Source organism: Methylobacterium radiodurans (assembly GCF_003173735.1).
Taxonomy (GTDB): Bacteria; Pseudomonadota; Alphaproteobacteria; order Rhizobiales; family Beijerinckiaceae; genus Methylobacterium; species Methylobacterium radiodurans.
The window spans coordinates 2070001-2125956 of the sequence record NZ_CP029551.1 but is presented as its reverse complement, the minus strand read 5'-3'; the positions used below and the strand labels follow the sequence as shown (position 1 = coordinate 2125956).

General features: G+C 67.7%; 57 protein-coding genes and 1 tRNA gene (2 of these 58 cut by a window edge). 26 read left to right on the top strand and 32 right to left on the bottom strand.

What is annotated here, in order from left to right:
* The 7 genes from DK427_RS09705 to DK427_RS26250 all read right to left on the bottom strand — a co-directional run.
* A protein-coding gene (locus DK427_RS09705; RefSeq protein ID WP_109951084.1) for an OmpA family protein crosses the window boundary here: on the bottom strand, positions 1-230 show its 5' portion. Its footprint begins 568 nt before the window's first position; the window shows 230 of its 798 coding nt (coding positions 1-230); it begins with the start codon at positions 228-230; its stop codon lies beyond the left edge, outside the window.
* Positions 231-319: 89 nt separating this feature from the next.
* Entirely contained in the window at positions 320-1348 is a 1029-nt protein-coding gene (locus DK427_RS09700) for a trypsin-like serine peptidase (RefSeq protein WP_109951083.1), read from the bottom strand.
* Between the two features lie 72 nt (positions 1349-1420).
* Positions 1421-2608 (bottom strand): hypothetical protein, encoded by a 1188-nt coding sequence (locus DK427_RS09695; RefSeq protein ID WP_109951082.1) that lies wholly within the window; start codon positions 2606-2608, stop codon positions 1421-1423.
* A 12-nt stretch (positions 2609-2620) separates the two neighbouring features.
* The gene (locus DK427_RS09690) at positions 2621-2767 is read right to left on the bottom strand and encodes a hypothetical protein (protein ID WP_162559763.1); all 147 of its coding nucleotides are present in this window, start codon (positions 2765-2767) and stop codon (positions 2621-2623) included.
* The gene (locus tag DK427_RS09685) at positions 2764-3534 is read right to left on the bottom strand and encodes an SOS response-associated peptidase (RefSeq protein WP_109951080.1); all 771 of its coding nucleotides are present in this window, start codon (positions 3532-3534) and stop codon (positions 2764-2766) included. The genes DK427_RS09690 and DK427_RS09685 overlap by 4 nt, the downstream gene beginning before the upstream one ends.
* A gap of 31 nt (positions 3535-3565) precedes the next feature.
* Complete coding sequence (locus DK427_RS09680; protein ID WP_245930863.1) at positions 3566-4852, bottom strand: FAD-binding domain-containing protein; 1287 nt, start codon at positions 4850-4852, stop codon at positions 3566-3568.
* A 376-nt stretch (positions 4853-5228) separates the two neighbouring features.
* Complete coding sequence (locus tag DK427_RS26250; RefSeq protein WP_162559762.1) at positions 5229-5558, bottom strand: homeobox domain-containing protein; 330 nt, start codon at positions 5556-5558, stop codon at positions 5229-5231.
* 115 nt (positions 5559-5673) lie between these two features.
* On the opposite strand from DK427_RS26250, the gene DK427_RS09670 reads away from it, so the two are divergent.
* From DK427_RS09670 to DK427_RS09650, 5 genes are all read left to right on the top strand, one after another.
* On the top strand, positions 5674-7248 hold the full coding sequence (locus DK427_RS09670; RefSeq protein WP_281276984.1) for a recombinase family protein: 1575 nt from the start codon (positions 5674-5676) through the stop codon (positions 7246-7248).
* Entirely contained in the window at positions 7245-8123 is an 879-nt protein-coding gene (locus tag DK427_RS09665; RefSeq protein ID WP_109951077.1) for a plasmid partitioning protein RepB C-terminal domain-containing protein, read from the top strand. Before DK427_RS09670 ends, DK427_RS09665 begins: the two co-directional genes overlap by 4 nt.
* On the top strand, positions 8120-8998 hold the full coding sequence (locus DK427_RS09660; protein ID WP_245930862.1) for a plasmid partitioning protein RepB C-terminal domain-containing protein: 879 nt from the start codon (positions 8120-8122) through the stop codon (positions 8996-8998). Before DK427_RS09665 ends, DK427_RS09660 begins: the two co-directional genes overlap by 4 nt.
* Positions 8999-9559: 561 nt before the next feature.
* Positions 9560-10225, top strand: a complete 666-nt coding sequence (locus DK427_RS09655) for a hypothetical protein (RefSeq protein WP_245930861.1) — start codon at positions 9560-9562, stop codon at positions 10223-10225.
* Positions 10226-10229: 4 nt separating this feature from the next.
* Positions 10230-10574: a DUF3768 domain-containing protein gene (locus tag DK427_RS09650; RefSeq protein ID WP_109951075.1), complete on the top strand. Its 345-nt coding sequence runs from the start codon at positions 10230-10232 to the stop codon at positions 10572-10574.
* A 10-nt stretch (positions 10575-10584) separates the two neighbouring features.
* Here the strand turns inward: DK427_RS09650 and DK427_RS09645 are convergent, their stop codons facing one another.
* Positions 10585-10854: a helix-turn-helix domain-containing protein gene (locus DK427_RS09645; protein ID WP_425452578.1), complete on the bottom strand. Its 270-nt coding sequence runs from the start codon at positions 10852-10854 to the stop codon at positions 10585-10587.
* 149 nt (positions 10855-11003) lie between these two features.
* On the opposite strand from DK427_RS09645, the gene DK427_RS26245 reads away from it, so the two are divergent.
* Positions 11004-12275, top strand: coding sequence for a hypothetical protein (locus DK427_RS26245; RefSeq protein WP_162559761.1), 1272 nt, complete (start codon positions 11004-11006; stop codon positions 12273-12275).
* Between the two features lie 143 nt (positions 12276-12418).
* Positions 12419-13552: a hypothetical protein gene (locus DK427_RS09630; RefSeq protein ID WP_162559760.1), complete on the top strand. Its 1134-nt coding sequence runs from the start codon at positions 12419-12421 to the stop codon at positions 13550-13552.
* Between the two features lie 311 nt (positions 13553-13863).
* On the opposite strand, the gene DK427_RS09625 is transcribed toward DK427_RS09630, so the two are convergent.
* Together DK427_RS09625 and DK427_RS09620 are read right to left on the bottom strand one after the other, a co-directional pair.
* Positions 13864-15096 (bottom strand): hypothetical protein, encoded by a 1233-nt coding sequence (locus tag DK427_RS09625; protein WP_109951070.1) that lies wholly within the window; start codon positions 15094-15096, stop codon positions 13864-13866.
* A 174-nt stretch (positions 15097-15270) separates the two neighbouring features.
* Positions 15271-15822: a recombinase family protein gene (locus tag DK427_RS09620; RefSeq protein WP_109951069.1), complete on the bottom strand. Its 552-nt coding sequence runs from the start codon at positions 15820-15822 to the stop codon at positions 15271-15273.
* 88 nt (positions 15823-15910) lie between these two features.
* On the opposite strand from DK427_RS09620, the gene DK427_RS09615 reads away from it, so the two are divergent.
* The gene (locus DK427_RS09615) at positions 15911-17200 is read left to right on the top strand and encodes a hypothetical protein (protein ID WP_162559759.1); all 1290 of its coding nucleotides are present in this window, start codon (positions 15911-15913) and stop codon (positions 17198-17200) included.
* An 8-nt stretch (positions 17201-17208) separates the two neighbouring features.
* Here the strand turns inward: DK427_RS09615 and DK427_RS09610 are convergent, their stop codons facing one another.
* Positions 17209-18474, bottom strand: a complete 1266-nt coding sequence (locus tag DK427_RS09610) for an MBL fold metallo-hydrolase (protein WP_245930860.1) — start codon at positions 18472-18474, stop codon at positions 17209-17211.
* Positions 18475-18574: 100 nt separating this feature from the next.
* On the opposite strand from DK427_RS09610, the gene DK427_RS09605 reads away from it, so the two are divergent.
* Positions 18575-19282, top strand: a complete 708-nt coding sequence (locus DK427_RS09605; RefSeq protein WP_109951067.1) for a hypothetical protein — start codon at positions 18575-18577, stop codon at positions 19280-19282.
* A gap of 194 nt (positions 19283-19476) precedes the next feature.
* Here the strand turns inward: DK427_RS09605 and DK427_RS09600 are convergent, their stop codons facing one another.
* From DK427_RS09600 to DK427_RS09580, 6 genes are all read right to left on the bottom strand, one after another.
* Positions 19477-20622: a DNA adenine methylase gene (locus tag DK427_RS09600; RefSeq protein ID WP_109951066.1), complete on the bottom strand. Its 1146-nt coding sequence runs from the start codon at positions 20620-20622 to the stop codon at positions 19477-19479.
* Positions 20619-21935, bottom strand: a complete 1317-nt coding sequence (locus DK427_RS26240; protein ID WP_162559758.1) for a hypothetical protein — start codon at positions 21933-21935, stop codon at positions 20619-20621. The genes DK427_RS09600 and DK427_RS26240 overlap by 4 nt, the downstream gene beginning before the upstream one ends.
* Positions 21936-23447: a DGQHR domain-containing protein gene (locus DK427_RS09595; protein ID WP_109951065.1), complete on the bottom strand. Its 1512-nt coding sequence runs from the start codon at positions 23445-23447 to the stop codon at positions 21936-21938.
* A gap of 108 nt (positions 23448-23555) precedes the next feature.
* On the bottom strand, positions 23556-23834 hold the full coding sequence (locus DK427_RS27065; RefSeq protein ID WP_245930991.1) for an ImmA/IrrE family metallo-endopeptidase: 279 nt from the start codon (positions 23832-23834) through the stop codon (positions 23556-23558).
* Positions 23835-24268: 434 nt separating this feature from the next.
* A complete protein-coding gene (gene recD2, locus DK427_RS09585; RefSeq protein WP_109951064.1) occupies positions 24269-26473 on the bottom strand; it encodes an SF1B family DNA helicase RecD2 in 2205 nt (734 codons plus the stop codon).
* A 109-nt stretch (positions 26474-26582) separates the two neighbouring features.
* Entirely contained in the window at positions 26583-26969 is a 387-nt protein-coding gene (locus DK427_RS09580; protein ID WP_245930859.1) for a hypothetical protein, read from the bottom strand.
* A gap of 306 nt (positions 26970-27275) precedes the next feature.
* Between DK427_RS09580 and DK427_RS26235 the strand changes: the two genes are divergently transcribed.
* Positions 27276-27569, top strand: coding sequence for a hypothetical protein (locus DK427_RS26235; RefSeq protein ID WP_162559757.1), 294 nt, complete (start codon positions 27276-27278; stop codon positions 27567-27569).
* Between the two features lie 181 nt (positions 27570-27750).
* Here the strand turns inward: DK427_RS26235 and DK427_RS09575 are convergent, their stop codons facing one another.
* Both DK427_RS09575 and DK427_RS09570 read right to left on the bottom strand, forming a co-directional pair.
* The gene (locus tag DK427_RS09575) at positions 27751-29469 is read right to left on the bottom strand and encodes a DUF6538 domain-containing protein (RefSeq protein ID WP_109954082.1); all 1719 of its coding nucleotides are present in this window, start codon (positions 29467-29469) and stop codon (positions 27751-27753) included.
* An 86-nt stretch (positions 29470-29555) separates the two neighbouring features.
* Positions 29556-29640 (bottom strand) — tRNA-Leu (locus DK427_RS09570).
* Positions 29641-29858: 218 nt separating this feature from the next.
* Between DK427_RS09570 and DK427_RS09565 the strand changes: the two genes are divergently transcribed.
* Positions 29859-30812 (top strand): class I SAM-dependent methyltransferase, encoded by a 954-nt coding sequence (locus DK427_RS09565; protein WP_109951063.1) that lies wholly within the window; start codon positions 29859-29861, stop codon positions 30810-30812.
* Between the two features lie 10 nt (positions 30813-30822).
* Here DK427_RS09565 and DK427_RS09560 read toward each other — a convergent pair whose 3' ends face one another.
* Positions 30823-32073 carry a NupC/NupG family nucleoside CNT transporter gene (locus DK427_RS09560; RefSeq protein ID WP_109951062.1) on the bottom strand — a complete coding sequence of 417 codons (1251 nt, stop codon included), beginning with the start codon at positions 32071-32073 and terminating at the stop codon, positions 30823-30825.
* Between the two features lie 170 nt (positions 32074-32243).
* Here DK427_RS09560 and DK427_RS09555 point away from each other — a divergent pair, with 170 nt between their 5' ends.
* Entirely contained in the window at positions 32244-33122 is an 879-nt protein-coding gene (locus tag DK427_RS09555) for an alpha/beta hydrolase (protein ID WP_109951061.1), read from the top strand.
* A 112-nt stretch (positions 33123-33234) separates the two neighbouring features.
* Positions 33235-34407, top strand: coding sequence for a cystathionine beta-lyase (gene metC / locus DK427_RS09550; RefSeq protein ID WP_109951060.1), 1173 nt, complete (start codon positions 33235-33237; stop codon positions 34405-34407).
* A gap of 55 nt (positions 34408-34462) precedes the next feature.
* On the opposite strand, the gene DK427_RS09545 is transcribed toward metC, so the two are convergent.
* Genes DK427_RS09545 through DK427_RS09530 form a run of 4 tightly spaced genes read right to left on the bottom strand, consistent with a single transcriptional unit; the run spans position 34463 to position 37848 of the window.
* The gene (locus tag DK427_RS09545) at positions 34463-35068 is read right to left on the bottom strand and encodes a pyridoxamine 5'-phosphate oxidase family protein (protein ID WP_109951059.1); all 606 of its coding nucleotides are present in this window, start codon (positions 35066-35068) and stop codon (positions 34463-34465) included.
* Between the two features lie 16 nt (positions 35069-35084).
* The gene (locus DK427_RS09540) at positions 35085-35414 is read right to left on the bottom strand and encodes a lipid-A-disaccharide synthase N-terminal domain-containing protein (RefSeq protein WP_109951058.1); all 330 of its coding nucleotides are present in this window, start codon (positions 35412-35414) and stop codon (positions 35085-35087) included.
* On the bottom strand, positions 35408-36142 hold the full coding sequence (locus DK427_RS09535; RefSeq protein ID WP_109951057.1) for a glycosyltransferase family 2 protein: 735 nt from the start codon (positions 36140-36142) through the stop codon (positions 35408-35410). The genes DK427_RS09540 and DK427_RS09535 overlap by 7 nt, the downstream gene beginning before the upstream one ends.
* On the bottom strand, positions 36139-37848 hold the full coding sequence (locus tag DK427_RS09530; protein WP_109951056.1) for an ArnT family glycosyltransferase: 1710 nt from the start codon (positions 37846-37848) through the stop codon (positions 36139-36141). The genes DK427_RS09535 and DK427_RS09530 overlap by 4 nt, the downstream gene beginning before the upstream one ends.
* A gap of 579 nt (positions 37849-38427) precedes the next feature.
* Here DK427_RS09530 and DK427_RS09525 point away from each other — a divergent pair.
* Positions 38428-38679 (top strand): hypothetical protein, encoded by a 252-nt coding sequence (locus DK427_RS09525; RefSeq protein ID WP_109951055.1) that lies wholly within the window; start codon positions 38428-38430, stop codon positions 38677-38679.
* Between the two features lie 164 nt (positions 38680-38843).
* On the opposite strand, the gene DK427_RS09520 is transcribed toward DK427_RS09525, so the two are convergent.
* From DK427_RS09520 to DK427_RS09510, 3 genes are all read right to left on the bottom strand, one after another.
* On the bottom strand, positions 38844-41687 hold the full coding sequence (locus DK427_RS09520; protein ID WP_109954081.1) for a PAS domain-containing protein: 2844 nt from the start codon (positions 41685-41687) through the stop codon (positions 38844-38846).
* A 306-nt stretch (positions 41688-41993) separates the two neighbouring features.
* Complete coding sequence (locus DK427_RS09515) at positions 41994-42239, bottom strand: hypothetical protein (RefSeq protein ID WP_109951054.1); 246 nt, start codon at positions 42237-42239, stop codon at positions 41994-41996.
* 112 nt (positions 42240-42351) lie between these two features.
* The gene (locus DK427_RS09510) at positions 42352-42579 is read right to left on the bottom strand and encodes a hypothetical protein (protein WP_109951053.1); all 228 of its coding nucleotides are present in this window, start codon (positions 42577-42579) and stop codon (positions 42352-42354) included.
* A gap of 161 nt (positions 42580-42740) precedes the next feature.
* Here DK427_RS09510 and DK427_RS09505 point away from each other — a divergent pair, with 161 nt between their 5' ends.
* Complete coding sequence (locus DK427_RS09505) at positions 42741-43016, top strand: hypothetical protein (protein WP_109951052.1); 276 nt, start codon at positions 42741-42743, stop codon at positions 43014-43016.
* A 25-nt stretch (positions 43017-43041) separates the two neighbouring features.
* The gene (locus DK427_RS09500) at positions 43042-43284 is read left to right on the top strand and encodes a hypothetical protein (protein ID WP_109951051.1); all 243 of its coding nucleotides are present in this window, start codon (positions 43042-43044) and stop codon (positions 43282-43284) included.
* Positions 43285-43539: 255 nt separating this feature from the next.
* Here the strand turns inward: DK427_RS09500 and DK427_RS09495 are convergent, their stop codons facing one another.
* The 3 genes from DK427_RS09495 to DK427_RS09485 form a co-directional block, all read right to left on the bottom strand.
* Positions 43540-43809, bottom strand: coding sequence for a hypothetical protein (locus DK427_RS09495; RefSeq protein ID WP_109951050.1), 270 nt, complete (start codon positions 43807-43809; stop codon positions 43540-43542).
* A 246-nt stretch (positions 43810-44055) separates the two neighbouring features.
* Entirely contained in the window at positions 44056-45306 is a 1251-nt protein-coding gene (gene frc / locus DK427_RS09490; protein ID WP_109951049.1) for a formyl-CoA transferase, read from the bottom strand.
* A gap of 132 nt (positions 45307-45438) precedes the next feature.
* On the bottom strand, positions 45439-45867 hold the full coding sequence (locus tag DK427_RS09485; RefSeq protein WP_109951048.1) for a PAS domain-containing protein: 429 nt from the start codon (positions 45865-45867) through the stop codon (positions 45439-45441).
* A 412-nt stretch (positions 45868-46279) separates the two neighbouring features.
* Between DK427_RS09485 and DK427_RS09480 the strand changes: the two genes are divergently transcribed.
* The 3 genes from DK427_RS09480 to DK427_RS09470 all read left to right on the top strand — a co-directional run bounded on the left by DK427_RS09480 (position 46280) and on the right by DK427_RS09470 (position 47815).
* Entirely contained in the window at positions 46280-46753 is a 474-nt protein-coding gene (locus DK427_RS09480) for an OsmC family protein (protein WP_109951047.1), read from the top strand.
* A gap of 14 nt (positions 46754-46767) precedes the next feature.
* Positions 46768-47133 (top strand): YybH family protein, encoded by a 366-nt coding sequence (locus tag DK427_RS09475; protein ID WP_109951046.1) that lies wholly within the window; start codon positions 46768-46770, stop codon positions 47131-47133.
* Between the two features lie 208 nt (positions 47134-47341).
* Positions 47342-47815 carry a MarR family winged helix-turn-helix transcriptional regulator gene (locus DK427_RS09470; protein ID WP_109951045.1) on the top strand — a complete coding sequence of 158 codons (474 nt, stop codon included), beginning with the start codon at positions 47342-47344 and terminating at the stop codon, positions 47813-47815.
* A gap of 82 nt (positions 47816-47897) precedes the next feature.
* On the opposite strand, the gene DK427_RS09465 is transcribed toward DK427_RS09470, so the two are convergent.
* Together DK427_RS09465 and DK427_RS09460 are read right to left on the bottom strand one after the other, a co-directional pair.
* Positions 47898-49313, bottom strand: coding sequence for an FAD-linked oxidase C-terminal domain-containing protein (locus DK427_RS09465; protein WP_109951044.1), 1416 nt, complete (start codon positions 49311-49313; stop codon positions 47898-47900).
* A gap of 77 nt (positions 49314-49390) precedes the next feature.
* Positions 49391-50053, bottom strand: a complete 663-nt coding sequence (locus DK427_RS09460) for a GntR family transcriptional regulator (protein ID WP_109951043.1) — start codon at positions 50051-50053, stop codon at positions 49391-49393.
* Between the two features lie 133 nt (positions 50054-50186).
* Between DK427_RS09460 and mdcA the strand changes: the two genes are divergently transcribed.
* The 7 genes from mdcA to DK427_RS09425 form a co-directional block, all read left to right on the top strand.
* Positions 50187-51833: a malonate decarboxylase subunit alpha gene (gene mdcA / locus DK427_RS09455; protein WP_109951042.1), complete on the top strand. Its 1647-nt coding sequence runs from the start codon at positions 50187-50189 to the stop codon at positions 51831-51833.
* 7 nt (positions 51834-51840) lie between these two features.
* A complete protein-coding gene (mdcC, locus tag DK427_RS09450) occupies positions 51841-52149 on the top strand; it encodes a malonate decarboxylase acyl carrier protein (protein ID WP_109951041.1) in 309 nt (102 codons plus the stop codon).
* A gap of 2 nt (positions 52150-52151) precedes the next feature.
* Positions 52152-53081 carry a biotin-independent malonate decarboxylase subunit beta gene (locus DK427_RS09445; protein WP_109951040.1) on the top strand — a complete coding sequence of 310 codons (930 nt, stop codon included), beginning with the start codon at positions 52152-52154 and terminating at the stop codon, positions 53079-53081.
* Complete coding sequence (gene mdcE, locus DK427_RS09440; protein WP_109951039.1) at positions 53068-53784, top strand: biotin-independent malonate decarboxylase subunit gamma; 717 nt, start codon at positions 53068-53070, stop codon at positions 53782-53784. Before DK427_RS09445 ends, mdcE begins: the two co-directional genes overlap by 14 nt.
* Complete coding sequence (mdcG, locus tag DK427_RS09435; protein ID WP_109951038.1) at positions 53777-54427, top strand: malonate decarboxylase holo-[acyl-carrier-protein] synthase; 651 nt, start codon at positions 53777-53779, stop codon at positions 54425-54427. The genes mdcE and mdcG overlap by 8 nt, the downstream gene beginning before the upstream one ends.
* Positions 54428-54534: 107 nt before the next feature.
* On the top strand, positions 54535-55467 hold the full coding sequence (mdcB, locus tag DK427_RS09430) for a triphosphoribosyl-dephospho-CoA synthase MdcB (protein ID WP_109951037.1): 933 nt from the start codon (positions 54535-54537) through the stop codon (positions 55465-55467).
* Positions 55464-55956: the 5' portion of an acyltransferase domain-containing protein gene (locus DK427_RS09425; protein ID WP_109951036.1), read on the top strand. The gene runs 440 nt beyond the window's last position; the window shows 493 of its 933 coding nt (coding positions 1-493); it begins with the start codon at positions 55464-55466; the stop codon falls past the right edge of the window. Before mdcB ends, DK427_RS09425 begins: the two co-directional genes overlap by 4 nt.

The following is a 55956-nucleotide window of genomic DNA, read 5'->3' as shown; positions in this document are numbered from 1 at the left end:
GCGAAGGGGGCGAGGGAACGGATGATGGCGGTGGCCGAGGGGTTGGCGGCCCGCGCCTCAGCGGCCTCCGCAGCCGCGTCGCGCGGGGGTGACGAGGCTTCGGGCGAGGCTTCGGACGCCGCGTCCCGCGCGCCGGGCACCTCGGTCAGCGGTTCCGCCCAGGCCGACTGCGCCGCGATCAGGGCGGCGGCCAGGATCAGGGTCGGATGTGGCACGAAACCCATGGGCATGGCTTGGCTCCTCGTACCTGCGGGCCGCGTATCGGGCCCTCCTGATCCGTCCATGGACGCCGCAGACCGGTTTTCGCCGTCGGAATCCGTCACCGGCCGCGCAGGATCGCGTTCATCCCGTCGGTATCGAGGGGACCGCCCGCGGGCGTCTTGGTCACCGGCGTCTTGGTCACGGGCGTCTTGTCCGCGGCGGTGCCGTCGGCGGGCGGAGGGCTTCCGGGCGGGGGCGTGGCCGAGGCTTTGGCGGACGGCCGCGCCTGCGCGGCGACGGCCTCGGCGAGGACCCGGCTCCGCCCGAGGATCGCGGCGAGCCGGGTGGCGGCGTTGAAGCTCGTCGCATCCTTCGGATCGAGCCCGCCTTCCTTGTGGAGGGCGACCCCCGCATCCGCGTCGAACATCAGCGAGCCCGACGAGCCGCCGAGGGTGTCGCAGCGGTGGCGCAGGTCGGGCCCCTCGGCCTGGTCCTTGAGGGCGAAGCAACGGAAACGGCTCATCACCTTCGGCCGGCCCAGCGGGTGGTGGATGACGAGCATCGAGCGGCTGCCCGGCACGGCCTCGGCGGAGAGCCGCACCGACCCGTAGATCCCCGTCGGGTGGCCGGCGACGCGGGCGATGGCGTAGTCGAGGCGCGGGTCGAACTCGACGGGCCGCGGGTCGATCTCGAAGCGCCGGGCGCCTTTCCCGTCGAGCGTCAGGTAATCCATCAGGATCGAGGCCTTGAGCGGCCGGAGGTTGCCCGATTGCGGGAGGCAATGATGGTTCGTCAGCACGTAGTCGCCCGCGATCAGCTCGCCCGTGCAGGAGGCGCCGACCGTCTGGCCGCTCGACTCGTTCCGCAGCACGATGTCGACGCGGCCGATCGGGCGGGCCAGCGCCGCGAGGGCGCTGCTGGGGTCGAGCTCGGCGATGGGCTCGAAGGCGCCCTTGTTCTGGTCGACGTAGGACGCCGCATCGCCGGTCGTCTGGCGCAGGGGCAGCTGCGCCTTGCCGTAATCGGCGGGATCGAAGCCGACGCTCTGCGCGCGCGCGCCCGTCGCCGAGCCGGCCGCGGTGCAGGCTGTCAGCCCCGCGAGCGTGGCGAACGCCGCGCGGCGTCTCCGGTGGCGGGCCTCAATCATCCCTGTCCTCCCCTGATCGTCCCCGGTAGCGGCGCATGCACCCGCGCGACGACGCACTGTTGACGTGACGCCTCATGGACGCTCGAGGGCGTGGGTGATGCGGCGCGCAGCGCCCCCCTCCGAAACCGCCTGGACCGCGTAGACGAGGTTCCGGCGCGCGCCCTCGCGCAGGAAGTACGCTTGGGCGCCGTCGTCGAGCGCGCTCGGCGGCAGCGCCGCCGCGCGCAACTCGGTGCCGACCTCGATCCGACCGCCGGGCACGGCGGGGCGGAAGGCGAGGCCGCACAGCTCCGGCACCAGGCGGGTCGGGCGCAGCCGTCCCTCCGCCGCCTCGGGCACCGGCCGGCGCTCGGGCGGATCGGCTCCGAACGCGACCCGCCGGCAGGAGGAGCGGGCGGGTGCGACGAGTTCCTCCACGCGCAGGACGGGTGCGTGAGCGGCCGGCGCGGGCGCGGCAGAGACGGCGGGCGTGGAGGAGCCCGTCGGTGGTGCGGTCCCGCCCGGCTCGTCCGGGCGCTGGTCCGGGCCGGCCGCGACGGTCACCGGCGGCTCGGCGTCGGGCCGGCGCGCGTAGCCGACCCCGAGCGCGATGCCGGCGAGACCCAGCGCGAGGGCTCCGGCCGCGAGGACAGGGCCGCGTCGCCGCCCGGGCGCCGGGATCGCGGACCGTGCGTCGGCGGCCTCGCGCGTGTCGAGGGCTTCCAGCGCCGCCGCCACGGTCGTCGCCGGCAGGGGGCGAAGCATGCCCGGGGCGCCGAGAGCCTGCAGGATACGCAGAGCCTCCGCCCGCTCCGGCCCCTCGGGCAGCAGCACCGCGCGGACGGCCTGCGGCGCCGAGTCGAGCAGCGCGCGCGATCGCTCGATCTTGTCGAGAAGGGCGTAGTCGCCGGGCACCACCGCGAGATCGAGATCGACCGCGCCCGTCGCCCAGAGCACGAGGTCGGCCTCGCCAGGCTCGGCGACGAGGCGATGCCCCCGCGCCGAGAGGCCGTGCGCCAGGCAGACCGGCACCTCCCAGGAGCGGCCGGCATCGAAGGAGCCGGACAGCCGCAGCTCGTGCGCGACCATCGCCCCCGTGAGGGACGTGAGCGGTCCGCCGGGGGTGGCGAGCCGGGCGTAGTCGCCCGACCAGGGCAGGGGGCGGTAGTCACCCTGCGCGAAGGCGGCCGGGGCCGGCAGTCCGGGGCGGGCTTTGAGCGAGCGGATCACGAGCGGGCCACCCGTGGTCGGCACCACGATCAGGATCGCGGCCGGGCTCATGGGCTCAGGCGCTCACAGCAGGAAGACCGCGGCCGCCGGGTCGCGCAGGAGCTGCCCGAGCCTGTCGGCCTCCGGCACATCCGGGTCCAGGGCGATCACGATCGCGCCCTCGACCGGCGGCGGAAGCGCGAGCCGCACCGCGTCGTCGCCGAGGCTCACCTCCAGTGCCCGGACCGGTCGGTCGCCGCCGCGGATGACCAGGAGCGGCGGCGCGTCGTCGGCGGCGGGCACAACCTCGAGGACGAAGGGTCCGACCCGGCGCGCGGCGAGGTCGCCGTCCGAGGCGGCGACGGCCAGCGGCGCATGCGCCACGGCCTGCCCGGCGAGCAATGTGCGGTAGCGTCGTGCGACGTCGGCGCGCGCAGCCACACATCCCGCTCCTCGTCGGTGGTGAGGATCACCGGCATCGCCTTCGGGTGGACCGCGCCGACTTCGGCGTTCGGCTCGATGGTGAGGAAGGCATAGAGGTTGTCGGTAGTCTCGCCATCCTTGGCCTTGCGGACCGAGGTCCAGCCCTCGACCTTCAATCCGGCAAAGCAAGCCAGCGGCCGCTCCTCACCGAACGCGAACCAGACCGGCACCGCCTTGCCGCTCGCGTCCTTCGTGTTCTCCGAGAATGAGGCGAAGGGTACGAGGCAGCGGTGCTCCGGCTTGAGCCAGCGCCGCCAGTGAGGTGACTTCACGTTCCTTACGTTTGTCACCCCTGGATCGACCTTTCGGCCTTCCAGCGCGAATGCCGGCGACGGCAGGCCCCAGCGCATCATCGACAGGGTACGCTCGCCCTCGCGCAGATAAACGACCGGCGCGGCGGTGTTGGGAAAGATCGCCGGTAGCTCGGGCATGTTGCCCGTCGCGTCGCGCGTCGCCTGGAAAAACGCCCGCAGGGCATCAGGACCCTGCCGGCCGAGACTGTAGAGGTTGCACATTGAACCATCGTCGTCGGGACAGGAGGTGGCTTCAATCCCCCTGACGGCCGACCGTCCGCAGGATCTCTGGGATGGCTGACCGAAGTTTGAAGAAGCCGCGCGTGGCGTGCGGCCATGCAGCCTCGTCCCACGCCCGCCGCACCCGCAGGACGCCGGTCGGCAGGGCTTCGGCACTCGGCCCAACCGGAGCCCAGGCGCTGATCACAGGCAGGCTGTCAGACCAACCCGGCGATATCATCTCGGAGGGGCAGCCGAAGTGCGTGCTCGCCCGCGCCAGCGCATCCTCCATCGCGACGATGTCGGCCGCTCGTACCCGCTCATCTGCGCCCGGCACATGGGCAACGAGGCCGCCGACGCGGATCACCGTCGCGCGTTCCAGCGGTAGGCTCTCCGGGTGCAAGTCATCGAGGTGCAGGAGCAGCGCCACCTTGCCCGCTGGGGTCGGATCCGGCGATGGCAGCGGTTCGAGCCGGGCGACATCGTCCTCGGTCAGCGGTTTCGCTTGCTCGTCGAGGCCATCGGGATCGTAGCGACCATCCGTGTAGCGGCGGATGTTCTCGGCGCGCGCGAGATAGTGCTTACCGCGCGTGTGCAGCCCCGCCACCCAGCGCCAGGAGAGCGTGTTCGAGGCCGGGTCGCCGTCGAGGAGGTGGCGCAGGAAGAACGCCGCGCCGAGTTCCCACGGCAGGCGCAGGGTGAAGATCCAGATCGAGGCGAACCACATCCGGGTGTGGTTGTGCAGCCACCCAACCTCAACCAACTCGCGTGCCCAGTCGTCGAAGCCCTCGATTCCGGTCCGACCCTCGATGGCATTCTCGTAGGTGCGGCGCAGACCGGAGTTGGCCGCAAGCCGCGCCTCACCTTCGGCAACGAGGCGCAGGTAGTCCGTCCAGGTCGTCGGGTGGGTCTCGAGATAGCCCTTGAAGTACGTCCGCCAGAACACTTCCGACACGAACTTCTCGGCCGCCCCGCCGTGCGTCTCCCGGGCAGCAGTTACGACCTCCGCTTCGGTGATGAGCCGGCGGCGCAGGTAAGGCGATAGGGCCGTGGTCGAGGTCTCGGCATCCGATCCGGGATCGCCGTTACGCTCGGCGGCGTAGGTGCGCCCGAGCCGGGGCGTGACAGTGGCGAGGCGGGCGAGCCCGGCGGCGCGGGTCAGGGTGAAACTGCGATCCATGGTCGGGTGACCTAGCACGGATCGCCGATGCCGCCGCCGGCCGCGACGATGAGGCCGGTCGGGTGCGTTACGTCCGCGAAGGCAGGCCACCACCGCGACCGTGCTTGTCCGTGTCGAGTCGTACTCGGCAAGCACGGCCATACTGGTTCGGCCGCCGTGCCCCGACCGGGTGCTGATACCGCCAGGTCTAGGTCAATCGCACGTAGACCTCGTAGACACATGCGTGCTGACCGAAGCGGTGTCGTAGGCGGTCAAGGTCGTAGAGGCCGCGTCGGTGACAGAGGGCACACGCGAGGATGAGGCGGCGTCCACGCAGATCACAGAGCCGTTCCAACTAAAGACCGCCGCCGTCGAGGCGGCCGCGAACGTAGCTGTACGAGATCGGCCGGTCACGACGTAGCGAGCGCCGCTCAGCTTCAGCAAGATCCACGATAGCATCCTTGACGGCGCGCACGAGTGCAGTCCAGGCATTGCCGGTGCTCTTAGCCTAATGGGATCAAGCGGTTCTGTTAAGCGCTCAAAATCCCTCCTCGTTAGGATTGAGCAGGCCGTCTAAAGTGCTGACAGCTTCTGCAAGCCGTGCCTTTGCTTCAGTTACATTGATGATATCCAGTAGATCTTCACGTTCCGCGCAGCGAAGAACAAGCCGAAGTACTTGATCAGAGTGACGCATCAGCGTCACGAGGCACTCACCGCTAGGGCCATTGCGAGCCTGGAACCAATTCTTGACGGTGCGTTCGTTGCAACCGGTGAGTCGCGCGACTTCCTTGACCTTGTGGGGCCTGCTACCGAACTCTGCATCGAGCGCAGCGGCGACCTCTCGCGCGAAAACGGTGGCGTCGAGCATTGTGGACGCCAGCACCTCACTACTGGACCGAAAAGTTCGCGCCTTCATGGATCAGGACATCCCTTCGTTAGCGGGATATGGCTGAGCCACTTTATCACAGACGAGCTGCAATTTCGTGGCAACGACGAGGTGGTCTGAGGAAGATACCGACAGTGCGCCAACTGCCAGGGTACGGGCAGCGCGCTACGTCCGCATGTCTACCGACCACCAACGCTACTCAACCGAGAATCAGGCGGACGCAATCAGTGCATATGCGGCACAGAGAAGCTTCGACATCGTGCGCACTTATGCCGACGAGGGACGAAGCGGTCTCAACATCGCCGGCCGCGAATCCTTAAAGATGCTGCTTGACGATGTCCGCAACGGCCGCGCAGATTTCGACGCGATCCTCGTCTACGACATCAGCCGTTGGGGCCGGTTCCAAGATGCCGACGAGAGCGGGTATTACGAGTTTGTGTGCCGCGAGGCTGGTATCGCGGTCCACTACTGCGCGGAGCCATTCGAGAACGATGGTAGCCCCAGTTCGACGATCATGAAGAGTGTACGAAGGGTCATGGCAGGCGAATTTAGCCGTGATCTTTCGACCAAGGTGTTTGCCGGCCAGTGTCGCCTCGTGTCCCTGGGTTATCGTCAGGGCGGTCCAGCCGGCTACGGATTGCGGCGTCGCCTCATCGACGAGAAGGGTCACACGAAAGCAGAGCTTCGACCGGGGGAGCAGAAAAGTCTTCAGACCGATCGTGTGGTGCTTGTGCCCGGCCCCGAGGAAGAAGTGGAAATGGTACGACGGATCTACCACTTCTTCGTCGAAGAGCGGCGGTCGGAACGTGAGATTGCCGCGATGTTCAATGCGAAAGGCTGGAAAACAAATCTCGGTCGGCCGTGGACGCGAAGTGTCGTCCATCAAATTTTAAGTAACGAGAAGTATGTCGGCAATAATGTCTACAACCGAATTTCCTTCAAGCTGAAGAAGAAGCGGGTGGTGAACCCGCCCGACATGTGGATCAGGGCCGATGGAGCTTTCGAGGCGATCGTCAATCCGGCATCGTTTCACGCCGCCGCCTGCATCTTAGAGGAGCGCGCCCGGCGCTTCTCAGACAACGATATGCTGCGGATGCTGTCCGACCTGTTGGCTTCGCGTGGTCTTCTCTCGGGCCTCATTATCGACGAGATAGAGGAGATGCCATCAGCGGCCAGCTACCGCCATCGCTTCGGCAGCTTGCTCCGCGCTTATCAGCTCGTCGGCTACGCGCCCGATCGCGATTACCGCTTCATCGAGACGAACCGCCACCTCCGCTTGCTGCACCCCGAGATAGTCAGCGAGGTTACACGAGGCATTGAGGACACGGGTGGTGCCGTTGGGATTGATCCGACAACCGACTTGCTGACAGTGCATGGCGAATTGACGGTGTCGATCGTGGTTGTGCGCTGCCATTCAACTCGAGCCGGCACGCTTCGTTGGAAGCTCCGGCTGGATACTGGCCTGCGGCCGGACCTCACCATCGCCGTCAGGCTAGACGCTGACAACCAACGTCCACGCGACTTTTACATCCTGCCGTGGATCGACGTTGGATCCATGGAAACCCTGAGGATGGCCGAGCTGAACGGTCTCCGTCTCGATGCCTACCGGGTGGATGATCTCTCACCTCTCTATCACTTGCTGCGTCGCAGCCCAACGCCGAGGGCTGCATGACAGAAGCCTCAACCGACATCGTCTCAATCCCTATCGCTGCGATCGAGGTACTTAATCCTCGCTTCCGCAACCGGCGCATCTTCGAGGAGCTGGTGGCGAGCATCCGCGCGGTCGGTCTGAAGAAGCCCATCACCGTCACGCAGAAGACGAGTGGGGACGGTTACGAACTGGTCTGCGGACAAGGTCGCATGGAAGCGTTCGTCGCCCTGGGTCAGAAAGAAATACCGGCGGTCGTGATCGAGGCATCGCGCGAAGATTGTTACGTCATGAGTCTTATCGAAAATCTCGCACGCCAGAACCATTCACCGCTGGAACTGATCCGGGAAGTCGGTGCCATGCGCGAACGCGGCTACGATTCTGTGCAGATAGCCGCGAAGATTGGCTTTAGTCCCGAGTATGCATTTTCGATTTGCTTTCTCTTAGATCGTGGTGAAGAGCGCTTGCTAGACGCGGTAGAGCGAGGGGTCATTCCCCATACTATCGCGGTAGAAATCGCGCGTGCAAACGACGCTGGAGTGCAGCGAGCGTTAACCGAAGCCTATGAGAGCAAGGCTTTACCGGGCAAACAGGTACTAGCAATTAGACGAATCGTCGAGGAACGCAATAAAATTGGCAAGTCGGTGAAATCAATCGGCCACCCGCAGAAATCCACGAAGACCACGGCTGCTGCACTGGTGCGTAGCTATCGTCGTGAGATCGACCGACAGAAGCTTATCGTGAAGAAAGCCGAGTTGGCGCAGGGTCGGCTGATCTTTATCGTCAACGCGCTGCGCCGGCTTCTGGAAGAGGAGCACTTCGTTATTCTGCTTCGCGCGGAAGCCATTGGCACTCTACCACAGCCTCTCGCGGAGCGTATCGGCATCAAGGAGGCATGATGGCCGAACAAGTCCACATCGGATTCGAACGACGTGTAGTCATCATTCGGCTTACGGACATCTTGCCCCTCCGCCGGCTTGCGCCGAATGTCGCCCGCTCAAAGCGCTACGCGCGCATCGCGACATCAATCGCGGAAGTGGGGGTCATCGAGCCGCTTCCGATCTCGAAGGCGAATGCAGAAGGAAAGCACCTGCTGCTCGATGGCCATCTCCGCTACTATGTCTTGTGCGAGCGTGGAGAGGAAAGAGTGCGCTGCGTTATCGAGGAGGATGACGAGAGTTTTACCTATAACAAGCGGGTGAATCGACTTGCGACAGTCCAGGAGTACTACATGATTCAGCGGGCACTTGAACGTGGGGCCTCGGCAGAGAAAGTCGCCCGCGCGCTCGGGATGGACGTGAAGTCATTGACGAGACGGCGCACGATGCTTGACGGGATTTCGGCAGAGGTAATCGAGCTGTTAAAGGACCGAACCGTCAGCAAAGCGATATTTGACGCGCTTCGCAAGATGAAGCCGCTACGCCAGTACGAAGCCGCCGACCTCATGATCCAGGCCGGCAACCTAACCACTGGTTATGCTAAGGCCCTGCTCGCTGGCACCAAACAGGGAGATCTCGTTGCACCCGAGAAGCCTAAACGGCTGAACGGACTGTCACCGGAACAGATGGCGCGGATGGAGCGCGAGCTCGAGGTGGTGAGCCGCGACTTCAAGGCGGTGGAGCGGACATTCGGTGATGATGTGCTTCATCTGGTGCTCGCGTCGCGATACGTCAGCCGTCTGATAGCGAACGGCAACGTGGTCGCGTACCTTAGGAAACGACACGGGGACATGTTGGCTGAGCTTCAGACGATCGTAGCCGCTGCGTCGCTATAACAGTTACCGGCGGCAGAGCTTAAACAAATTTAAGCATTGTTTACGTAACGGCAGCGGGCGGAATCGGCCAAACGGTGGCGGATCCTTGTGCGTTCGAACGCATATGCCGAAATCATCGACTTTTGTTCGAATAAATTATGGCCAAGTATTCACTTTTGAGATCTGGCGAGCGCCACTCCAGCGACAGATGAAGGCGCATCGCATAACTTCAGCTTGCGGGCAGCGGATCAACTTCGGCATCCCACCTTCAGCGGGAGTTGCGCAGACTGTCACAGCGCAGCTTCCTGCCAGAAAATCCCCAGGACGCATACTCTTTGCACGACGCTGCGCGGCATCCACGCCAACTACCATGACCAGCGATCTATTAGCTGAGGTTGACATTAGGATTCAAATCCTGATACAAGGTTGCGTCGCTGGCGCTGCCACGACCGTCAGGATGCCGCTCATGCCGCCACTGCACCGACCCCAGCGAACAGCCCGATCAGCACGGCGGCGGCCGAGCGCATCCTCCCCCTCACAAGGCGGCCTCCGGGCCGCCTTCGTCGTTTCTGGAGCCCGCCGATGAACCTGAACGTCAACCCCGCCGTCGCGACGGCTGCACTCCCGCCTACGTTCGTGCCGTGCCCCGGCCCGCAGCCCGGCCTGATCCTGCTCGGGCGTGACGAGCGGGGCCGACCACACGCCAGCGCCTTCGGCCCCGAAGATGCCACCGCAGCCGAGCGGGCTGCCGCGTTGATGGGTTTCACCGCCCTGATCGTGGCCGAGGAGCATCAGGGGCTGGCCAGCAGCCTGCCGAAGGGGCGAATTTTCGACAGCGGGAAAGCCTTCGTGCCGTTCTGCTCGACGCAAACCTTTGCCCGGCTGCTCGAAGCTGCGGGGCTGCCCGACACACCCGTGCCCGTCAGGGTCGCGGCCAAGCCCGCTGCGGCCGGAGCCAGCGCTGTCGGTGGTCAAGGTCGTGGCGCGGGCGGATCGGGCGCGGGTGACCCGCCAGCGACGCGGGCGGGCACGAAGGCCCCGGCCGACCATTCGCAGATCTGCATCGGTAGCCGTGTGCTGGCCGAGGATGAGGCCGAGGGCGGGTACTACCCGGCCGAGGTCGTCGCAACGAAGGCCGACGACCACTTCCAGTTGGTATGGGCTGGCTACCCCGACCTACCGGAGTTCTCGCGCTCGCGCCGAGCACTGGCGCTGCTGTACCCCGAGGTGGCTGAGGCGGCGGAGTAGCGCCATGCCGGGCTGCGCCACCCCGACCGGTCCGACGCGCGTTCGCGCCCTCAACGATGCCCTACGCCGGAGCTTCATCGGCGGGCGGGTGATGCTGACAGTCGGGGTTGCGGCCTTGCCTGAGGTCACCCGTGCCGCCGTCCTCGCGGCAGTGCGGGCCTTCGATGCCTTCGACACCGACAACGATCCGCATGCCGAGCACGATTTCGGTGCGGTCACGGTCGGCGGCGTGCGGGTGTTCTGGAAGATCGACTGCTACGACCGGGCGCTGACCGCCGCCTCACGCGATCCGGCCAACCCCACCGTGACGACCCGCGTCCTCACCATCATGTTGACGGAGCAGTACTGAGGTGGTCGCCTCAGCCTTCCTCTGGGCGTGTCGCGGCGGTCTTTGGCTTCCGCCCCCGCCGCAGAGTCGCCGGCCGCTCACTTCCTGGCTTCGGAATGACGAAGAACGCCGAGATGTGGACCCCGAGAACCTCCGCCAGCGCTTCGAGCGTCTCGACAGTGGAGTTCTCACGGCCGCGCTCGATGCGACCGATATAGCTCGGTTCGCATTCGGCCAGCAGGCCGAGCGCTTCCTGCGAGAGGCTCTTCTCGACCCGCAGGCGACGCAGATTCCAGCCCACCAAGGCACGCGCTCGCATCGGAAGCGACAGCGCGCTGGTTGCTGGCCATCAATCCAGGCAATAAAAGTTCAGTTTATAGACGTGCTTCGGACACTGGCTCGGCTGTCCCCAAGCTGGTCCTCCATACCGTGAGAAGGAACCGTCGCCCCATGAGCCGCTACGTCCGCGCCTCGGTCCTCGTTGCCCTTCTGAGCAGCACGGCGGCACAGTCGGTCAGAGCGCACGAAGTGGCCCCCAACGGTAAGGGTATTCCTGCCCGCCACGAGGTATGTCCGCCGGTCCTGTTGGGAGAGCGGGCGGAACGCATTGCCGACCGCGTCGCGGGCAAACTTGAGCGGGAACGCGCCAACTGGAACTCGGCCACTGGGCTGACTTACGTCAGAAGCCAGCTCGCGACCGGGCTGCGTTCAGAGCCATTGTCGGGTGGTTCGGCGGTCAGCGCAGCCGACCTCAAAGATCTCTCACGGGGCGCGGTGGCTTTCTGCTTGCCTCGCCTCGGCGCGGTGATTGCGACGCTGGTCCAGGGCAGCGACACGGAACGGCTTGCGGTCGAGCAGCAGCAGCGTCGCGAGGAAGAAGAAGCGCAGCGGCAGGTCGATGCTGCGGCAGCGCACCGCCGCATCGAGACCGAGCGGCTGCGACAGATTGCGCTTATGAAGCAGCGCGAGGCAGAGTCCGAGCGCGACCGTGCCGAGGTCACGCGCGCGGAGCGCGAGACCGCCGCCAAGGCAAGCAATGTGGCAGCGAGAGCTGAGCGCGAACGCTTCGCCGAGGCTCAGCACCAGCGTGCTGCGGGATCGCAGGCCAAACGCGAACAGGTTGCAACCGGCGACCGCGCCGATGCGGGTGCGGCTCCGAGCGGCCCAGAGGATCCATACGAGGCGGTCCGACGGCGCAACCGGGAGGCCCGCGAAGCCGAGGCCCGGGAGCGGGCACGGCTCGACGCGCTCGGCTCCAGCGGAGCAGATGTCATGCGCCGCAGTCGGGAGATCCAAGCCGAGCAGCAACGAGCCTACGAGGCGGCTCAGGTCGAGGCGGCCAAGCCCGAGAACATCATGCTCACGGCCTATCGGCACTACCTCGTGGCCAAGCAGTGCTCTGAGAGCCGAACTGGGTACGCAGCCGTCTACCTGACGCCGCAGCAGATGGGGGAGGCCAAGGCACAGGTGAAGGGCATCGAAGCCGGGATCCTGAAGCGTGCGCCGAGCCTGAACACCGATGAGCGCTGGGCAGCAGCGAACCGCGCTGAAACGGCGGCCAATGCGGACATCAGCGAGTTGGGCTTCACCGGGCGCGGCGCAGTCAAGGAGCGGACCTACACCGAGCAGGGCCGCCAGTTCTGCTCGGCGGCAACCGGCTGGCTGAAGGGGGCCTACGGGCTGTTTTACCCCGACAGCCTGACCGTGAAAAAGGATTTCTGATGCGGGCCGCTCGGTTTACGCTCAGCACCGGTGGTGCGAGGGCCAAGCACGGCCTGCACGGGCTGCACAGGGTCTTAGCAGGCCCGGCCATCACGGTAATCTCCGTCACTATGCTCGCGGCTGGCGCGAGCGCGGCCGAGCCGATGACGATCCCGACCGCTGCCGCCGGGGTCGCCGCACCGCTCTGCACGGTCGGGCAACCCTGCACCTTCGCCGCGCCGGTTTTCGCCTGCGATTACGCCGGAGCCGAGAAGATCGCGCTGGCTGGGCCGGCGACGGGCAGCGAGATCGGCGCTGGCCTCGTGCGGGAGAAAAGCTGCCAGACGGTGACAGCCGGGCGGCCCCTAGCCACCGAGACGACGAATTCCGGGCTGATCGTCTACCTGACCGAGGTCGGCCAGCATCTCGGCTACATGCCGGTCGGGGTGTTCGCCCCCGCTGCGACTGTCGCCTCGCCCAAAGCAGATCGCGAGGTGCCACTCCGCGTCACCACGCGCCTCGCCGATTTCACTGTCAGCGCCGGTCGTGCCCCTTTCGCCCGTGCGGTGAGTCTGACGGGCCAGATGGCCGAGGCAGCGGTCGGCATATTTCGCGCCGGCCCGGCCGAGCGTCGCGACTTTTGCTCCAGCTATGCCGGCAGCGAGCCAGCCGCGCTACGAAGCTGTCTGAGCGATTTCCCCGACTACGAGGTGCAGGGGCGGGCCAATTGCACGACCCGGGTTGTGACGGTCCGCGACCGAACCTATCGCCTATTCGCGCGACCCACGACTTTCCCCTCCGACAGCCATCTGGATGCGTCGCGCCGCTGGATCTGGCGCAATGTCGCCAGCGACGAGTGGCTCGACGGTTCGGTGGTCTCGGGCGAGGACACGGTCGATTCCACTTTCGACGCGCTCTGCCCGGGGCGACGACCCGATGCCGAGCGCGGGCTCGTCTACCGCGATCCGCAGGCCACGTACCCGAGCGAACTCCGAGGCCGTTGGTTTGACAACCAGCGCGCCTGCGCTGATCCAGGGCGCATCGCGGAGGACTACGAGGACCACAGCGTCATGGTGATCTCCGAGCGTGAGCGCAGCGGCAATCGCCAGTTTGAGTTCCCGCAGCGGATCAACGCGGTGCGCCGGCTCGGGCCGCAGGCATGGCAGATTGCCGGCTCGCATCGGATCGATGTGCAGGACGTGCCGGAGATCTTCGGCACCGCGACCTACACACTGACCCGCGATGGTCTCTTGCTGGCTCAGGAGGGTGAGACCTCGAAGTGGGTCAAGTGCCGTTGAGGTTCTCAGCTTGGCGCAGCCCCTGAAGGCCGAGGCTCAGGTCTCGGACCGGTTTGTCGGGCTGTAACCGGCTGATCGCACCGCTGAGCATTCCATCCGGTGCACGCACGGCCACTTTGCGAGTTACCCCCGCTGGAATTACCGTCACGCTTAAGGCGGGGAGGAACCATTACCGTGCAGGCGGTCGGATCGGCCAATTTCGACTTTCTGCGCCAGCACGATGCAAACCTCGTGCGCCTCGGCGGTTTGCCCTCGTGGAAAATGCCGCTGGAAGGCTGCTCTGCGACGCGATTTCAGCCCTGCGCCGCAGTTCACGCGAGACGCTTGGCGCGAGGCCGCAGGACGTTGACGTACCCGTTGAGGACGGTCATCAGCCATGCTCGATTTTCGTCGTCGTTCATGAAGCTCGCGTGCGTTCGCCGAGTCGAGATCGAGCCCGCATCCGCGTCGCCCGGCGGCTCTACGCTGGTTCCCTCGGGCAGGATCGTGCCCCACCCGTCGATCTCCCCTTCAGCGCGCACTAGAAACTCTCGTCGCGCCTCCTGATGTCCAGCCAGGAACACACCGCATACGCGCGCATCGCGATAGGCCGTGATCCAAAGGTTCGGCCAAGGCAGCGAGGCGCGCACGTGATTGGGCCACCTTACCTCTGGACTCGGCTGCTCGGGGTCGTCGAATCGCATCTGAGCCACCGGTTGCCACCACCGCTCATACTCGGCCTTCAGCAACGCATTGCGGCCCGCCGCCCCGGTCTCGGGCACACCGACCGCCTCCTCTTGCCCGCCAGACGCCGGCATTGCCGCCGACGCGAACGACGGACGGTCCTCAATCCGATCCTCGCCGAGAGAGCCGCCGTCCCCACGCAAGAGTACGACCTGCCGCTCGATCAGGTGCGTGCGGGCGGTCACGCGCGGCTGGATCGCGAGCGCATCGCCTCCGAGCTCGTAAAGCGCCACCTCCACGAGCCCGAGCGAGAAGCCTGAGGCTGCGTTCCTGTTGACCAACTCGGCCAGCGCGCCAACGTCCTCGCGAATGCCGTCCCCTGCGATCAGCAGGAGAAAGCGACCCGACCGCATAGCGCGCACGACCGCATCGGCGAAGCGATGCTCTTCCAGCGACGGATTGTGGGCACGCGCGACCTCGAAGGGCAAGTTGCCCTTGCGGCCCGACGCCATCGAGACCTGCCGTTGCAGGTCGGCATAAGACCATCGGGTGATGGCGCGGGCGTAGTCGAGGATCTGGGCCACGACCTTACGGCGGGCCTCTGGGTTGCGCCACAGCTTGCACTCGACGAGCGTCAGGTAGCCGTGCGGGTTGATGAAGGCGATGTCGAGCGGCCCGGCTTCCGTTCGCATTTCCCGGCACAGTGGCAGTAGCGGGCCAAAGGCTGGGTCGATGTCAGCGACGGGCAAGGCATCGGGATGGGCGAACAGAGTGTTGCGCAGCCACGCTTCGTTGCGTCCGCGAGTGTCGCCGAGCGGTATGCGGGCGGCCCGCTGAACGGGCTGGTCGGGCCGTTCGAGGAGAAATACGTCACCGTGCATGGGAGCGGACCGACATTGATTAGAACACCACCCGGCATCCCCTATCCGGCCAAGCGCGTCCAGCTTCGACGGAACGGCGCGGCGGCTTCCCGTCTGGGCCGAGCGCGCCCGGTCGGCGGGGCGATGCTCTTGGCCGTATGGTGCACCTGATCAAGAAGAGACAGTCTGGGCCACTCAAGCAGAGGAATCCCGCAGCACCCGGTAGACCTGCATACGCGAACAGCCGACCGCTCGCGCGATGGCGGCCGGGCCTATGCCCTCGGCGTGCAGCGCATGGATGCGTTCGCGGTCGAACCGGCGCTTCCCGCCCTCGTAGATACCAGCGGCCTTCGCTCGCTCGATGCCCTCGCGCTGCCGCTCCTTGATAAATCGGCGTTCCATCTGGGCGACCATGCCGAGCACGGTCAGCATGATGTGACCCATCGGCCCCTGTGTTGAGACGTGCGGGTCGAGCACAGTGACGAAGGCCCCGCGCTGCTCGATCTCGTAAATGATGTTGAGCACGTCGCGGGTGTCGCGGCCAAGCCGGTCGAGCCGGGCAACGACGAGTTCGTCGCCGGCCCGGAGGAATGCGATGACCGTCGCCAGTTCGGGGCGGCCCTCCCGAGAACCGCCGGAGACCTTTTCCGAGCGAATGAGGGTGCAGCCCTCCGCTGTCAGCCGGGCGAGTTGCCCGTCGAGGTCCTGATCGAGGGTGCTGACGCGAGCATAACCGATGCGGGCCATAGGGTGTCACCTCAGGGTGTGATAGGCCCACCTCACGAACCACAGCCGTAATAGTCGCTGTCAACGCCCTTTCTTGTCGGACTCGCCCGTGAGCACCAGCCTGCGCCCGCCCCGCATCCTCGATGCTGCATTCGAAGGCGATCTCGTTGCAGGCCCGCTCGCTCCACTTCTCACCTTGGTCCAGCGGGATCGAGATCTCATCGCCGAGATCAGGACCGACATCCTCGATGTCTACTGCAAGGGTCAGCGCCTCGTCAGCGTGAAGCGGCTGCGGGACGGCTACCGCCTGCTGTCGCACGAGAAGTTCTGGGGCATACAGAGCCTCGACGTGCAGGTGGCCGAGCAGGTCGCTGCCTTCTGCGAGACCGAGGTCCCGCACATCAAACAGCGCATCGCCCTGCACGCGGCGCGCGGCAAGGAGATCGAGTTCGAGCAGCTTCTCGTGCGGGTGAACAACCGCGAGGGGCTGAACTCCGACTACATCGCCGTTGATCGGCAGGGCATCGCCGAGGAGGGCAAGGGCCGCACCGACGTGGTCGGCGTCTACTGGCCCGGCGACCGCCGCATCACGAACGACGCCCTGATGCCTGCGCTGATCGAGGTCAAGTTCGGGCTTGGCGGTGGCGTCGAGGGCGTGGCTGCCCAGTTGTCACGCTACTTCGAGGATCTGCGAGGCACCTTGCCGACTTTCGCCCACGAGCTTCAGGGTCAACTCCGGCAGAAGGCACGGCTCGGGCTTCTGAACGGTCTGAGCGATTTGGCCCAGGCCAAGATCCAGCGGCTTCCTGTCTCAGACCGTATCGAAGATGTGCGCGCCGTAGTGGCCCTCGTAGACTATAACCCGCGTGCCGGACGTCTCGACCTCGGTGCGCTTCGGGCGCTGCCCTTCGCCGACCAGATCGACCTATTCCACCTTGGCTTCGGCCTGTGGCGGGCCAACTCAGCCTTCCGTGCCGAACCCCAGGTCGCCGTCAAGGAAGGCTGGATCGACGCGGTTCAAGGCGGCCGGTTCGACGCGATCCCAAACCCCTTCCACTGGAACGACTCCATCGAGTTGATGGATCTGCTCGACGGCTACGAGGTCGCGCGCGAGATCGGCATCACGAAGCTCAGCGCCTTCGCCAACGCGAAGCTCTCGCACGCCGAAGCGACGGGCTGCTGGCCCGGAACAGCACTCGAACTGTGGCTGTGCCTCTTCTTCGAACATCGACGGGCGCGGCACTCGGGTGAGCCGGAGGAGTATGCCGAAGGCCCGCACCCGGTGCGCGACGCCCTCTGCCAAAGCCTGCGGGACGCTTTGCAGCGGCTCTCAGATCACGAGCGATCCGACCTCACTGGCTGGCTTGCCAAACATCGCGCAGGCGGGGCTGCGGATTAGCCCGGCCGTCAGACCGGCCACCATTCGCCATCGGCGCGCCGCGTGACGCTCGGACCGAAATGCTCCGTGAATCGGTCACCCGCGAAGGTGTGGACCGGCACGAGCGCGCGTGGCTGTACCGCCTCCACGAGCCGTTTGAGATCATCGATGCTGGCGTGGCCCGAGGTGTGGATCACCTCGAGGCCGACCCCGCGTGAGGCCAACTCGGCACGCAGCTTCGCACCTGACCCGGTCTCGTCTTTGAGGTAGCCCTCCCACTGCGACCAGATCACTCGCGTGGTCGGCCACACGTCGGAGCTGAGCGCATCCACGTCGCGCAGCATGGCGGGCCGAAACAGCATCACGGCGCGTGGCGCAAGCTCGCTCAGACCCTCCGGGTAGATGCGGTAGGGTTTGTACGGGGCGAGCAGGTCGAAGCGCTCACTTCGTGCGATCTGGCGACGCTGGTACTGGGGCACGTAGACCGCGAGGTTGGGCCAACCTGGTGCCGGGATGTTCGGATTGCCCGTCGCCCGGAGGACTTCGAGTGCGTAGAGGTCGAGCACCAGGGTTCGCCCGGTGCGCTTGGCGGCACGGTAGAGCGAGACGACGCGGTCGATGTTTTGAGCCGACGCACACACCCCGACGAAGCCTGGATCACGCAGGCGCTCGACGAAGCGCTCCTCGATCTCACCCTCGGTTGGAAAGCTCTGCCCCGGCATCAGGCGACCGAGGCTTGAGCCCTCCATCAGCATGGCATCGACGGCCGGGGGCGGCTCGCGCAGCAGGCGCTCGAACAGTGCGCCCTTCCGTCCATGTGCACGCAGGTCGCCGGAGTAGAACAACCGGCGTCCGCCCGCCTCGATCAAGAGCGCGTAGGCATCGTAGGCCGAGTGGTCCACGAGGTAGGGGGTGATACGGAATGGCCCGATGGTGATGGGCACCCGGTCAGCGAGCGTGGGGCCGTCGTCCAGCTCCCCGAACTGAGCCGGTATCGACCGGGGCACGAAGGGGGCTGCCGCGCGCAGGATGCGCCGGGTAGCGGCACCAGCAACGACCCGCACGGGTGATCCGGCATGGGGTATCAGCCCCCAGTGATCGGCGTGGCTGTGAGAGAGCACGATGGCATACAGGCTCTGGTCAGCCTTGTTCAGCCCAGGCACGGCGGGCAGCAGCGATGCCGGGTCGAGGGCGGGATCAGCATCCAGGGGGAGGCCGAGGTCGAGCAGGAGGCGCGCGCTCGCACATTCCAGTTCGACGCAGGTGCCACCGATCTCGCGCGTGCCCCGATGCACGCAAGCGCGAAGCCCCCCGGCCGCAGCGAGGGTGTTGATAGGTCCTGCGAGAGGCTCGGGGTAGCTTGTCACAGCCAAGCTTTAGCACGAGGCTGCGACCGTGGACCATGCCAACTCCGCGCCCGCCACCACCGACCCGGCGGGCTACGTCGAGCTCTTCGAGGGCGGCCGGGCAGTTCCTGAGGCAATCTCGGGCGTCTGCGGGCGGGTCGTGCGGGGCCGGGCTGATGCCGACTTCAGTATGCTGGCCTTCGCGAGCGGACGGCGGCTGGCCTGGGTGACCGGGCCGGATGGGCTGCGCGCCATGATCGGGCGAAGCGGGTCGGAGATTGTGCTCGGCATCGGAAAGGATCGCGCATGGCTACGGGAGAAGCTTGCCGAGGGTATGCGCTGGCGGCTGTTCGTGCTGCCGCAGGCCGAGTGCATCCGCGCAGATTGGGCGGGCATCTTCGTCATGATCGAGGCGACCTACCCCGAGGTTGCCCGAAAGCTCCTGCCGTGGCGCGAGGCCCTGCAAGATCCGGTGCTCACCCTGAGCATCCTTCCGTCGCTGGTCAGCAGCGCGGTGAAGGACAATGAGGATCACCCCGAGCACATGAGCGTTGCGCGCTATGAGACTTGCGCCGACACGGCCGAGAATGCCCGGCTCTTCCTCTGGCATACGCTGGGGCTCAACCAGCACTTCAAGGGTGATGGCTGGGCGACGGATCCGCTGACGGGCGAGCGGGTCGAGGAGTATCTGACCGCGAACGTGCCGCTGAGTGAGATCGTCGGACATCGTGTGATAGCGCTCGACGTGGAGCCGTGAAACGGCGGTCGAACCGCAGCGGGACCGCGCACCCTGGTGTAACGTCGAGCTTTAGGCTTCAAGCCGGGGGGCGTCACATGGCCGAACTCGAACCATAACGTGACGCAAGGCAGGCCATCCGCTGTGACGCTTCACCAGGGTATACCTTACTGTGGTGATACGAGACCCTAGATGCCTCAAATGTCTCTAGACCATCAGCGCCCTTTCGCTTGCAGCGCAAGGATCAGCTCACCTCCCACTTTCCGAGCCTGTCGGTTGGCCCTCGTCCCGCCTAAGGTGGAAAAGGATGTGCTAACAGAGCGTTTTTTAATGACGAAGTAAGCGTCTGCCGCTTCTTCGACATCCCTACCGCTCAAGCCATTCGAGGCCAATTCCTCTGGAAACGTTACAATAGCATTAGCGCCAACTGAGCTGAGAGACCTGAATAGGTCAACTATCGCGGTTCGTGACTTTGTTTTTAGACTATACGCCGATACAGGACGACCGCTTACTGGCGGGTAGCGACCACTTCCTTCAGGAACGAAATTCATACCAGACGATATCGTTTCCAATACATGATAGAAACGACTGTACTGTACGGCTGAGTACGGAGGATCGATGAAGACAAGGTCGCCATCTTGAAGTGTCCGGGCAACTTCGAGCGCATCTCCTTGAAAAGCTGCCCCCCTTTTTAGGGCTGATTTACGTCCGACTTCGATCAAATTGTACTTTAATACGCTCAGCAAATCTCTTTTCCAAGCCCTTCTCAGATACACGCCCGCAGTCTCATTGGCCTTGAGTGGTTGCGCTGTATGACCAGGAGATGCCGCCAAACGGCTAGCTGTACAAATAAGCGCAGCTAGTGCTAGAGCTCTGTCTTGAGTGCGATAAGGCAAAGCCTGACGCAGCGCGTCAAGCCACAAGCACTGCATAGGACTGAAATAGTATCCGCCATACGAGCGCATAATAGAATTGTTGCCCTCCCTGGCCGCAATGCCGCGAGCTCCCTCAGCTATGCAAGAAATATTCGCATCTTCGAGCAGAAGCATGTGGTTACCAAGAATGTCCTTGTAATGGGGACATGAAAGCACTTTATCTTCTGCTTTTTTTATCCACCTATCAAATGTCTTGGTAGATTGTATAGGGGAAGTTCTAGTAAGAACACCTGCGGCGAGGGACACCGCGTAGTGCTGCAAATCGCATGCAAGTACAGGCACCTGCCACCGCGACGAGACGTGCCAGGACACCGCGCCGGAGCCGGAAAATAAATCTACGAATCTCGTTGATTTTGAAATTTCTTCGCTGATTGTCTCGCCAAGCCCATTGAGCAACATGGCCTTCTTTGAGCCCATGTACTTCATGCGGACAAGCTCCAAACGCCGGCACGCTCGACTTCAGCAATTGTCGGAAGGCCGTTTTGAGTCTTCTTTATCCAATCGCTCATAGAATTTGGCGGCGGATTGATTGATTGCTCAAGATCAAGAAGTGCGATTTCTATATCAGCCCAAAGATCAATAGGATCTACTAACGGCCTACTTGGCGACCAAAAACCGCGCTCCTCGGCCCATTGATTGATCCAAGGACGCATTGCTCCGGCAGATATATTGATTCCAGCGTCTGCAAATGAGGTATGAGTAAAACCTGAGGCAGCTCGCACCAACAATATTGCGCGCGACAGCATCTCTATCGGCCCTGCCGGTGATGAGTTTGAAAGCGCGAGCCTCACAACTTGGGGATCCGGGTCTGCAACGGTGCCATCCAAGAAATCTCTGGCAACTAACGACATTAAGTTCTGCGGCAGCTGCGCATAACGTTGCCCTATTGGCCCAGCAGCGTAGTTGGTGTCTCCGGAAACTCTTCTGTGATGGTTCTGCAGCAACGCACGCAATAGATAGCGATCTAGAGCGTCATACGCAGATGCAGAAGTAGGTTCTAAAACCTTCCATGTTTCAGATACATATGTTACGACGTTATTCGTTGGCGGATTCACTGGATTGAGCGCATGCTGTGCGTAACTAGAGACATTTCTTTCTGAATGATCCGTCTTGCCACGCTGAAGGTCGAGACCCCAGCTTTGAATAATATCGGACGCTACGTTTTGAATTGAAATCCCTGGCCAAACAATCAAAAGCAGATCCCTGAGACTTACACCTCTGATTTTGATTGCATCAGCAAAGTATTGTGCCGTGACCACGCCGGTGCCCCACGCATTGAGGGCGTCCCATACCACCTCATGTGTACCTATCCCGCCGCGATTGCCGCCGCCCGGAACAGGGTCTAGCCGTTGTACAGCCCCGGTGGCGTCCACTACGAAATTGATACGATTAAATATTCCTACCCCAACGTTCGCGAGAATGCACATGCCTGCACGCAACTGCGCATAATAAGCGAGATGACGGCAGGCATGCCCATCGCCAGACAGCAATGAAGATACGGCCCGAGAGACATAGCTCCAAGCATCTATACAATGGTTTGGGGCGGATGCGGCCAGGACATCGATCACTTGCTGCGCGGGCAGCTGAGCAACTTGTGTCCATGTTTTCGGCAACTGTCCATTGGAGGCGCTATGGCCGGCCCCCAACCATTGGGTACGATTTTTTCCGGCGAAGGTTGCAAGCGCTGCCAGAAAGAACCGTCGATCTGCCTGATGCAATACAACCGTTGAAATTGGCATTTAAGCGGTCATCTCGAATAGCAGTGTGCTCGCAGTACGCCCCACGCTACCATTGGCCTCTGTTAGCTTGCGCAACAGGTCTTCGCGAAGTACCGCGTAGCCGCCACTGCCGCGATAGGCGCGCTTTTGTAGCAGGAGTTCTTCTCCACCCTCGTCGCTCCTGACGCCGGGACCATCAAAGGAACGCCAATCAAAATATGTGAGCTGATCCGCAAACTCCGCAATGAACTGCCTAAAGGGCTGCTTGTCCAATGATAGAAGTGCGCTGCTCACTTCCGAAGAGTAAAGCTCAATATCGTCGTTTGACCGGAGTATCCAACGATCAAGCTGCCAAACTTGAGCACTATGGTAGAATATGTCGTTTGCAGCAGCGTGAATGGCTCTCAATCCTTGATCTTGATTAAGCATAGATCGCTTATCTTCAAATGCCATCTCGGGTGTCTCAAATTTTCTGATCCAGTACAGATTCTTGTTGCGCTCAAGCGAAGCGCTAATATCAGACCAGAGACGTATAATAAACGCGGTTTGTTGTGATCGAGTCCAATCTAGAGGCTCAATCCCATCAGAAAGATTCGCCTGAAATAAACCCGCCCGTCCCTGTCCTCTACCTGTACTGAGAAACGTCTGGAGTAATGTTCTAACCCAAGCGGCTTGACTGACGCCGCTGCCGCCCCGCTCACCTAACATATTGATACGGTTACGCCAGGGACTAGATTCGTGAGCGTACATTTGCTCCGTCAATTCCTGAGCACGTGCTTCTCTATACACATTCAGCTCGCCGACGCGATCCAGCCAATCTTGCGTCCGTAAGAGCGGGTAGAGATCGAAAGCGTGACTCGGATTGATTCTTTTTGGCGATACGTTGATCGACCAAAATAGATAGGCTTGCCATGAGATATCGAGCCCATGGTACGCAACTACTGGTAACTCGAAGTCGTCCGGTAGTGGCTCTTCGCCTACTTCAGCATCGAAGGCCCACAATCTATGTTGCCCATCGATGACCTCAAATGGAGCCAACCCGCCTTCGCTGGTTTCCATTTTCGATGGTACAATGATTTCAAATCGTCCATCGCCTAAATCTTTTATGGCCGCGTGACAGCCTTCTGAGACTTTACGACCGTGTCGCTCATCGTCCGCCAACAAGATATTTATTACAATAGCCGTCGGCAGCCACCCTGGCTTCCGAAGTGAACTCGTCTCGTCCGTTCGCTGAGGTTCTTTGAGATCGCCGTAGGGATACCCGTACCGGACATAATTCTGAATGCGACCTGTCCGCGTCGTGTCGCGAACCCGCTGGATGCCCTCAGCGGCTGAGCCCTGTCTTTCACGCTTGTAGACATCGCTAAGTGCCCGCAGTTCTGCAGCCCTAAGCGAAAACATATAGATGTGCTCAGGAGGTTTCCTACGGAGAAACTCCTCACTGAAGTCATAGTCATTCCAGCGATCAAGCCACTGCTTGAATCGGAGGGCTGGGATCACCCGCTTTGCAGAGACGGCTTCTGAACTCGACATTCTGTCATCCTACCTCAGCGTAGGCAGATAGGGCATCAGGCCAACCTTGTGGATTTTTTTGAAAAAGAGCTGACAGCCCACAAATCGCAATCCTGTCACTTTTATGTATCATACTTGCATTCTCAGCCATGACAGTGGCTTGCGAGAAGCCGCCATGGCCCTGCGCAGTAGGTGCGGGGGCAGCAGCCCGGGGGCGGCGAGGCGGTTGGCCTCCACCTCTCTGCGTTGCCGCTGGTCGCCCGCCTTCGCTTTGAGACGGAGCAGGTCCACACTCTTGCACTGGAACCGGCCGGGCTGATCCGGCTCGTGGTGCGCCATCAGGAAGTGGTGGAGTTCGTGCGCGGTGGTAAAGCGGCGACGCGGCTCGGCCCCGCGCTTAGCGAGGATCGTGCCTTCGGACCGTTTCGCGTCGGTCAGGAGGCCGCTCTCGAAATCGTCGGAGCGAGTTCCTCAATCCTGCGGATGCCGAGCCCCGTGCACAGCTCCTGGATCGGCATAGGCACCGGAAGGTTTGGCTCTGCCTGTAGGATGCGTTTGACAAGCGCCTCCGGTGAGCCCGCGTCTGCGAGGTCCATCCTGCTGACCGGCATCTGCGCAGCGCCTTCCCATCCCTGAACCGATCCGTGCGGCCACCACCGGCCCGCGACGCCAAGACTGGACTGCGGGGAGTTTGTGCGGGCGGCAAGGCAACCGCGCCATCGCGAGCAAAGACCATGCTGACGTGGCCCGGCGGTCAGCATAATCCCGATGGTATCGGTGAGTCCCAGCGGCTGCGCTCGGCAAGCTGACCCAACCAGTAGGGCTCGGTCGAGCAGCCGAACTCACGTGCGTTGGACGTTGCGGCTGCTGAGCCACTCTTGCAGCTTTGTCCAGCGGGGCCTCATATTCCCGCCGCGCACCGCAATACTAACGGCCTTCTTCTGCCCGATCAGCACCACGAGGCGCTTGCCGCGCGTGACCGCCGTGTAGAGGAGGTTGCGGGCCAGCATGGTCCAATGCCCCGTGGTCAGCGGGATCACCACCGCCGGGTACTCTGAACCCTGCGACTTGTGGATGGTCGTGGCATAGGCTGGCACCAGCGTATCAAGTTCGCCGAACGGGTAGACGACCTCACGCCCCTCGAAGCTGACGATCACTGCGCCCTCGTCCTCGTCGATCCGCGCCACCGTGCCGAGGTCGCCGTTGAAGACCTCGCGGTCGTAGTCGTTCTGGCTCTCCATCACCCGGTCGCCCGGTGAGAAACGCCAGCCGAACCGCTCGATAGAGGTTGGCGGGTCCGGGTTCAGCACGGCCTGAAGCTCATGGTTGAGGTTCCTCGCGCCGAGGACGCCGCGCTGCATCGGGGTCAGCACCTGCACGTCGCGCACGGGGTCGAGCCCGAAGCGGGCCGGGATGCGCTTCGTCACCACCTCGATCAGCTTTGCGACGCCCGCCTCTGGCTCGTCGATCTCGATGAGGTGAAAATCGCTCTCGCCGCCGCGCGGTGCGGGCTCAGGCATCTTGCCCGCGTTAATGCGGTGAGCGTTGACGACGATGCGACTCTCTGCAGCCTGCCGGAATACCTCCGTCAGCCGCGCCACCGGCACGCGCCCCGAGCCGATGATGTCGGCCAGCACCTGACCGGGACCGACCGAAGGAAGCTGATCGACGTCGCCGACGAGAAGCAGGCCGGCGTGCCCCGGCACGGCTTTGGTCAGCGCGTTCATCAGCGGCACATCGACCATCGAGGTCTCGTCCACTACGAGCAGGTCGCAGGCGAGCGGGTTCTCCTCATTGCGCGAGAAGCCGCCGTGCTTCGGGTCGATCTCCAGCAGGCGGTGGATGGTCTTGGCCTCGAGACCCGTTTGCTCGCTCATGCGCTTGGCGGCACGTCCGGTCGGCGCGGCGAGCAGCACCCGCGTGCCCTTGGCGCACAGGATGCGCAGGATCGTGTCGAGGGTGCTGGTCTTGCCAACACCGGGACCGCCGGTGATCACCGCGAGCTTCGCGCCCACCACGAGCCGCACGGCCTCAGCTTGTGAGGGTGAAAGTGTCTTGCCAGTCTTGCCCTCGACCCAAGGCAGCGCTTTAGCGAGATCGATTTCGGGCCAAGGCGGCTCGCCCTTAATGCGGTGGAGCAGGCGCTCGGCGATGACGCGCTCGGCCGCGTGGAGGCCGGCCAGGAAGATGCAGGCTTTGTCGCCGATGATGTCCTGCACCACCTCGCCTGTGTCGAGCACGTCGAGCAACGCCGAGCGAATCAGCGGAGCCTCGACGCCGAGGAGCTCGGTCGCGAGCTTGACAAGTTCGGCGACCGGCAGGGCGCAGTGACCCTCATCGGTGGCCGTCTGGAGCGCGAACGAGATGCCGGCCCGCAGCCGCTGCGGCGCGTCTTTCGTCAGGCCGAGCTTCATCGCGATAGCGTCGGCCGTCTTGAAGCCGATCCCACGGATGTCGCGCGCCAGCCGGTAAGGATCCTCGGTCATGACGCTGATCGCCTCATGGCCGTAGGTCTTGAAGATGCGCACCGACCGCGCCGTGCCGACACCGTGCGCGTGCAGGAACAGCATGATCTCGCGCACCGCCTTCTGCTCAGCCCAGCCGGCGACGATTCGTGCGGCGCGTGTGGGACCGATGCCTGCGACCTCCTTCAGGCGGTCTGGTTCACCCTCGATGATCTCGAAGGTGGCCTCGCCGAACATCGCCACGATGCGCTTGGCCATGGCCGGACCGATGCCGCGCATGTAGCCGGAGGCGAGATACTTCTCGATGCCTTCGGCTCCGGTCGGCGGCGTGACCTTCAGCGTTTCGGCTTTGAACTGGAGTCCGTGCTGGCGGTCAGTGAACCACAGGCCGGTCGCAACCACCCACTCCCCTGCGCCAATGGCCGGAGCGTGCCCGATCACCGGTACGAGGTCGCGCTTGCCGCGCGCCTGCACCTTCAGGACGCAGAAGCCGTTGTCGGCGTTGTGGAAGGTCACCCGCTCGACGGTTCCGGCGAGTGTTTCCTTCGGCGCAGGGGCGTGGGTCGGCGGCCGAGCGTTCACGGGGGGCGAGACGTCTGCAACTCAGAGTCGCGGTCAGGCGACGGACGAACCTGCAATGTGGGGGCACCCGAACTGATTCGCTCGAAGCCCGGCGACCGCTCGTTCTCCGCTACGCGAGGATGTTCACAGCCCGCGCTGCGACCAGCGCCACGGTCAGCAGCGAGATCAGCGCCTCGGCCATCATCAGCAGCTTGGCCCGTGCCGTGAGGGGCAGCGTGTCGGTGGGCGAAAAGGCGGTTGCGTTGGTAAAGGCGAGGAACAGGTAGTCCACGAAGCCGGGCACGAAATGGGTCTGTGGCTCCTGCGGGTTGAGGGTCATCTGCGGGAACAGGAAGTCCGGCTCTCCCGCCTTCGGGTGCCCGCGTAAGGCCGCGCCGCCGCGATCCGTCGTCCAGAACCACAAGGCGAAGATGATGACGTTGGTGCCCCAGATGTTGAGGGCATCGAGCAGCAGGGTCGGCCTACTGCCGGCCGTGCCCTTCAGAAGCGCGTGCACGAGAGCTTCCTGAAGCGCCGTGTTGCCGACACCTGAACCTCCGATATCCCTGCGAGCTTCGCGCGGAGCATCAGCCGCATCGCGTCCTTCTGCGAAGGCGAAAGCGTCTTGCCGTTTTCCTCTCGACCCACGGCAGCGCCTTTGCGAGGTCGATCTCCGGCCTCATGGTAAGCCTGCCCAACTCCGCGTCGAGCACTATATTGAGGTGCGCCGTCCTAGGTGCTTTGGATTTTGGGCTTGGGCGGGTGAAGTTAGGGATCATGGGCTGCGAATTATTCCGGCCCAAGGTTTATCTGTGAGGTTCATATGCCTACCATAACAGATTTTGAGGAATGGCACGAAACGAACGAGATTGATGATGACGAGACTAGAGACTGCCTAGTTGAGGGCGTAGAAAATGAGCGTAGCGCGTGTGGATTTACAATATCATCAAAAAACGGGCAACTATTTGTAAAAGGCCCGACGTCCGACGTTACGTTGAGACTCTCTTCAGCAAAGGCTAAATCGGCATTTATCTCGTTCCTTCAATCTCTTGAGATCGAGGAAGAGGACGAACTTGAGGCGGGTTACCGGAGAAACATGGAAAGTCCACATTCTTAGATGTTCGAACTCCAATTGGAGACTTTAAATGCCGCAATGGAACTACCAGGTTATCACGAGAACAAGACCATGATAACTTGGCACGGCAGTCTTGAGGATCCCGATGAAATTGGCAAGGCCGAGACCACGGCCGCGCTCGGTAAGCTGGCCTAACGACGGAAGTTCGGTCGGGCGACCTGCCTCAAGCGCGTGGGTCGGCAGAACCAACCGCGAACGCGCGGTCGCCCACCTCACTCTGGACGGCTACAATCGCCCGGAGCTTGTCGAGATCGAACGACGGCAGCTTGCGTATGGCCGCAGCCTTGGCCTTCAGCGTCACGTCGCCGTAGCTGTCGGCCGCCGTGCGCCCGGCATGACCCATGATCGCGTTATAGACGCGGTAGTTGATCTCCGCCTCCTCGCAGATCGTCGTGAACAGGTGCCGCCACCCGTGATTCGGCTGAACGTTCGGGTCCGGCACGACGGGCCGAACGAACTCGCGCATCCGGTTCAACAAGCCAGCGAGGGGGCCGAGCACGTCACCGCCCTTCCCCGGCGTCAGAAACAGTGGCCCCTCGGCGCTAGCCTGGACGAAGGCCGGAAAGCCGAGTTTGATAAGCTGCTGGTGCAGGACCACTTCGCGCGCCTCGTCGGTCTTCACCGTCCCGGCCTCGGGCGTAATGTGAAGCACCCACAGGTCGCCCTCACGCCGGAGATCCTGGCGGCGGAGCTGCCCCATCTCGCCGACACGCGCGCCGCTGAACGCACACAGCCATGGCAGCCAACGCTTCGCGGCGGCCGTGCGCGCATCCTCCCGTGGGCCGGGCACGTAGTGCAAGGCGGCCGAGAGGATGGCATGCGCCTCGGCTTCGACGAAGCCCTTCGGCCTTAGGCGCTGCTTCTTGCCAACCTTGATCGTCAGCCCGGCCGCCGGATTGGTCGGGAGCTTACGATTGATCACCGCCCAGCCGAACAACGTCTTCAGCGCGGCAAGGTCGCTATCCTTGACCGTCTTGGCGGAAGGCACCTTGCCGGTGCGCTTCGACGGTGTCGCGAGCCTGTGATCCTTGAAGGCGACGATGTCCTCCGCCGTCACGCGCGTGGCATCGTCGTGCTTGAGGAAGGCGATGAGGTAGCGGACGGTTTTCTCGTAGCTTTCGTGCGTGCTGGGCTTGCGTCCCACGCCCTTTGCCTCTCGCCACCATGCCTCGAAAAGGCCGGTCAGCGACAGCGGCTTCGCGACTGCGGGCTGCCTCGCCGGTCGCGAAGATGCCGGCGGCGTGGGCGACAGCGCGCCGCTCAGCGCCTTGGCAGCCTCAGGCGAATCGCGTCCGAGCGCGTCGTTGTGCACGATCTCGCCTTGGGCTGCGCGGCCAAGAGTCAGGCTCGCCCTCTGAAGTGCTGCGCCAATGGCTCTAGCCAGCTTTAACCGGCTCCATTCATCGACGACGAAGCCGTTGCGAGAGAGGATGCTGTCCGCCTCTTGGAAGCACCTCAGCCGCATCGACCGGTAGAAAATATTCGTGATGGGTACTGCACCGGGTACGCCGGGTTGAGCCTCGATCTCGGGGAGCGGCTCAGCCGTCCACAGCGTCGCATAGAGTTCGGTACGCCATCCAGATTGGAAGCTAGGATCGTCGCGATGCAGTTCCAGCCATTCATCGTGAGCTGAGGCGGCAAGAGCGTGCGCATCCCGCTCCGTCAGCTTGCGCGCGCCAGCTCGGAGGTTCGCCCAGCGAGCTTCAACCTCAGCCGACAGCTTAGCGTAGCGGACGCGGGCTTCGGCCGGGTCCTTGGTCTTGAGGCTGACGAGTTCCTCGACCTTGCCGATGAGTGCGCGGAGATCCTTCGGCACAGCGCGCCGGAACCAAAAAACGCCGGTCTTGGGGTGGGGCCAAGGCTGTGCCATTCTCAGGGCCATCTGTATCACCCGATTGTATCACTCGGGCAGCCCTAAGTCTCTGATTTTGCTGAACTGCTTTGCGGATCAGCGCTTTAGGCGGCTGATGGTGCCCAGGAAAGGACTCGAACCTTCACCTCTTGCGAGACTGGTACCTGAAACCAGCGCGTCTACCAATTCCGCCACCTGGGCAACCGTCCGTTTCCGGCGGTGTGGGGATGCGTTTATGTGGGGAACGCGGCCGCGTCAATCAGGATTCTGCGTCGACATGTGCGGATCGGGGCAGCGGTCGCAGCCCGGAGCGCGATACGATGGTGCGCGCCGCTGAGGATGGGCCGATCATGCGACCGTCGGGCCCCGCAGGGGCACACCGGACGCCCGAGCGCCCGGCACCTGCCAGAGGAGACTCGATGGATCCGCCCCCGCAGACGCGCGTCGCGCCGCACCCGCCCTGCCCGATCACGGGCGAACCCGCGAAGCGGCTGGTGCAGTGGGTCGGATCGCGCTTCCTCACCGATCTCTGGCGCTATGCCGGGGGTGTCGCCGTGGGGCACCTGCTGCGGCCGGCGGGGCGGTTCGGCCTCTGGGAGTCGCCCACCGGACTGATCTTCTTCGATCCGATGGTGGCCGGCGACGCGGCCTTCTATCGTGCCTTCTACGCCCGCATCGGTGCGCACGAGAAGCTCGCGGGGCCGCGCACGCAGCGGCTGGAATTCGTCGCCGCGGCGCGCCACGTCGCGGACGGGGATCGCGTGCTCGATGTCGGCTGCGGGCATGGCGGCTTCCGGACCTACGTTCCGGGTGCGCACTACACCGGGCTCGACCCGAACTTCGCGGCCGAGGATCCGACGGGCGCGATCCTGGCGGATGACGTCGCGGCGCACGCCGCGCGGGTCGGGCCGGTCTACGACGTGGCCTGCGCCTTCCAGGTGATCGAGCACGTCGCCGATCCGCTGGGCTTCGCCCGCGGCCTCGCGGCCTGCGTGAGACCGGGCGGCACGCTCCTGATCGGGACGCCGCTCTGGCCCTCGCCGAACACCACGATCCCGAACTTCATCATGAACGCGCCGCCCCACCACCTGACATGGTGGACGCCCCGAGCGCTGGAGGCCCTCGCCCACCGGCTCGGCTGCGAGCCGATCGGGGTCGAGCCGATCGGCATGGACCGGCACGACGCGCTCATCCACTGGATGGCCAAGGCGACGCCGATCCGCTGCCGGGAGCCCTACTTCCGCGCCCACTGGTCCTGGTACGGGGCACAGGCGTTCAGCTACGGCGCAGCCCTCCTGCTCGACCGGCTGCGCCCCCTGCCGGCGCGCACCCGCGCCAACACCCTGCTGCTCGCGGCCCGCAAGCCGACCTGAACCGGCCCGCTCAGCCCGGGACGAACAATCCGGCGATCGCTGCGCTCGTCAGGTTCGCGAGGGTGCCGGCCAGGATGGCGCGCAGGCCGTAGCGGGCGAGTTCGGGGCGCCGCTCCGGCACGAGGCTCGCGAAGCTGGCGAGTTGGATCGCGATCGAGGCGAGGTTGGCGAAGCCGCACAGCGCGAAGCAGACGATCGCGGTGCTGCGCGGGTCGAGCGCGCCGGCCTTCAGGGCGGGCGAGAGGTCGGCGTAGGCGAGGAACTCGTTGAAGACGAATTTCTGACCGATGGCGCCGCCGACGCGCGCCGCCTCGCTCCAGGGCACGCCGAGGAGCCACGCGAAGGGGCTGAGGGCTGCGCCCAGCACGCCCTCGATCGAGACCTGCGGGTAGCCCGCGAGGCCGCCGAGGACGCCCAGCACGCCGTTCGCCAGCGCGATCAGGCCCACGAAGGCGATCAGCATCGCGCCGACCGAGACCGCCACGGCGAGGCCCTTCTGGGTGCCGTCCGCGGCGGCCTCGATGAGGTTGGCGGCCCGGCGCTCGCCGAAGGTGACCCGGGTCGTGGTGATCCGGGTCGGCTCGACCGTCGGCATCAGGATCTTGGCGTAGAGGAGCCCGCCGGGGATCGCCATCGCGGAGGCCGCCAGCAGGTAGGTCATCGGCACGCCGAGCGCGGCGTAGCCCGCCAGGATCGAGCCCGCCGTGGAGGCGGCCCCGCTCGTCATCACGGCGAAGAGCTCGGCGCCGGTGAGCAGCATGAGGAACGGCCGCAGGGCCACGGCGATCTCGCTCTGCCCGATCGCGACCGTGATCACCGCCGCGAAGGACTCGATCGGTGAGGTGCCGAGCAGCCGCCGCAGCACGGCACTGAGCCCGCGCGCCATCACCTGCATCACGCCCAGATGATAGAGCACGCCGATCAGCGCCGAGACGTAGAGGATCTGCGGCAGCACCCGCAGGGCGAGGATGAAGCCGCTGCCCCCGAACAGCTCGAACATCTTCGGCTCGACGAGGCCACCGAACAGGAAGGCCGTCCCGCGGTCGCCGTAGGCCAGGACCGCCTGCACGACGCCCGCGGCGGCCGCCAGCCCGGCCTGCCCCGCCGGCACGAACAGCACCAGCGCGCCGAGCCCGACCTGCAGCGCGAGCGCCGAGAGCACCACCCGGGGCCGGATGGCGCGCCGGTTGCTGGAGAGGAGCACGGCGAGCCCCAGGAGCAGCAGGATGCTGGCGGCGGCGTGGAAGAGGCGGTCGGTCATCGGGGGCACGGGGCTGCGAATACGGCCGGAAGCTTGGCCGCCGAGGACCGGCATGGAAAGTTCGGGCCAGATGCAGGCCCCTCACGAGACCGCCGGGGGTCACTGCGCCTGGAAAAGCCGCCCGGACGTCCTACAACGCGCCGCAACCTGTGAAACGACGGATTGAACGCATGGCGAGCCTGCGCGCGCATCTCGGTGCCTGGATGGTGCGGCGGAACGTCCGCAACCGCCTCGGCGCGATGCAGGACATCGGCCGGATCCGCGCCGTGCTCAACGGCGCCACCTTCCCGGACCCGGTGGGCGTCCGCTACGAGGCCGGCAGCCTCGGCGGTGTGCCCGGCGAGTGGGTGCGCCCGGCCGCGGGCGGCGGGGCCCGTCTGTTCTACCTGCACGGAGGCGGCTTCGTCGCCTGCTCCCCGAAGACGCACCGGCCGATCACGGGCGGCCTCGCCCGGCGCGGCTTCACGCTCTTCGTGCCCGATTACCGACTGGCGCCCGAGCATCCCTTCCCGGCTCCGCGCGACGACGCGCTGGCCGCCTGGGCCGCCTTCGCGGCGGAGGGGCCGGCGGTGATCGCGGGTGACTCGGCGGGCGGCAACCTCGCGCTCCTCGTCCTGATCGCCGCGCGCGACCGCGGCCTGCCGATGCCGCGCGCCGCCGCCCTGTTCTCCCCCGCGGCGGACCTCGCCAAGACGGACGGCTCGCGCGTCACGAATGCCAGCCGGGACGCGATGTTCGATCCGGTCTCGGTGGCCAAGCTCCTGCCGCTCTATCTCGGCGGCACCGATCCGGCCGACCCTGCGGTCTCGCCGCTCAGGGCCGACCTCACCGGCCTGCCGCCGCTCCTGTTCCACGTGGGCGAGCGCGAGATCCTGCGCGACGATTCCGTGCTGATGGCCGAGAAGGCGCGCGCCGCGGGCGTCGCGGCCACGGTCGAGGTGTTCCCCGTTGTGCCCCATGTCTGGCAGTTCGCCCACAGCTTCGTGCCGGAGGCCCGCCGCTCGATGGACACGGCCGCAGCCTTCCTGAGGCGCCACGCCGGTGCGTAGCGGCGACCGAGGGACGGAGGGCTGGGAGGTCATGGCCAGCCCCTCGGCTTGACCTCGGGCCGGCACACGGGCTTCGTGCGGCCCGAGATCGATCCGAACCCGAGCGTGTCCGTTGAGGAAGAACCCGAATTTCGGCCCCGCCACCCGCCTCGTCCATGCGGGGCGCGATCCGTCGCAGCAGCACGGCTTCGTCAACACGCCGATCTACCGCGGCTCGACGGTGCTCTATCCGACCTACGACGCGATCAAGCACCGGCGCGGGCGCTACAATTACGGCACCTCGGCGACGCCGACGATGGACGCGCTCACCGAGGCCTGGACGGACCTCGCGGGCGCGGCCGGCACGGTGGTGACGCCCTCGGGGCTCGCCGCGCTCACCGTCGCGCTGATGGCCGCCGTCTCGGCCGGCGACCACCTGCTGGTGACCGATTCCGCCTACCGCCCGACCCGCCAGTTCTGCGACGGCGTGCTCGCCCGCTTCGGCGTCGAGACCACCTACTACGACCCGACGATCGGGGCCGGCATCGCGGCGCTGATGCGCGAGAACACTCGGGCCGTGCTGGTCGAGGCGCCGGGCTCGCAGAGCTTCGAGATGCAGGACGTGCCGGCGATCGCCGAGGTCGTGCACGCCCGCGGCGGCACCGTCATCATGGACAACACCTGGGCGACGCCGCTGCTCTTCCCGCCGCACGCGCGCGGGGTCGACATCGCGGTCGAGGCCGGCACCAAGTATCTCAGCGGCGGCTCGGACCTGCTGATCGGCCTGACCTCGGCCAATGCCAAGCACTTTCCGGCGGTGCGGCGCACCTTCGACCATTTCGCGATGTGCGCCGGGCCGGAGGACATCTTCCTGGCCCTGCGGGGCCTGCGCACCATGAACCTGCGCCTGCGCGAGCACGGCCGGGCCGGGCTGGAGATGGCACAGTGGCTGCAGGGCCGGCCCGAGGTTCTGCGGGTGATGCACCCCGCGCTCCCCGACGATCCTGGCCACGCGATCTGGCGGCGGGACTTCTCGGGAGCCTCGGGCCTGTTCGGCGTGATCCTCAAGCCCTGCCCGGAGGCGGCGCTCGCCGCGATGCTCGACGGGCTGGAGCTGTTCGGGATGGGCTTCTCCTGGGGCGGCTTCGAGAGCCTCGTTATCCCGTTCGACTGTGCGCCCTACCGCACGGCGACCGCCTGGGCGCCGGGCGGCTGGGGCCTGCGCTTCCATATCGGCCTTGAGGACACCGCCGACCTGAAGTCCGATCTGGAGGCGGGCTTCGCGCGGCTGCGGGCAGCGAGCTGAACGCCCTGGGACGGCGGGGGACGACCCGGCGGAAGGGCGCGGGCGCGGGGCCGCCTCACGGCACCAGCCAGCGGCCCGTCCACGGTCCCGTCCCCGATCGGTCCCAGCGGGCGCGGCGGTGACCGCGGCGATCGAGATAGAGGAAGTCGAGGGCCGCCACCCGCACCACCACAGCGGCGAAGTGCGGACGGCCGAGCGCGACCGCCGCGTCCGCATCCGGCAGCGCGTAGGCGTCGCCCGCGGGGATCGCCGTGCCGGGCCCGGGCGCGGTGCCGTAGCAGACCCGGCTCATCGGCTGGGCGGCGGCCCAGGCGGCATCGGCGAGCGCGTCGTCCGTGTGCAGCGTCCCCCGACCCTCAGCGCGAATCTGCACCGTCGTCTCGCGGTCGTAGGCCATGAGCGCACAGGCGCCGTTCCGGGCGATCTCGTCCGCCTTGTCGGAGCGGCGGTCGCAGTGGATGCGCAGCGTGCCGGCTTCCGGATCGACCGCCCGCAGCACCACCGTCCGCACCCGCGGGACGCCCGCCGCGCCGAGGGTCGCGAGGGCGGGCAGATGGAAGCCGCTGCGCCCCCGCTCGACGCCCGCGCCGAGGAGGCGCCAGACCTCCGCGAAGCAGGCGTCGAGGTCGTCGTGGAAGGCGGGCAGGGCCGCGCGGCTCATGGGACCCGGCGGGTGATCATGGCGCGGCCCGTCTCCGCCGCTCGCGGAAGATCAGCGCGAGGTTGCGCAGGTAGATCACCGTCGAGAGTCCCTGGCCGATGATGATCACCGGCTCCCGGCGCACGAAGCCGTAGACCAGGGTCATCAGCCCGCCGAGGATCGACAGGAACCAGAAGGAGAGCGGCATCACGCTGCGGCCGGCCCGCTCGCTCGCGATCCATTGCAGGATGAAGCGCGAGCCGAAGACGAGTTGGGCGCCGATGCCGAAGACCAGCCAGAAATCGAAGCGCGTGACGAAGACGTCGTAGAAATAGGCCGGCAGGTCCTCGGCGAGTTGGATCAGCACGGTCCCACCTCCGCCACCTCCGGCGTCGGGCGCTTGCGCCGGATCAGCCACCAGACGCCGGCGAGGTCGAGGATCCCGACCCAGAGCCGGTCGAACAGGCCGTAGTTCGAGCGGCCCGAGAAGCGCGGCCGGTCCACCACGTCGCGGTGGACGACCGCGAAGCCCTCGCGGGCGACGAGGGCCGGCATGAAGCGGTGCAGGGCGTCGAAATAGGGCAGCCGCAGGTAGACCGCGCGCCGGAAGACCTTGAGCCCGCAGCCGGTGTCGCGGGTCGAATCCTTCAGGATGCGCCCGCGCACCCCGTTGGCGATGCGCGACTGCAGCATCTTGAACGCGCCGTCCTTGCGGCCCTGACGCTGGCCCTGGGCGAGGCCGGCGCGGGGGCCCGCCTCCTCCAGCGCGGCGACGAGGGACGGGATGAAGGCCGGGTCGTTCTGGCCGTCCCCGTCGAGGGTCGCGACGATGTCGGCGCGCGCCGCCGCGACGCCGCTGCGCACCGCCGCCGACTGGCCGCCGCTGCGCACGTGGCGCAGCACGCGCAGCCACGGCCGGTCCTGCCGGGCGGCGGCGAGCACGGCCGCGGTGGCGTCGGTCGAGCCGTCGTCGACGTAGATGACCTCGAAGGACCCGAGCGGGGCGCAGGCCCGCTCCAGCTCGGCCACGAGGCTCTCGATGTTGCCGGCCTCGTTCTTCACCGGGACGACGACGCTGAGACGATACGCGCTCACGGAACCACCGCGTAGGCCGCGAGGCCGACCCGGCGGCCCCCGTTGATGTTGAAGCCCGAGACCGTGCCGACCCGCCGGGCAGCGGGCTTTCCGGCCTCGGCGGCCGCGAACTCGGCCGCCTGCCGCTCCTCGACGAAGACGAGGCGGCAGCCGCCGGCATGCAGGAAGTCGGAGGCCTCCTGCCCGGTCGGCGGGGTAGCGAGGTCGGTGCCGACGAGGAAGACGAGGCTCGGCTCGCGGTAGCCGAGGCTCGCCACGCGCGGGTTCGGGCAGGGCAGCGCATCGCGGATGGCGGCGAGCCGGGGCGAGACCTTCAGGGCCGGGATTTCCCGCTGGCCGAGCCCGAACAGGGCGGGCGAGACGAGTAGGCTCGCCAGGACGGCGAGGACGAGCGCCCGCTCGGGCCGGGCGGCCCGGAAGGCCAGCCAGGCGGCGAGCGCGAGGCCGACCGCGCCCGCGAGCGGGGGCAGGGCCGCCCAGGGGATCTGCCGGTCGAGCTGCCAGCCGGCCAGCGGCAATCCGACGGCGAGGCCGAGGGGGATCGCCACCACGAGAAACGCCACCGCCACCGCGCCGGGCCGGCGCGGGTCGAGGGCGCCGCGCCGCAGGGCGAGGACGGTCAGGATCGCCACCATCGGCATCAGGGGCAGCACGTAGTGCGGCAGCTTGGTGGGCACGCACTCGAAGACCAGCCACGCGGGCAGGATCGCGGCGACCAGGAGCGCGACGGCGTCCTCGCTCCGGGCGCGCCACGCGAAGGGGATGGCGAGCGCCGCGAAGACCGCGCCCGGCCAGAAGGTGCCGAAGAAGGCGAGCGCGTAGGCCCCTGGCGGGCCCCAGTGCTTCTCCTTGGCCGCACCGACCTTGCCCAGCATGTCCTGGCCGACCGCCTCGGCGAAGAAGGCGCCGCCGCTCTTCCAGGCGATGGCCAGGAACCAGGGCGCGACCGCGAGCGCCACCAGGGCGAGGCCGAGCCCCGGGCGCAGCCGCCGCAGCCAGTACGCGTCGCGCCCCAGGACCGACAGGATCAGCGCGGGCAGGCCGACGAAGAGCGGCACCATCGGCCCCTTCACCAGGATGCCCAGCGCCAGCCCGCCCCAGAAGGCGATGACGGCCGAGCGCGGCAGCGGCACGATGCTGCCCCGCGAGAGCCAGACACGGGCGAGCGCCCCGAAGCTCGCGACCGTGCAGGCGGTCAGCAGCGCGTCGGTCTTGGCGAGCCGCGCCTCCGCCGAGAGCATCAGGCAGGCCCCGAACAGGGCCGCGGCGAGCACGGCGTGGGGCCTGTCGAGGAACGCGAGCCCCGCCCAGTAGGCGAGCAGCACGGCGGCGCAGGCGCCGACGAGCGAGGGGATGCGGTAGAGCGCGATCTCGGTCCGGGCGTCGGTCACGCCGAGCGCCTCGCCCGCCGCCACGCTCGCCGCCTGGAGCCAGTAGATGCCGACCGGCTTCTTGTGGCGGGCCTCGCCCTGGAAGCGGATATCGATGAGGTCGCCCGTCTCCAGCATCTGCTTCGAGGCCTGGGCGAAGCGCGGCTCGTCCCGGTCCATCGGCTGCAGGCCGACCTGACCGGGCAGGAACAGGATGAGCGCCAGGAGGAGCAGCGCGGCGCTGGCCCAGGCATGGCTGCGCGCGGCGAGGACCGGCAGCCGGTCCACGAGGTCGGGTTCCGCATTCCCCGCGCGGCCTGCGGACAGGCTGGTCATGCGTGGTTCGCCATGGAGGTGGGCTGTCTCATCCGGATCGGCCGTCTGCGGCCCCGGACCGGCGCGGCGTCGCGGCGGGCCGTGTCGGTGATCGGCCCCGGAATGTCAAATGCCGCCTCGCCTCGGCCGTCCGGCGTCCGGCGTCCGGCGTCCGGCGTCCGGCGTCCGGGCCATTCTGCCGCACGGCACCGTTCGCATCCTCGGCCCATTGATCCGATGTCACGTGCCGTCGCGCGTGGCGGAGCGTCGTTGGAGGGGCGTAGCCGTGTCTCTGTCTCTCGTCATCATGCTCTCGGGGGCGCTCGGCGCCATCGTCCTCACTGTGGCGGCGCTGCCGGCCGCCGACCGCTTCCTGCGGTGGTGATCGCCCGCGTCCACGCTCCGTGCGGTTGAACCGCCGCCGCCCTTCCCGAGTTGATCGTGCGCAATGCAGTCGGGAGGCTCGCGCAATGGAAGTGGTTGTCATGGTGGCGGGCGTGCTCGGGGCGGCAGGCACGATGCTCTGCATGATGCCGAGCCTCGACTCGTTCTTCGAGTGGTAGGGGAACTCGCTCAGGGCCGCGCGAATCGTCCGGGCGCGTGCATCCTCTGAAATCGGCCCGCGTTGATCTCGCGCACCTGTTCGCGATGGAGGTGGCCGTGCTGATCTTCGCGCTTCTGTTTGCCGCCCTCGGCATCGTCGGCGCCCTCGTCGGACTCGGCGAGCTGGGCCACCCGGTCGGCGCCCACGGCGTGCAGAGCTACGGCTGGGGCCTCACCGTGAACGCGATCTCGTTGGCGGTGTACTTCCTGTTCGTCTGGACAAGGCGCTACCACGACCGCCGCACCTGAGGGGCCGCCCACAGCCTCGACACCTGGGGGCTGTCGGCACTGTCGAGGGCGCCGCGAGCGGCCACGCCGATGATCGAAGCGGTCATCGAACCGATCAAGGGCCTGCACCTGCCTGCCCGTAGGCTCTTCCCGGAATGCGCCGTCATCCAGCGCACCACCGGATCTCACTGTCGGTGGGTCACGACGCCCTCGCGCCGCGCCGCCTCGCGCAAGACGCGGGCGAGTTCCTCGGCGGAGTAGGGTTTTCGCACGAGCTCGAAGCCGTGGGCGTCGTCCTGGGCCAGGACGTGGCTGTAGCCGGAGGTCAGCACAACCGGCAGGTCCGGCCGGCTCGCCCGCAGCCGCCGCGCCAGCGCGATCCCGCCCATGCCCGGCATCACCACGTCCGAGAACACCGCGTCGAAGCGCGCGGCGCCCCCGTCCCCCTCCCGCGCAAGCTCGGCCAGAGCCGCCTCCGCGTTGTGCGCCCAGACCGGCCGGTGGCCCAGATCCTCCAGGATCTGCGTGCAGAACCGGCCCACCTCCAGGTTGTCCTCCACCACCAGTACGCACAGGCCCCGCCCCGGACCCGCCGGGGCAGACGCCGGCGCGGCCGGACCCGCCACGGCCCGGGGTGCTTCGGCCTGCGGCAGGTAGAGCGTGAAGGTCGTCTCGCCCGGGCGGCTGGCCACCGCCACGTCCCCGCCCGACTGCTTGGCAAAGCCGATCACCTGGGACAGCCCCAGACCCGTGCCCTTGCCCACCTCCTTGGTGGTGAAGAACGGCTCGAAGATGCGCGCCAGATCCGCCTCCGCGATCCCGGAGCCAGTGTCGCTCACCGAGACTGCCGCGAACGGCCCGGCATTGGCCGCGTGCCCGCGGATCGCCGGCAGGGCCTGCCCCCCGGTCAGCCGCAGGGTGAGGTGCCCCTCGCCCGCCATGGCGTCGCGCGCGTTGACCGCCATGTTGACCAGCGCGGTCTCGAACTGGCTGGCGTCGGCGCGCACGAAGCAGGGTGCCTCGGGCAGCGCGGCGGCCACGCGGATGCGCGCGCCCATGATCTGGTCGAGCATCTCGGCGATGGCCTGGAGGCGGGCGCCGGCATCGAAGATCTCGGGCTTCAGGGCCTGGCGCCGGGCAAACGCCAGCAGCTGGCCGGTGAGCTTGGCGGCGCGATCGACCGTGTCGGAGACCGCATCCAGGTAGCGCGCCTTGCGCACCTCCGGCAGCTCGGGCCGGCGCAGGAACTCCACCGACGAGCGGATGATGGTCAGCAGGTTGTTGAAGTCGTGCGCGACCCCGCCCGTCAGCTGGCCCACAGCCTCCATCTTCTGAGACTGACGCAAAGCGTCCTCAGCCTGGCGCAACTCGGTGAGATCGCGACCGTAGCCGTAGAGCGAACCGTCGTCCGGCACGATCGTCCAGAGCACCCGGCGGCGCCCACCGTCGGCGACGAGGCTCGACAGCTCGATATCCTCGATCATCCGGCCCTCGCCGAGCCGTTGCAGGGCCACCTCCGCGGCCGGCCGGTCCTCCACTCCGACGAAATCGAGGAACCCTCGGCCGGCCACGTCCGCCTCGCTCCAGCCCGTGGCCCGGCTCCAGGCGGGGTTGACGGTGCGGATCCGGCCGTCCAGGCCGGCCACCACCTTCAGCACCGGTGACAGGGTCCAGATGCGGTCGCGCTCGCGTCCCTGCGCCACGATCTGCGCCTCGAGCTGTTCGGCCCGCGACTGAAGTTGGGTCTCGGCGCGCTTGGCGTCCGTGACGTCGTGCACGAAGACGTAGAAGCCGTCCGTTGCGGCGTCTCCCTTCCCCGGGGCGCGGCGCGGCATGTATCGGATGTCGGCGATGCGGGTGCGGCCATCCGGCCAGCGCCACTCGCGCTCGATCCGCACCTCCTCGCCCGCGAGCACGCGCGCCAGCGCCTCGCGGCGCGCCTCGAACTCGGCGGGGCCCACCACCTCGGCGATGGTGCGGCCGACCACGGCCTCGGGCCCCTGCCCGAGCCAGAGCCGGTAGGCGGCGTTGGCGAAGCGGTAGACGAGGCCGCGATCCACGACGGCGATAAGGACCGGCATGGCGTCGGCGACGAGCCGTAACTCCGCCTCGCTCGCCCGCAGATTCGTCTCGATCCGGCGGCGCTCGGTGATGTCGTTGAACAGGATGGCCACGTGATTCAGCGCCGGGTCGTCCACCCGGTAGGCGTAGACGTCGTACCAGCGCCCGAGCGCGTTCGCGGCGTTCTCGAAGCGCACCGGCTCGCCCGTGCGCGCGACCGCCCCGTAGATATCGAACCAGTGCTGCTCGTGGTCCGGAACAAGCTCGCGCATCCAGCGCCCGGCGGCGTCGGACAGGCCGGTCTGGCGGGCGAAGGCTTGGTTGAGTTCGAGGAAGCGGTAGTCCGCGGCGCGGCCCTGCGCGTCGAAGCGCATCTCGACGAGGCAGAACCCCGCGTCGATCGATTCGAAGAGCGAGCGGTAGTGCTCCTCCCGCCTCCGCAGGGCGGCAGCGCTGCGCCGGGCCTCGAGCTGCGCCATCACGGTGCGGGCGAGCGCCTTCAGGATGAAGATCTGCGGCTCGGTCAGCCGGCGCGGCTCCCGGTCGAGCACGCAGAGCGTGCCGATCGCGTGGCCCTCCGGCGTCGTCAGCGGCACCCCGGCATAGAAGCGCAGGTGCGGCTCGCCGACGACCATGGGATTCGTCGCGCGGTCGTGCTCCGCCGCGAGATCCGGCAGGACCAGGACGTCGTCCGCGCCGAGCGCGTCCGTGCAGAAGCCGAATTGCAGCGGCATCTCGCGCGCCACATGGCCGACCGCGGCCTTGATCCATTGCCGGTCGGCGTCAATGAAGTTGATGTGGGCCATCGGCACGTCGCAGGCCTGCGCCGCCATCTGCGCGATGTCGTCGAAGGCCGGCTCGGGCGGCGTGTCGAGGATCGCGTAGGCGTGCAGCGCCGCGAGCCGGGCAGGATCGCGCGGATCGAAGGCCGGCGGGCAGGCCCCGGCACGCGTGGAAGCGTCCGTCATCGCCGCAGTCGCACGCCCGCGGACACCCTGCATTGCAGCATCATGGCGCATGCTGGGCGGCCCGAGCCCTGGGTGATCGAAGCGGCGTTTCCAGTGCGCTGCGCAGACATTCCCTTGCCCTAGCACGCACAACCGCAAGTGTCGCCGGGGAAACGGCGCCGACGCGCAGAACGGAGTACCCCGGATGCGCCCTCGCGCTCCGGCGGCCAGCGGCTATGGTGAGGGCGCCTAGAGAAGGGACTTCAGCCCGCCCCGGCCCAGCCGCGGCGGGCATTCTTTTGCCGGTACGGTCCGGTCCGCGAGCCCTCAGTGCTTCATCAACCCTTCGAGGCTCTCCAGCGGGGAGATCTTGCCGGCGAAGCGCGCGATGCGGCTGAGGCTCGGCTCGGACAGGCCGCCCGCGTTGGCGAAGGTGGCCAGCGCGAAGCTGACGAGAAGCTCGGCCTCCTCCTGCGTCATCGCCCGCCCGCTCAGGGTGCTGGCCGCGCCCTTCACCGCCAGGACCGCCTGGCGGAAAGCCGGGTCGCTCTTGAGTTCCTCCAGACGTCTCATCGTCTCCTCACCGGACCGTCGCCGCCGCGCCGCCGTCTTGCAGGCATGTCTTGCAGGGGATGTAAGAAAAATCCGCGGCGAGGGCATCCCCCGCGCCGCCGCGATCCCCGGATCAGGCGAGGAGCAACGCGCTCTGACCGCGCAGATCGGCGGAGGGCGGGCTCCGCATCGCCCGCAGGTAGGTGGCGCGCTCCATCAGCCACTCGGCGGCGCGGCTACCCGGACGCAGGGTGCACAAGATCCGGGCGGCCGCCTCCAGATCTTCCGGTTCCACACCGGACCAGGGCTGCGGCACGTCGGAGCCAGGTAGGCTGCCGGGAGCGGAGGCGCGGGCTTTCATGTCAGTGCTCGGGACGGCGCATTCCCTCACCGGGGCTGCGGCGGCACCCTGCGGCGCCGCACCTGAGCGCCCGCTGAACGGCCGTGCCGGCCCGATCCGCGGCCGATGATGAACCGGTAGCGCCCTTCGCCGTTAGTGACGCGGACATGCGAGGCGGATGGATGCGGAACGACGGCACATCACCGGATGGATCCCTGGACCGGCTGGGCGCCCAGGTCCTGCGCGTTCAGGACGCCTCTCTGACGCTCGCCGACGAACTGGTCCTGTTCACCCTCGGCGCCCAGATGGTCTGGTTCGACTTCTGGTTGCGGCCGCTCCTGCAGGCGGGCGCGGAGATGCGGACCTGGCAGGCGCAACAGGCCAGGACGGCGCGGCTGATCCGACGCGGCATACCGGAACCGCTGGCGCGCGAGGGGCTTCACTTGCTGCCGGACTGAGCACCGTGATCCCGGGGGAGTTGCCATGACGAAACTGTTCATTGCGCGGCTCACGGGACCGGGAGGCGACCGCCCCCTGATCACAGTCCGCGCCGCGGCCGAGGGTGAGGCTCGGCTGTTTTTGGAAGCCGCCTATCCGGAGGACGTGATCGCGGACGTCGCCGAGCCGGGCGAGTGGATCAGCGACTCCGACACGGGGGCGAAGACGGGGGACGTGCGCGAACATCCCGGCGTGACTTGGCAGCCACCCTCCAGCCTAGCGGGCTGAGTCCGGGGAGAAGTGTTTCCCGCTCCAGTCCCTCCGCCTCCCCGGGGCCGCGGCGCCAGGTTCGAATTATCGCCGCCTCGCACCTCGGCGCTTGGCTGGGGCCAGCGGCGCTTGTTGAGGACATCCGGGGCGCTTGAGCCGTTCCTTCACGGTGTCCGCAGCGGTAGCCCGCCGGCCTACGTCAGGAGCGTCCTCACCGACGCTTGATCGCCTGTTGGGCCGGCCGGGCAGGGGGTGGGTGCTTATTCGCTCAGATCACGGCTCCGGCTCCGGATCGACAGGACGAGCTGGCCCGGGCTGCGGATCCGGCGTCTGGGCGAGAAGTTGCGATCGCTGCGCCCGCCATGCGGCAAGCTGGTGCAGGGGCAGCCGCGCCTCCACCACGCGATCCTCGTCCAGCAAGCCCTGCACGACCTCCGTGGTGGCCTCGGGAAAGCGAGTTCGGATCGCTGCCTCGACCTGCTCGACCTGTCGATCGCGCTCCTCGGTCGTCTCAACGATGACGTGTTTCACGATGCGGATCATATGGCTCCGTACCATGGCCGCGCGCCAGATGTCCCGAAGCGGCACGTCTACGGGCCCGCGCCCCGGGGGCGCAGCCGCCGTCACGCTCACCCCCGAGCACCTGCCCGAGCACGCGCACAGCGCGCCGTTGCGTGCGAACGACATGATCGCCGAACGAGAAGACGGCGCGTCCCGTACGGGACGCGCCGTCTCGTGGAACCGGAACCGGCGAGCCGCGCCGGGCGGGCGCGGCTCGGGCTGCTGACGTCAGACCGCGCGGGCGGCGTGCAGTTCCTTGATCTGCTCGGGCGTGTAGCCGAGATCCTGCAGCACCTCGTCGGTGTGCTCGCCCAGCAGCGGCGAGGCCTTCACCTCGACGTCCATGCCGGAGAACTTGATCGGGCTGCCGACCGTCAGGTACTTGCCGAGCTTCGGGTGCGGCACCTCGACGATCGTGCCGCTGGCGCGCAGCGACGGATCGTCGGCGATCTCCTTCATCGACAGTACCGGCGCGCAGGGGATGTCGAACTTGCGCAGGATGTCGACCGCCTCGAACTTGGTCTTGTCGGCCAGCCAATCCTCGATGAAGGCGAAGATCTCGAAGATCTTGTCCTGGCGCGCGCGGGGGGTGTTGTAGGCCGGGTCGTCGATCCACTCGGGCTTGCCGAGCGCCTTGCAGATCGGGGCCCAAGCATGGCCCTGGATCGTGAAGTAGATGTAGGCGTTCGGGTCCGACTGCCAGCCCTTGCACTTGAGCACCCAGCCCGGCTGGCCGCCGCCGCCCGCGTTGCCGCCGCGCGGCACCACGTCCGAGAACTCGCCGTGCGGGTACTGCGGGTACTCCTCGAGGTAGCCCAGCGCGTCGAGGCGCTGCTGATCGCGCAGCTTCACCCGGCAGAGGTTGATCACCGAGTCCTGCATCGAGACGGCGACCTTCTGGCCCTGACCCGTCTTGTTCTTCTGGTGCAGCGCCGTGAGGATGCCGATGGCCAGGTGCATGCCGGTGTTCGAGTCGCCGAGCGCGGCGGCCGACACGGTGGGCGGGCCGTCCCAGAAGCCGGTGGTCGAGGCGGCGCCGCCCGCGCACTGGGCCACGTTCTCGTAGACCTTCAGGTCCTCGTAGTGGTGGCCGTCCGAGAAGCCCTTCACCGAGGCGAGGATCATCCCCGAGTTCAGCTCCTGAATGCGGGCCCAGGAGAAGCCCATGCGATCGAGTGCGCCGGGACCGAAATTCTCGACCATCACGTCGGATTCACGGATCAGCTTCTCGAGCACCTCCTTGCCCTCGGGCGTCTTGGTGTCGAGCGTCAGCGAGCGCTTGTTGGAGTTCAGCATCGTGAAGTAGAGCGCGTCGGCATCGTCCACGTGGCGCAGCTGCGTGCGGGTCACGTCGCCGGCACCCGGGCGCTCCACCTTGATCACGTCGGCCCCGAACCAGGCCAGGAGCTGCGTGCAGGCGGGACCAGCCTGGACGTGGGTGAAGTCGATGATCTTGATCCCCTCGAGCGGCTTGCTCATCTGAAGCGTCTCCCTAGCGATTGTTTATCGAGTGCTTGACTACGAGAACTTGGATTAATCGAAGTCTTGGTGCTTCGAATCGTACCGGGCTGCTCCGTCCGCGTTCGTGTCGTGCTGCGTCAGGCCGGCCCCTCAGGCGGGGACCGGTTCGAGTTCCGCCAGGCGGCGCCGGAGCTTGCGCTCCTCCTCCCAGCGGGCGGTGTCGTCGCGGATCACCGCGACGATGCCCGTCACCTCACCGTCGTCAGCCTTCATCAGGCCGACCGTGAAGGCGATCGAGAGCGGACGGCCGTCCCGGTGCAGGGCCGGCACGCGCAGCACCTCGCTGCCGTAGCGGGTCACGCCCGTCCGCATGGTCTGCGCGTAGCCGGTCCAGTGCCGGCGCCGGTGGCGCTCCGGGGTGATCAGGTCGAGCGTCTGCCCGAGCGCCTCGGCCTCCGGGAACCCGAAGATCCGCTCGGCGGCCGGACTCCAGACCACGATGATGCCGTCCGGGTCGGAGACGACCACCGCGTCTCCGGAGGCCGCCACGATCTGTGCGAAATCGACGTCGCGGCTCATCCTGCCTCCGCTGTCGCGTCTTGCCGTCATGTGGCGCGGGCGCGCGGTGCGCCCGGCCGGATCTTCCCTGCGGCCCGTTGCGGGCGCCCGCCGGGGCCGCGGTTGCTGCGACGTCCCGGGCAGCGCCTCCCTCGGATGCAGGCCGCGATCGGTTCGGTGCAGGGATCACAGAAGCGAACCCGACCAATTGGAATGTGGTATGCCAGAAATGAGGGGTCGGTCAAGGCGATACGGCCGAGGGCGATGTAAGACTTGCCGGGTTTTGTAATGGCGCCCGGAACGGCCTCGGTTACTTCGCGAGATCTTCTCGCACTGCAGCATAAATCATCCGCCGCGCACGGACCCTCACCGCCTTGCGGGCTGCGTCGGCTTGGTGGACTGTATCCCAAATTCTGGATCGGCGGAGCGCTGAATGGAAGAGGGACCTGGCATCACCCTTCGGCAGATCTCCGCCTATCGGTTCGAACTCGATTTCGGGAACGCACTCCCGGCGCTGACCGTGGACGAGGCGGAGCCGGTCGGGCGCGGGGCCGGCCCCTGCCCCGAGCAGCTGCTGGTCGCGGGCGTGGCGAACTGCCTCTCGGCCAGCCTCGTCTTCGCGCTCGGCAAATTCCGGCAAGAGGCCAACGGGCTGGAGACGCGGGCCCGGTGCCGGATCGCCCGCAATGCGGCGGGCCGCCTGAGGATCGTCGGGATCGACGTCGCGATCACCCTCGGAGCCGAGGCACGCGACCTCGACCGGATCGACCGGGTGCTCGCACAGTTCGAGAATTTCTGCACCGTCTCCGAGAGCGTGAAGGCCGGCATCCCGGTCGCCGTCTCGGTCAGCGACCGCGGTGGAACCTGCCTACGGGCGACGGGCTTCGGTGACGACGGGGCGGAGTGAGGGAGAGACGCGCCATGCAGCAGGCGGATCAGGGCGCTGGGGCGCCGGAAGAACTCGCGGGCTTGTTCAACGCGCGGGCCAATGCGGGCGACGTCGAGGGGTTGGTGGCCCTCTACGCGCCGGACGCGGTGCTGGCGGCCGGCGACGTCGTGGCGACCGGTCACCACGAGATCCGGCGCTTCTACACGGACCTGCTGGCGCGCCGCTCCGACTTCCCGGCGGCGACCGTGCTGCCGCCGGTGCGCAACGGGGACCTGGCCCTGACCTTCGCTACCCTGCCGAACGGTTCCCTCTCGGTCGAGGTCGCCCGATGCGGGCCGGACGGGCGCTGGCTGTGGGTGATCGATCAGCTCAAGGTCCGCTTGCCGAAGCCCGCCTGAGACCGGGCGCGCCTCCGGTCTCAGGCTCTTTACAGAAGAGGCCGGACGCCTGGACGGTTCGCGCGCTCGACTTCCGAAATCAGGGACTATCTATCCCCCGATGCACGTGAAGGAATATCGGCCCTAGCGCGATCTGCATCCTCGGGTATCGTGTGGGGCGACGGTATCCGGCCTGGAGGCGTGGCCGGAAGGGTGACGGGCGAGTCTGATGGTGCTTGTCGGCGACAGATTGGAAGAGGCGGCCCCGGGGCACGATCCGCTGCTGCTCGACAACCAGCTCTGCTACGCGCTCTACGCGGCCGCCCACCGCATGACGAAGGCCTATCGGCCGCTCCTGGAGCGCATCGGACTGACCTATCCGCAATATCTCGTGCTTCTCGTCCTGTGGGAGCAGGACCGCGTGACCGTCTCGGAGATCGGGCGGCGCCTGCGGCTGGATTCCGGAACCCTGACGCCGGTGCTCAAGCGCCTCGAAGGCGCGGGCCTCCTGCTGCGCAGCCGGCGCCAGTCGGACGAGCGCGAGGTCGAGATCGCGCTCACGCCGGCGGGGCGCGCGCTGCGCAGCGAGGCCGCTGTGGTGCGCGAGAGCGTGATGTGCCAGCTCGCGCTCAGCGAACCGGAGGTGCGGGCGTTGCGCACCGACCTCAATCACCTGATCGAGAGCCTCGGCGCCAACGACTGAGGCGAGCGGCGCGTCCGAGGCGTCGGCGGAGGCCGGCCACGCATCGCGTCCAGGGGTCGATACTTCCCGAATGCCGAAGGCTTCAGGCCGCCAGCATCTTGCCCGGGTTCATGATCCCCAGCGGGTCTAGCGCGCGCTTCAGGGCGCGCATCGCGGCGAGCGCGTCGGCCCCGTGCTCGGCTTCGAGGAAGCGCATCTTCTTCTGGCCGACACCGTGCTCGCCTGTGCAGGTGCCCTCCATCGCGAGCGCGCGGGCGACGAGGCGGTCGATGAACCCGGTGGCGCGGGCGACCTCGGCCGTGTCCTCCGGGTCGACCAGCAGCTGGGCGTGGAAATTGCCGTCGCCGACATGGCCGACGATCGGCGCGAGCAGCCCGCTCGCCACGATGTCGCGCTGGGTCTCGGCGACGCAGTCGGCCAGCCGCGAGATCGGCACGCAGACATCGGTCGCGACCGCCCGCGCGCCGGGGCGCAGCCCGAGCGCCGCCCAGTAGGCGTCGTGGCGCGCCTGCCAGAGGCGCGTGCGCGCCTCGGCCTCGGTCGCCCAAGCGAAGGCGCCGCCGCCCTCGCCGGCCGCGATCTCGCCGAAACGCTCGGCCTGCTCGCGCACCGATGCCTCGGTGCCGTGGAACTCGACCAGCAGCAGCGGGGTCTCGGGCAGGGCGAGCTTGGAGTAGGCGTTGCTGGCCCGCACCTGCACGGCGTCGAGCAACTCGATGCGGGCGACCGGCAGGCCGGACTGGATCGTCAGGATGGTGGCGTCGCAGGCCGCCTTCACGCTCGGGAAGGAGCAGTGCCCGGCGGCCGTCGCCTCCGGGATGCCGCTGAGGCGCAAGCTCAGCTCCGTGATGATGCCGAGCGTGCCCTCGGCGCCGACGAGGAGGCGGGTGAGGTCGTAGCCCGCCGCCGACTTCCGGGCGCGGCTGCCGGTGCGCACGATCTCGCCGCCCGGCAGGACGGCGGTGAGGCCGAGCACCGCGTCGCGCATCGTGCCGTAGCGGACCGCGTTGGTGCCAGACGCCCGCGTCGAGGCCATGCCGCCGAAGGAGGCGTCGGCGCCGGGATCGATCGGGAAGAACAGGCCCTGGTCGCGCAGGCTCAGGTTCAGCGCCTTGCGGGTGAGCCCCGCCTCGACCACGCAGTCGAGATCCTCGGTATGGACCGCGAGGATCCGGTTCATGCCCGACAGATCGACGCTGATCCCGCCGAGGGGCGCGTTGACGTGGCCCTCCAGCGAGGAGCCGGTGCCGAACGGGATCACCGGCACGCGGTGCTCCGCGCAGAGCCGCACGATCGTCTGCACCTCCTCGGTCGTGTGGGGGAAGACGACGGCATCCGGCGGCTGGCTCGGTGCCCAGGTGAGCGTGCTGGCGTGCTGCGCCCGCAGGGCCTCGGCCGTGGAGAGGCGGGTGCCAAAGCGCTCCGCCAAGCCGGCGACGACGGCGGCGAGTGCATCCGGCGTCGGCCGGGTCAGTGGAACGGGAGCGTGTGCGGTCATCGGCGATCGAGCCCGTGGCGGCTGCGTGTCTGGCGACGGGTTTAGAGCGGATCCCGGGTGCGGGGAAACCGCGTCGCTCAATGCTCGGCGATCCAGCGGCTGAGGGCGTTCGCGGCGTTGAGCATGTGGGCGCGCATGCGGCGGGCCGCGGCCTCGCCGTCGCCCTCGGCCATCGCGGCCAGGATCTCGCCGTGCTCGGCGTGCGAGCGCGCCATGCGGGCGTCCTGGCGCAGCTGCGTCCGGCGGAAGGCGACGAGCCGCATGCGCAGGGCCAGCGCCTGCTCGGCCATGAAGCCGTTGTGGGTCGCCCCGTAGAGCGTCTCGTGGAAGACGAGGTTGTGGGCATCGTAAGCGTCGAGATCGCCGCGCGCGATCATCTGCGCGGCGTGCTCGTGCAGCTCCATCAGCCGGCCGCGCTCCAGGAGCGTCATCCGGTAGGTGGCGAGCCGGGCGCACATGGCCTCGAACTCGGCAGTGGTCTCGAACATCTCGGTGACGCGCTCCGACGTCATGGGCGTCACCACCGCGCCCTTGCGCGGTCGCATCTCGACGAGGCCGTTGAAGGCGAGCTGGCGCAGGGCGTCGCGCACGGGGGTGCGCGAGGCGCCGAAGCGGTCGGCCAGCTCCTGCTCGTCGAGGGCGGTCCCGGCCGCGAGGTCGCCGGAGGCGATCGCGTCGGTGAGTGCGTTCCGGATCCTGTCCGAGATCAGGCCGCGCTCCTCGGCACCGGCGCACTCCATGCTTTCCTCCTATCGGCCTGGACGACTCGGGCGGCAAGCCCCTGTGAATACCGATAACCGCTGATCTGGTCATTGTGAATGCACAGACATCGGTTTACGCTCGCTGCGAATGCGAGATGCAGGGCAATCTTCGATGATCGATTGGCGCAGCGAGGCGAGGCTCCGCGAGGAGCGGATCGCGGCCGGGCACGCCTGCGCGGACGGCAAGGTGGTGCCGGCCACGCGTGCCGTCGAGCTGCTGGAAGCGGTGCTGCGCCCCGGCGACCGGGTCTGCCTGGAGGGCGACAACCAGAAACAGGCCGACTGCCTGGCCCGCGCGCTCGCGGCCTGTGACTCCAGCAAGGTCCACGACCTGCACATGGTGCAGTCGGGCATCGTGCTGCCCGAGCATCTCGACGTGTTCGAGACCGGCATCGCGCGGCGGCTCGACTACTCCTATTCGGGGCCGCAGGGCGCGCGCATTGCCCGGATGCTGTACGGCGGGCAGATCGAGCTGGGGGCGGTCCACACCTATCTGGAGCTGTTCGCCCGCTACTTCGTGGACCTGACGCCGAACGTGGCGCTGATCGCGGGCGTCTCGGCCGACCGGGAGGGCAACCTCTACACGGGCCCGAATACCGAGGACACGCCCACGGTGGTCGAGGCCACCGCCTTCAAGAACGGCGTCGTGATCGCGCAGGTCAACGAGATCGTGGATCACGTGCCCCGCATCGACATCCCGGGCGACCGGATCGACTTCGTGGTCGCGGCGGACAGGCCCTTCTACGTCGAGCCGCTCTTCACCCGCGATCCGGCCGCGATGACCGAGACGCAGGTCCTGATGGCCATGATGGCGATCAAGGGCATCTACGCGGAGTACGGCATCCGCCGCCTCAACCACGGCATCGGCTTCGGCACGGCGGCGATCGAACTCCTGCTGCCGACCTACGGCGAGCGGCTGGGCCTCAAGGGCAGGATCGCCACGCACTGGGCGCTGAACCCACACCCCACCCTGATCCCGGCGATCGAGTCGGGCTGGGTGCAACAGGTCCACTGCTTCGGCTCAGAGGTCGGCATGGACCGCTACATCCGCGCGCGGCCGGACATCTTCTTCACGGGACGCGACGGATCTTTGCGCTCGAACCGGGCCTTCTGCCAGACGGCGGGACTCTACGCCTGCGATCTCTTCATCGGCTCGACGCTGCAGATCGACCTAATGGGCCATTCCTCGACCGTGACCCAGAACCGGGTGGCGGGCTTCGGCGGCGCGCCCAACATGGGCTCCGATCCGCACGGGCGGCGCCACCCTTCCGACACCTGGATGAAGGCGGGGCGGGAGGCGCAGGTCACGGGAGACCCGATGCTGATGCGCGGGCGCAAGCTCGTCGTGCAGCTCGTCGAGACCTTCGGCGACAAGCTGGTGCCGACCTTCGTCGAGCGCCTCGACGCGATGGAGCTGGCGCGGAAGACCGGCCTCGAACTGGCGCCCGTGATGATCTACGCCGACGACGTCACGCACATCGTCACCGAGGAGGGCATCGCCAACCTCCTCCTCTGCCGCGACGCCGACGAGCGCGAGCAGGCGATCCGCGGGGTTGCGGGGTACACCGAGATTGGGCGCGGGCGCGACCGGGCCAAGGTCGAGGACCTGCGCGCCCGCGGCATCGTGCGCCGGCCGGAGGATCTCGGCATCGAACCGCTCGACGCCGACCGGGCGCTGCTTGCGGCGAAATCGATCAAGGACCTCGTGCACTGGTCGGGCGGGCTCTACGAGCCGCCGGCCAAGTTCCGGAACTGGTGAGGCCGCCATGGAATCCCTGACCTTCCGCCACACCACGGGCAAGCCGCTCGCCGGCACGGCGCCCAGCGCCATCACGGGCGTGGTCGCCTCCGGCAACCTCGAGATCCTGCTGGAGCGGGTGCTACCGCCCGACACATGCGAGGTCGCGATCGAGACGCCGATCGCCGGCTACGGGCCGGTCTGGGAGGCGGTGGTGGCCGATTTCGTCGCCCGCGCGCAGCCCGGCGGCATCCGCATCAGCATCAACGACGGGGGCGCGCGCCCCGACACCGTGTCCCTGCGCCTGCTCCAGGGCGCCCGGCTGATGGAGGCCTGATCATGGCTGCACCGACGGCCGCGGGCGCCGACCCGCAGGCGCTGAGCTGGTACGAGGCCACCGCGCGCCAGCGCGTCCTGGCGCTCACCGATCCGGGCAGCTTCACGGAGTTCATGGGGCCGACCGAGCGGCGGATGAGCCCGCACCTGCCGCTCTTCGACCTGCCGCGCGCCTTCGACGACGGCATCGTGGTGGGCCGTGCCCGGCTCGACGGGAAGCCCGTCCTCGTCGCTGCCCAGGAGGGCCGCTTCATGGGCGGCGCCTTCGGCGAGGTGCACGGCGCCAAGCTGATCGGGCTGCTGCGCGCCGCCCTCGACGTGCGGCCCGCCGCGGTGCTGATCCTGTTCGACACCGGCGGCGTGCGCCTGCAGGAGGCGAATGCCGGCGAGACCGCCATCGCCGAGGCGATGCGGGCGATCGCGCAGGTGCGCGCGGCCGGCGTGCCGGTAATTGGCCTCGTCGGCGGCCGGGCGGGAGCTTACGGGGGCGGCGGCCTCATCGCCGGCACCTGCTCGCGGCTCGCCGTCTCGGAGGCCGGGCGCATCTCGGTCTCGGGGCCGGAGGTGATCGAGACCAACCGGGGCGCCGAGGAGTTCGACTCTCGCGACCGGGCGCTGGTCTGGCGCACCATGGGCGGCAAGCATCGCCGGCTGATCGGAGGCGCCGACGCCTACAGCGACGACACGGTCGCGGCCTTCCGGGCCGCCGCCCTCGACCTGATCGGCCGAGCGCCCGCCTTCGACCTCGCGACGCTGGATTCCGAGCAGGCCCGCCTGGAGGCGCGCATCGCGCGCTTCGGCGATTGCCGCGACGCCACCGAGATCTGGGCGCGGCTCGGCGTCAACGATCCGGAGGCCGTGCCGGCCATGACCACGGCAGCCTTCGACGAGACGGTCGCCCGGGTGACGGAGGCGCACCATGACGCTCGCTGAGATTCTCGCCTCGCTCTTCCCGCAGGGCCATCGGGTGCGGGTCGCGGAGGGGCTCGCCACCGGAAGCGGCCCCCTCGACGGGGCCGAGGCCACGGTGATCGGGATCGACGGCAACACGCCGCTCGGCATCGAGGGCGCGCTGGCGCTGTCGCGCGCCGTGCTCGACGCGGTGCGGGCGGGCCGGAAGGGCCCGATCCTGGTGCTGGTCGATTCCGACAGCCAGCGCATGAGCCGCCGCGACGAGCTGCTCGGCCTCAACGAGTGCCTCGCGCATCTGGCCAAGGCGCTGCTGCTCGCCGACCGCTCCGGCCACCCGACGGTCGGGCTGCTCTACGGCCACACGGCGGCGGGCGCCTTCATCGCCACGGCGCTCGCGACCCGCGTGCTCGCGGCGCTGCCCGGCGCGAACCCGAGCGTGATGGACCTGCCCTCCGTGGCGCGCGTCACCAAGCTGCCGCTCGCGACGCTGCAGGAGATGGCGAAGTCGACCCCGGTCTTCGCGCCGGGCCTCGACAACATGGTGGCGACGGGCGCCGTCCACGCCGTCCTCGATCCCACCCGGCCGCTCGACGCGCAGGTCCGCGACCTGATCGCCGACCTCCCGGCAGAGGACGCCCGCGACCGCCTCGGTTCCGAGCGGGGCGGCCGGCCGGTGGCGCAGGCGGTGGCCGCGCAGGTCGCCGCCGAGGCCCGGCGTGACTGAGGCCTTGCGGCGCCACGACCTCGTCCGGGCCGACGCGCGGGCCTTCGCGGACCTGCTGCGGACGCGCCCCGACCTCGACGGCACGCCCTACCTGGCGGATTGGGCCGCCCGCGGCTGGCCGCTGATCGTGCGCCGCTACGGGCCGGGCGAGGATCGGGCGTGGGTGCCCCTCGGGCTTCCGCTGCCGCCGGCGGCGGGCAAGCGCCGCATCGGTCTCGCCCTGCCCGCCCGTGCTCTGACCCCGCTGCCGGCGCCGACCCTGGCGCAGGTGCGGCGAACGGCGCCGGAGGCCTGGCAGCCGACGCTCGACGCGCTTCTGGCTCTCGCCGCCGCGCACGGCCTCGTGCCGTGCCCCTTCGGCGCCCTGCTCTGGCAGGCGCTCACCGGGCTCGCCCATCTCTCCGCAACCTCCGACCTCGACCTGCTCTGGCCGATCGCAGACCTGCCCGCCGGCTTCCTCGCCGGGCTCGCCCGGATCGCCGAGACCGCGCCGATGCGGATCGACGGCGAGGTGATCCTGGCGGACGGGGCGGGCATCCAGTGGCGCGAGCTGCATGAGGCGGGCGACACGGTGCTCGCCAAGCACCGCGACCGGCTGGAGCTGCGCGCCGTCTCGGGGCTGCGGGCGCGGGTGGCGGCGTGACGGGCGCGCCGCCTGCCTCGCCCTCCCCTCTCTGCGAGGGAGGGTGGCCCCTGCGTCAGCAGGGGTCGGGAGAGGGGAGCGACGCTTCCAGCGGAGGCGCGGCTTTCATGCAGGACGGAGCCCTCGCCTGGGCCGCCGCGCCTCTCTTGCGGGACCTCGTCCCAGCCCCCCCTTCCGTGCAGGGCACTCTCCCCCACCGAGGGAGAGGGGAGGCCGCGGCGCCCGCTGCCTCCCTCGCCGCCCGGGCCGTCGCGGCCCTGCGGCTCGAACTCGACACCTACCCCAAGCCCGGCCTCGTCAGCCGGATCGACAGCGGCAGCCACGTCGACATGGACGCGGCGACCTTCGCGGCGAGCGCCGCCGCCCTCGAACCCCACTTCGCCGCGCTCGCTCGTGCGGGCGCCGCCGGCCGCGACATGGCGGCCCTGCGCCGGATCGGCCTCGACGCCGAGGCCGCCATGCGGGCGGCGACCGGGGGCGTGAACACGCATCGGGGCGCGATCTTCGGGCTCGGCCTCCTCGTCTCCGCCGCGGGCGCGCTCGGGGCCGGCGCGCGGCCGCCGGCACCGGGCGCGCTCGGCGCCCATGTCCGCACACGCCACGCGGCGGGCATCCTCGACGGGCCGGAACTCCTGCACGCGCCCGGCGCCCGCGCCCGGCGGCGCCACGCGGTCGGCGGCGCGCCGGCCGAGGCGGCCGCGGGCTTCCCGACCCTCTACAGGATCGGCCTGCCGGCGCTGCGGCGGGCGCGCCGCCTCCGGCCCGGCGACGCTAACGCCGCCCGGGTCGGCTGCTGCCTCGCGCTGGTCGCGGCCCTGGAGGACACCAACCTGCTGCACCGGGGCGGCGCGGAGGGCTACCGCTTCGCCCGCGAGGCGGCGGCCCGCTTCGATGCGGCAGGCGGCGTTGCGCAGGACGAGTGGTACGCGCGCGCGCAGGCGCTCCACCGCGCCTTCGTCGCCCGGCGCCTCAGCCCCGGCGGCGCGGCGGACCTCCTCGCGATGACGCTGTTCGTGGACGCGGTCGAGGCCCATCCGTGACCCTCGCGATCCTGCTCTCCGGTCAGGGTGGCCAGAACCCGGAGATGTTCGCTCTGACCGCCGAGGCGCCCGAGGCTCAGGGCGTCTTCGAGGCCGCCCGGCCCCTCCTCGGGGCCGACCCGCGCGATCTCGTCCGCCGGCCGGACGCGGCGCTGCACGGCAACCGCACCGGCCAGATCCTCTGCTGCGTCGCCGCGCTCGCGGGCTGGCGCCTGGTCGCGCCCGCCCTGCCCGCGCGCACGATCGTGGCCGGCTACAGCATCGGTGATCTCGCCGCCTGGGGCTGTGCCGGCCGCCTGGCGCCCGAGGCGGTGCTGCGCCTGGCCGCCGCCCGCGCCGAGGCGATGGATGCCGCCTCGGGCGAGGGCTTCGGCCTCGCCGGCATCCGCGGCGTCGCCCTCGCGCGCATCGCGGCGATGGCGGATCGCCACGGCTGCCACCTCGCCATCCGCAACGCCGCCGACAGCGCCGTGGTTGGCGGCCCGCGCG

Excerpts from the sequence above, each read along its gene's own strand:
- DK427_RS09700 (WP_109951083.1), bottom strand. The coding sequence starts at position 1,348 with ATGATTGAGGCCCGCCACCGGAGACGCCGCGCGGCGTTCGCCACGCTC.
- DK427_RS09695 (WP_109951082.1), bottom strand. The coding sequence starts at position 2,608 with ATGAGCCCGGCCGCGATCCTGATCGTGGTGCCGACCACGGGTGGCCCG.
- DK427_RS09685 (WP_109951080.1), bottom strand. The coding sequence starts at position 3,534 with ATGTGCAACCTCTACAGTCTCGGCCGGCAGGGTCCTGATGCCCTGCGG.
- DK427_RS09680 (WP_245930863.1), bottom strand. The coding sequence starts at position 4,852 with ATGGCCGTGCTTGCCGAGTACGACTCGACACGGACAAGCACGGTCGCG.
- DK427_RS26250 (WP_162559762.1), bottom strand. The coding sequence starts at position 5,558 with ATGCTCGACGCCACCGTTTTCGCGCGAGAGGTCGCCGCTGCGCTCGAT.
- DK427_RS09665 (WP_109951077.1), top strand. The coding sequence starts at position 7,245 with ATGACAGAAGCCTCAACCGACATCGTCTCAATCCCTATCGCTGCGATC.
- DK427_RS09660 (WP_245930862.1), top strand. The coding sequence starts at position 8,120 with ATGATGGCCGAACAAGTCCACATCGGATTCGAACGACGTGTAGTCATC.
- DK427_RS09655 (WP_245930861.1), top strand. The coding sequence starts at position 9,560 with ATGAACCTGAACGTCAACCCCGCCGTCGCGACGGCTGCACTCCCGCCT.
- DK427_RS09650 (WP_109951075.1), top strand. The coding sequence starts at position 10,230 with ATGCCGGGCTGCGCCACCCCGACCGGTCCGACGCGCGTTCGCGCCCTC.
- DK427_RS26245 (WP_162559761.1), top strand. The coding sequence starts at position 11,004 with ATGAGCCGCTACGTCCGCGCCTCGGTCCTCGTTGCCCTTCTGAGCAGC.
- DK427_RS09630 (WP_162559760.1), top strand. The coding sequence starts at position 12,419 with ATGACGATCCCGACCGCTGCCGCCGGGGTCGCCGCACCGCTCTGCACG.
- DK427_RS09625 (WP_109951070.1), bottom strand. The coding sequence starts at position 15,096 with ATGCACGGTGACGTATTTCTCCTCGAACGGCCCGACCAGCCCGTTCAG.
- DK427_RS09620 (WP_109951069.1), bottom strand. The coding sequence starts at position 15,822 with ATGGCCCGCATCGGTTATGCTCGCGTCAGCACCCTCGATCAGGACCTC.
- DK427_RS09600 (WP_109951066.1), bottom strand. The coding sequence starts at position 20,622 with ATGAAGTACATGGGCTCAAAGAAGGCCATGTTGCTCAATGGGCTTGGC.
- DK427_RS26240 (WP_162559758.1), bottom strand. The coding sequence starts at position 21,935 with ATGCCAATTTCAACGGTTGTATTGCATCAGGCAGATCGACGGTTCTTT.
- DK427_RS09595 (WP_109951065.1), bottom strand. The coding sequence starts at position 23,447 with ATGTCGAGTTCAGAAGCCGTCTCTGCAAAGCGGGTGATCCCAGCCCTC.
- DK427_RS26235 (WP_162559757.1), top strand. The coding sequence starts at position 27,276 with ATGCCTACCATAACAGATTTTGAGGAATGGCACGAAACGAACGAGATT.
- DK427_RS09575 (WP_109954082.1), bottom strand. The coding sequence starts at position 29,469 with ATGGCCCTGAGAATGGCACAGCCTTGGCCCCACCCCAAGACCGGCGTT.
- DK427_RS09565 (WP_109951063.1), top strand. The coding sequence starts at position 29,859 with ATGGATCCGCCCCCGCAGACGCGCGTCGCGCCGCACCCGCCCTGCCCG.
- DK427_RS09560 (WP_109951062.1), bottom strand. The coding sequence starts at position 32,073 with ATGACCGACCGCCTCTTCCACGCCGCCGCCAGCATCCTGCTGCTCCTG.
- DK427_RS09555 (WP_109951061.1), top strand. The coding sequence starts at position 32,244 with ATGGCGAGCCTGCGCGCGCATCTCGGTGCCTGGATGGTGCGGCGGAAC.
- DK427_RS09545 (WP_109951059.1), bottom strand. The coding sequence starts at position 35,068 with ATGAGCCGCGCGGCCCTGCCCGCCTTCCACGACGACCTCGACGCCTGC.
- DK427_RS09530 (WP_109951056.1), bottom strand. The coding sequence starts at position 37,848 with ATGACCAGCCTGTCCGCAGGCCGCGCGGGGAATGCGGAACCCGACCTC.
- DK427_RS09520 (WP_109954081.1), bottom strand. The coding sequence starts at position 41,687 with ATGACGGACGCTTCCACGCGTGCCGGGGCCTGCCCGCCGGCCTTCGAT.
- DK427_RS09515 (WP_109951054.1), bottom strand. The coding sequence starts at position 42,239 with ATGAGACGTCTGGAGGAACTCAAGAGCGACCCGGCTTTCCGCCAGGCG.
- DK427_RS09510 (WP_109951053.1), bottom strand. The coding sequence starts at position 42,579 with ATGAAAGCCCGCGCCTCCGCTCCCGGCAGCCTACCTGGCTCCGACGTG.
- DK427_RS09505 (WP_109951052.1), top strand. The coding sequence starts at position 42,741 with ATGCGGAACGACGGCACATCACCGGATGGATCCCTGGACCGGCTGGGC.
- DK427_RS09500 (WP_109951051.1), top strand. The coding sequence starts at position 43,042 with ATGACGAAACTGTTCATTGCGCGGCTCACGGGACCGGGAGGCGACCGC.
- DK427_RS09495 (WP_109951050.1), bottom strand. The coding sequence starts at position 43,809 with ATGATCCGCATCGTGAAACACGTCATCGTTGAGACGACCGAGGAGCGC.
- frc (WP_109951049.1), bottom strand. The coding sequence starts at position 45,306 with ATGAGCAAGCCGCTCGAGGGGATCAAGATCATCGACTTCACCCACGTC.
- DK427_RS09485 (WP_109951048.1), bottom strand. The coding sequence starts at position 45,867 with ATGAGCCGCGACGTCGATTTCGCACAGATCGTGGCGGCCTCCGGAGAC.
- DK427_RS09480 (WP_109951047.1), top strand. The coding sequence starts at position 46,280 with ATGGAAGAGGGACCTGGCATCACCCTTCGGCAGATCTCCGCCTATCGG.
- DK427_RS09475 (WP_109951046.1), top strand. The coding sequence starts at position 46,768 with ATGCAGCAGGCGGATCAGGGCGCTGGGGCGCCGGAAGAACTCGCGGGC.
- DK427_RS09470 (WP_109951045.1), top strand. The coding sequence starts at position 47,342 with ATGGTGCTTGTCGGCGACAGATTGGAAGAGGCGGCCCCGGGGCACGAT.
- DK427_RS09465 (WP_109951044.1), bottom strand. The coding sequence starts at position 49,313 with ATGACCGCACACGCTCCCGTTCCACTGACCCGGCCGACGCCGGATGCA.
- DK427_RS09460 (WP_109951043.1), bottom strand. The coding sequence starts at position 50,053 with ATGGAGTGCGCCGGTGCCGAGGAGCGCGGCCTGATCTCGGACAGGATC.
- mdcA (WP_109951042.1), top strand. The coding sequence starts at position 50,187 with ATGATCGATTGGCGCAGCGAGGCGAGGCTCCGCGAGGAGCGGATCGCG.
- mdcC (WP_109951041.1), top strand. The coding sequence starts at position 51,841 with ATGGAATCCCTGACCTTCCGCCACACCACGGGCAAGCCGCTCGCCGGC.
- DK427_RS09445 (WP_109951040.1), top strand. The coding sequence starts at position 52,152 with ATGGCTGCACCGACGGCCGCGGGCGCCGACCCGCAGGCGCTGAGCTGG.
- mdcE (WP_109951039.1), top strand. The coding sequence starts at position 53,068 with ATGACGCTCGCTGAGATTCTCGCCTCGCTCTTCCCGCAGGGCCATCGG.
- mdcB (WP_109951037.1), top strand. The coding sequence starts at position 54,535 with ATGCAGGACGGAGCCCTCGCCTGGGCCGCCGCGCCTCTCTTGCGGGAC.